Here is a 56374-nt window from a genome sequence, read left to right on the forward strand (position 1 = left end):
GAATCCGCTACCCCATCCGCCAATGCTCGAACCCCTCGATCCGCAGGTCAACGGTGGTACCGCGGAGGCTCGGCCGAAAGCCGACTGAGGGGTGACATCAACGGAACTCCCCACATTCGTGGGCGCGGCGGCGGCCGGGCCGGGAGCCCGATGCGTCCCTGTGGTTCCGGCTGGTCGAGCGGGGATCGGCGGATCCTCGCTCTGCTTCACGAGCACAAAGTCCTCACCACCAACCAGATCGCGGCGATCGAGTTCTCGTCGGTGCGGCGCGCACAGGACCGCCTACGGCAGCTGCGCGAGCTCGGCGTGGTGTTCGCGTTCCGCGACTCGTACAGCACTGGCGGCACAAGTCAGACGCGATACGCGCTCGGCTACCGCGGCGCACGACTGATCGCGGCGCAGCGGGCAGCGAAGCCGCCTTCGCCTGGTGCGTACGCGGAACGCTTGGAGCGATTGGGCTTGTGGCCGAAGCTGTCGCACCAGCTCGGCGTCAACGACTTCTTCTGTGGCCTGGCCGCACATGCACGCACGCGACCAGATGCCCGACTCACACAGTGGTGGCCGGAGAAGGTCTGCACGGAATTCTTCTGGAACAAGACCACCAAGCTCCGGCCCGATGCGTACGGCTGCTGGGAAGACCAAGGGCGGCGGGTGCGGTTCTTCCTGGAACACGACACGGGCACCGAACCGCTGTCCAAGGTCGTGGCCAAGCTCAGCGACTACACCGGGTTTCGCACCGACGCGTTCGGCGTTCTGCTGTTCTCCGTCCACTCCTCGCAACGCGAACTGAATCTCCGCTCAGCGCTGCGACAGCACCTCGGCTACGAGAACCCTCGCTTCCTCATCGCAACGTCGTCTCGTAATCACGACCATCCCGACGGTGCAGCCGGGCCGATCTGGGCTACTTGGTCATCACGTGACCAGGTGCAAGAACGGCAGCGGCTGAGTGAGCTACCGCAACGCGGCCCGAACATCGCGCTGCACATGCCACTCAACGGCATTCCGTTCAGTGAGGCGGCATGGGATCCCGAGGATCACGCCATGACTCGCCAGGCCATGGGAGATGAGTGGCGATGGGAATGAACAGCGTTCCTCCGCCTCGAAAACCACCCATTGGTGACACAGAATTCTTGCGCGACAACGGTTCCCGCCTGAACGAGCGGCAGTACAATCAGATACGAAACCGCACGAAGAACTGGGCCTTCTCCGGTCACGTGCACTACGTCAGCGGTGCCGAAGGCGATCGTCTGCGCGGCGAACTGGCCGCCGTGATCAGAGACCTCCTCGACTGGGCTGCCACACAGCGCGCCGAACAGGCCGACGATCAGGAGGCTGCCTGATGAATCAACCGCGGCTGCACGCCGTGCCGTCGGGGCCATCCGGCCTGTCGGATTACGCGGTCTCGCCGCTCGGCATGCCGGTTGCGTTGCTGCGCAACGAAGTTCGAGTGGCGTTCCTGGGGCGGACATCCACCGACGATCAGCAGGATCCACGACAATCCATGCTGCGGCAGCTGGGGAACTGCAAGGCCGCCATCCCCGAGTCGTGGGTGATCGTCGCGCACTTCTACGACGTCGAGTCTGGCCGCATGGAGCTGGACCAGCGCGGGCGCGGCGAGAACTACGAGCGCTACGACATCCCGATCGCTCGTGACGGCGGCGTCGCCGACCTGCTCGACGAGGCCACGCACAAGGGCCGCAGGTTCGATGTCGTGATCTGCGAGAGCGTCTCGCGCGTGGCTCGCCGGACGTTCGAGGGACTGTCGATCGAGCGAGAGCTGGAACGCGCCGAAGTGCCGCTGTTCGCCTCCAACGAGCCGATCACGCTGACCGGCAGCAGGGCACAGCGAATCCTGCAGCGGCGGATCAACCAGTCGGTGGCCGAGTACGAGGTCCTCAACACCTTGGAGCAGTCGTGGGGCGGGTTGTGCACCCACGTGCGCGAAGGCTGAAACATCGGCAAGCCGCCGTACGGCTACAAGGCCAAGACCTACCGCCACCCCAATCCCACCAAAGCCGCCAAGGGCCAGACCAAGACGCGACTGGAGCCTGACGGCGAGAAGGCCGAGACGGTCACCCAGATCGCAACGTGGCGCTATCACGAGGGCCTGGGCTACGGCACGATCGCCGACCGGCTCAACGCGGACCCAGCCAAGTACCCGCCGCCAGAGCCACCGAGCCCGGCGAGAGCGAGGGGTGCTTGGAGCAAGTCCAGCGTCGGCGACCTCCTGAGGAACCCGAAGTACACCGGCTTCCAGGTGTTCAACCGTCGCGCGACGCGCTCGAAGCGAGGCAAGGTCAACTCGCCCGTGCTGTGGGTGTGGTCGAACGAGCCGGTCCACGAGCCGCTGATTCCGAAGTGGATGTTCGACGAGTTGGCCGCGACGAGACAGGCCAAGCGGGGCTCGCGAGACAACGACGAGAAGAACGTCCATCCGATCGCCACACGCACGTACCTGCTCCGCGGCATGGTGTTCGACGCGTGCGGCCGGCGGATGTACGGAAGCTTCCGCCACGACCGCGTCTACTACATGTGCTCAGCGCGCAGTAACAACCGAGGACGGCCCGACAGGTACTCCGGACATGCCGAGGTGGTCTACGTCCGCGAGGATGCGCTCATGGAGGCCATATCGGCCTTCTTCGCAGATCGCGTGTTCGGTCCCGAGCGCCGTGCGCTCCTCGAAGCCGATCTTGCGACAGTTGACGACCGCGCGACTCAAGAACAACAAGCCGAATTGAAGCGCGTCCAACGCACCCTCGACGACATCGAGCGGCGCCAGGCCACGATCCTCCGCCAAGCCCAGGAGGGCGACGACCCGTTCAGCCGCGGGCTGCGGCAGACCTACAACGAACTGGAGGAGCAGAAGCGGGATCTCGTGACGAAGGCCACACCGGTCGACACGCCGGAGCCAAATAAGCCCACTGCCGAGGACGCCGCGCTCCTGGATGCGCTCCCATGCCTCGTCATGAACCTCAGCGAGGCCCCTGACCTGCTGCTACGACGCCTGTTCAAGATCACCCAGCTGAGCGTCCACCTGAACGACGGCCATGATCAACTTCTGGTTACTCTCCGGCTTCCCTCCGAAGCCCTTTCGGAGGTAGCGGGTACCGCCGAAAGGATCGTCGAAGCGATGCCTAGGTCGAGCGAAACGCCTGTTCAGGCACCAGATCCTTGTGCGGATGCAGATGGTGCCCCCGACGGGATTCGAACCCGTACTGTGATCCTTTTAAGGGACCTGCCTCTACCGATTGGGCTACGGGGGCGTGGGGAGCCTAGGCCTTGATCGTCCGCTTGTGTGAGCGGATGGTGATTTCTCGCCCGCACGGCCCATCAGGTTGGACTAGAGCGAGCATCCGGCTAAGGTTCGAACGGACCCGAACATCAGCGTGCCCTCCCCGCCCCGAGCAGCTCCTTGAACCGCAGTGCCACCCAGTCGTGCACGGCCGCGGAGACCGAGTTGTCCCCTGCCCGGTGCTCGAACCAGCGCCAGTCGCAGTTCACGTTGATCTCCAGGAACACGTGGTCACGGCCGGTCACGAGCAGGTCGAACGCCGCCACCTGCACTCGCCAGTGGCGCGCCAGGGCCAGCAGGCGGTCCGACAGGGAAGAAGGCACCGAGGTCGGCGTCACGCGCACGGCGTCGGGGTCCACCCAGAGTTGGGCCGGGTCGAGTTTGTCCACCTGGAACGCGATGCAGCGCTCCCCCACCACGAACACGCGCAGTTCCGTGTCGGACGGGACGTACTCCTGGACGATCACCGGCGCGGGTTCGGGGGCGTCGGAGGCGCGCGAGGTCTCCAGGGGCCGCGGGAAGAGGCCGTGTTGCACGCCTGGACGTGGTTCCAGCAGGTGGCGGCCAGCGGTTTTGACGATGCAATGGGCTCCGCCGGGGCGCGTACGGCCCGGACGCGTCGTCACGGCCGTGCGGGGGACACGGAGGCCGAACGCCGCTGCGTCGGAAAGCTGCGTCAGGCGGTCCAGATGCGTCGAGAAGCGCGACGGGTTCACATGAGCCCAGTCGGAGCGTGAGGACAGCCAGTTGGCCACTGAGGCCCACTGGTCGACCGCGTAGGCGCCGGCCAGGGTTCCCGGCTCCACCGGCACGGCGGAGAGTTCGAAGTGGCGGCGCCAGACGAGCAGGGGGCGCAGCAGCCAGCGGTCCAGCTCGATCAGGGGCTGGTCGGTGTAGACGGAGAGCGGCAGGTCGACGCAGCGGTCGGCGTCGATGCGGGCCATGCGGATGCCGCGTTCGGCCAGTGCGATGGAGAGCTCGTTCATCTCCATGTCGGCGGCGCGCGCCAGCACCAGCACACAGGGTTGAGGATTGCCGTCGCCCTCGTCGACCATGCCGAGGCGGTGCACCTGTTCCTGGAAGTCCAGGCACTTGGGCGGAGAGCGGAAGAGGTAGTCCTGACCCTGGAGCAGCAGAGGTCTGGCAGCCTCGGACGGGGCACCCGGCACCCGCCCGTCAGCCGACCTGCTCAATCGTCCTTCTTGCTGCGGAAACTCTGCCCCGCCTGCGCGTACTCTGCGGCGTACTGCGCCAACGCGGGGTCCTCGATCTCGCCACGACGAAGCTGTGCGGCCAGCTCCTCGAGAGACATCGGGATCACCTCTCTCCCCACACAGGCGAATCACGCATTCAGGTGATGCACCAGCCGTAGTCTCTGGTTCACGTAACGCAATGTCAAGGCAGCCCTCGAAGCTTTACTCCGATTGGGCGCTCAAGTTCGGCCTATGGACCAGCGAAATGCCCCGAACGTGATAACGCTCGGGGCATCTCGCTAAACACGGAGAGTGAGGGTCAGCTCTGGACCGCGCGGTCGAAGTCCGACTTCGGGTCGTTGATCTGGCCGAGAGCGACGATCTCACGGCCGTAGAACAGCGCCTGCGTCCAGTCCATCAGCACGCGCAGCTTGCGGTTCACGGTCGGCATGAACGCCACGTGGTAGCTGCGGTGCATGAACCACGCCGGCAGGCCCTTGAAGCGCAGGCCGAACACGTCCGCCACGCCCTTGTAGAGGCCGAGGCCCGCGACCGAGCCGAGGTACTTGTGGAAGTAGTCCTTCGGCTTCTGGCCGCGCAGCGACGCGACGATGTTCTTGGAGAGCAGCTTCGACTGACGGATGGCGTGCTGCGCGTTCGGCACGCACGTCGCCGTCGGGTCCTCCTCGATGCGCGAGAGGTCCGGCACCGCGGAGCAGTCACCGGCGGCCCACACGCCGTCGAGGCCCTGGACCTGCATGGCGGCGGTGCACCGGACGCGGCCGCGCTCGTCGAGCGGGAGGTCCGTGTTGCGCAGCACCGGGTTCGCCTTCATGCCGGCGGTCCAGATGATCGTGTCGGAGTCGAACTCGGTGCCGTCGTCGAGGATGACGTGGCCGCCCTCGAGCGACTTCACACGGGTGTCGAGGTAGATCTTGATGCCGCGCTTCTCCAGCGCCTCGACGGTCCACGCGCCGAGCTTGGCGGACACCTCGGGCATGATCCGGCCCATCGCCTCGACGAGGACCCAGTTCATCTCCTCGGGCTTGACACCCTCGTAGTACCGAAGCGCATACCGCGTCATGTCCTCGAGCTCGGCGAGCGTCTCGATGCCCGCGAAGCCGCCACCGATCACGACGAAGCTCAGGAGCTTCTTGCGCAGTTCCGCGTTGTTCGTGCTCGCGGCCTGGTCGAGGCGCGACAGCACGTGGTTGCGGACGTAGATCGCCTCGCCGATCGTCTTCATGCCGATGCCGACCTCGGCCAGGCCGGGGATCGGAAGCGTGCGGGAGATCGCACCCAGCGCGGAGACGAGCACGTCGTACTCGATCTCCTCGACGTGGCCGTCCGACAGCTCGGCGGTCACGATCTTGCGCGCGTGCTCGATCTTGGTGACGCGGCCCGTGACGACGTGGCAGCGCTTGAGCACCTTGCGCAGGGGGGCGACGACGTGGCGCGGCTCGATGGAGCCGGCCGCCGCCTCGGGCAGGAAGGGCTGGTAGGTCATGTGCGGCTGCGGGTCGATGACGGTGACCGACGCCTCACCGGAGCGCAGCTTCTTCTGCAGTCCGAGAGCCGTGTACATCCCGACGTACCCACCGCCGACAATGACGATTCGCGTGGGTTGCGACTTCACAGCAGCCATACACATATGGTCGCACCACGACCCGCTTTTTCGCGCGTCCGGAGGGGCCGTTGTGACTACCGTCGCCGGGTGATGCCGAACACCCTCACGGCTGACCTGCACCTTGAGTGAGATTGACCGGTTCTCGCTGAGAGTGTCGATTCAGATCCTCAGCGCGAAGACCATGATCACGGCCGTCAGAGCGCCCAGTCCGAGCAGCTCGACGAGACCGATATCAGGGCCTGATGGGACGAACGCCGCGAAGCCCGCGACAGCGAATGAGATCGCCTGGACAATGGCGAACCGGCGTGCCGGCGCTTTGAGTGAGGCAGCCTCGATTTTCGTTTTCACCGGAACGACCGCCGCGAGCGCGGACGTGAGGTGAACGAGGTGCAACGCCGGAATCATGATCAGCACGCCCAGCCGCAGCGGGTGCCCGTCGCCGAACGCCATCGCGAACGCCGCGTACCCGATCAGCAACGCCGGACCCGCGCTCCCCGGCATCACCGCGGTGACCGCCGTCAGCGCCGCGACGATCACGAGCGGTCCGATGGAGTCGGCCTCCCGGTGAAGGATCAGCGCCACGGGCAGCGCGGCGAGCACGATCGCCAGTCGCATCAGCACTCGGTCGTCACCGCCACCCCGTGCTCGGCCATGCGCCGCAGCCGCAGCCGGTGCTCCGCGGCGATCAGCTCCGCCGCGACCTCGCCCCACGGCGTCTCCGCGTCGGGCTCGAGCGGCAACGGCAGGGTGTTGATCGCCAGCACGACGTGACCGTGTTTGCGCGTCTGCACGGCCAGCTCCGCGATCTCGTCGTCGAGGAACGGCGACAGCAGCACGACAACGCTTCCGTGCGGGAGCTTCCGCAACGCCACGCGCGACGCCCACCCGGCGGCCTGCACACACACGACCAGCTGCGTGCGGATGCGCATCAGGTGCCGCCGCCCGACACCGGAACGAACGTTGAGCTGCGGCCTGCTCAGGTCCATCAACGCCACCCGGTCGCCCTGCCTGAGGTAGCCCGCGGCCATCGACGCCGCCCTGCGCACCGCGCGGTCCAGGCTGCCGCCCGGCCGCGTCGTGGCGCCGTGGTGGGGCGACGACCACTCCGCCACCTTCGCGCTGAGGTCCGTGCGCGTGTCGAGCGCCAGCACGATCTCCGCGTCGGCCTCGGCGTGCCGCTCGCGGACGTGGACCGTGCCGGTGCGGGTGGTGACGCGCCAGTCGATGCGCTTGAGCCGGTCCCCCGGCTGGAACGCCCGGATGTCGCGCAGCTCGGTGGAGTCGCCGGCGCGCGGCGAGCGGTGGATGCCGACCAGGCCGGCGGGCCGCGGCGGCAACGGGCCTGCCGGGTGGTGCTCGACCGGCGGCAGGATCGTGCGGACGTGCTCGGTGCCGACGATCGGGCCGTAGACGTGCATGCCGTCGGGTCCGGCGAAGAGGTGGTCGAGCCGGACGTCGACGCCCGGTCCCCACGCGTCCCGCCTGATCTCCACGGGCAGGTCGGGCGAGCGCACGGGAACCACCTTCGGGCCGCCCGGCAGCTTGACGACCGCCAGCTCCGCGTCCGCGCCGTCGACGTGCGCGACGGTGTGCACGACGCCGGCACCCTCGCCGCGCGGCACCGGGCGCACGCTGACCGTCGGCGTGCCCTTCGGTTTGTTCGTGATCAGCACGGAGAGAACCAGCGGCACGCCGAACAGCACCAGCTCGACCTGGTGCAGGAACATTCCGGCGGCGACCAGTCCGGCACCGAGCCAGACAGCGCGCGAGTACGCGTCCGTGGGGTGCCAGTGCGCGCCGTGCGACCCGGCGATGGCTTCCCTGATCTTGTCCGCTCTGCTCATGAGCTGGGCGGGCCGGGAACCCTGCCGAGCAGGTCGGTGACGACCTGCACCCCGCTGACTCCGGACGTCCACGTCTCCGGCTTCATCACGAGCCGGTGTGCCAGGACGGCCACCGCGCACTCCTTGACGTCCTCCGGCGTCACGTAACCGCGTCCGTCCAATGTGGCCAGAGCGCGGGCGACGAGCACGAGCGCCTGCGCGCCTCGCGGTGAGGCGCCGACCTCGACCGACGGGTGCCGCCGCGTCGCGACGGCCAGATCGACGCAGTACCGCAGGAGATCGTCGTCCACTGTGGTCTTCTCGAGCTCGGCCTGGAGCTCGGCGAGGCGCCCAGGGGCCAGGACCGGCGGAACCTCGGCTTCTTCCTTCTGCCGCGCGATTCGCCGGCGCAGCACCTCGACTTCCTCCTCCGCGGGCGGGTACCCGATGTCGAGCCGCACGAGGAACCTGTCGAGCTGCGCCTCCGGCAACGGGTAGGTGCCCTCGTACTCGACGGGGTTCGAGGTCGCGAGCACGTGGAACGGCTTCGGCAGCGGGAACGTGCGGCCCTCGACCGTGACCTGCCGCTCCTGCATGGCTTCCAGCAGCGCCGACTGGGTCTTGGGCGGCGTGCGGTTGATCTCGTCGGCGAGCAGCAGCCCGGTGAAGACGGGCCCGTGGTGGAACTCGAACTCGCGGCTGCCGGGGTCGTAGAGGAACGACCCGGTGACGTCCGCGGGCAGCAGGTCCGGCGTGCACTGCAGGCGGCGGAAGTCGAGGCTGAGCGCCTGCGCGAGCGACCGCGCGATCAGCGTCTTGCCGAGCCCCGGCACGTCCTCCAGCAGCACGTGCCCGCCGGCCAGCACGGCCGCGAGCGCGAGCCGCACGGTCCGCGTCCGTCCGACGACGACCTTGCCGACCTCGTCGAGGACGGCTTTGGCCTCCACGGACACGGATTCTGGACTGATGCTCACTCGACCCTCCTGAGCCGTTCTGCGAGTTCCTTCGGGTCCGGCATCTCGGACGCGTCGATCCCCAGTCGTGCGAGCCGGGCCTGGAACCGTTCCTCGTAGCGCCGCGGGTTCCCGGCCGCCTCCGCGAGCCTGCTGGCGAGAGTGCTGGCGTGCGCGGTGCTGATCGAGCCGGGCGCAGGCGGGTCCGCGCTCCACACGATGTCGGTGGCTTTGGGCAGCCTCGTGACGAGCACGCCGAACGCGGTGGGCGGCACGGCCAGCGCCGCGGCCCACGCCGGCGAGGCACCGAGCCACCAGATCGCGACGCCGAGGACCACCCCTACGACGAGCGCCAGCACGGTTCTCATGCGAGCTCCCTGACGATGCGACCCAACTCCCGTTGCGCCTCTTCCGCTTGCTCGGCCGTGACGTCCTCGTGCCCGAAGCGCGCCCGTTGGTAGAGATCTTTCAGCACGGCGGCGTCGACGCCGAGCTTCGCGGTGAACTCCGTGGGCGTCTGGTGCGGTTGACGGGGCTCAGCAGCCTCGAGCGCGAGCCAGGCGGCGATCACGGCGTCGCGCGGCGGCCGGTTCGGGTGCTCGGTGAACTCCTGCAGCGCCTTCTCGACGCGCTGGACGACGGCCACCTGCCCGACCTCGAAGCCCTCGATCTCCACGCCTCTGACACCACGACGCCGGCGCCACCGAGGCAGCTCGAGCGCGAGGAGGATCCCGACCAGTCCGAACAGGACGAGCCCGGCGAGCACCAGCAGGTACAACGTGAACGGCAACGCCACCAGGTCCGGCAGGTCCTGCGGTAGCTCCACGTCCAGCGACGGCTCGCGGTTCTCCGGCGGCGGACGGTCGTCGAGCCGGTTGACGAAGGTGACCGGCGACGTGCCGCTGGCCGCGACGACGACGATCAGCAACGCCGCCACCGCCACTCCTGCCCGCCACCACCTCATGCGGGTCAGCGTGACACGGACCGGCGCGGTTCGGATGATCCTTCGCCGAACTCGGCGCCGTCAGACGGGGAAGGGGTAGAAGCTCCAGAGCGGTCGCCGCGGTTCGACGTCGACGAGGTGAGGTGCCACCTTGCGCAGCGCCGCTGACTGTTCGGTGATGCGCTTGCGGACGACGTGTCCGCTTCCACCGCCGGTGGGCACGTCCCGTTCGGGCCCCAGCCCGAGATCGACGTAGAGGTCGGGGAGGCTGACGCTGGCACTCAGCTCGCGCACCCACACCGTGGTGCTGACGCCTCGCTCTCCTCCGTACCAGCTCCACACGCCGATCTCGACGCTCAGCTTCCCGCGCTCGTACCGCAGACCGCCGTGATCGTGGAAACCCTCGGGCTCGACGGTGTGCGGGCCGGTGAACCCGTACTTCTCGACCAGGAACGCGAACGCTGCCGGACCCTCGGTCCACAGCACGTGCGCCGGACTCCGCTTCCCCATCAGCTCACCGTTCCCCCGTCGCTGTGATGATCTTTTGGCTAACTTGCGGTGGTGGCACTGACTGCGAACCTCGAAGAGCGCGAGACCCGGCACTACACCTGCGACTGCTGCCAAGCGCCCATCGAACGCGTGTGGAACTACGTTTACCGCGATGACGTCCCTCATGCGGTGTACTTCGCCAACTCGTACCACCACCGGGACCAGCCCCACGAGACGTGGATCGACGTCATCCTGGGCACCTGGAGCGGGGGCGTGGTCGACGACCACGTGACGTTCGGCTGCCGCGTCGGGCCCGTCGTCGGCAGCCCCGCGCCCGCGGCGACGCTGGTGCAGGCGTGCCTGGACGGATCGAGTGGGCCTGTGCACGGCGCGGTGCTGTCCCGCGAGGTTGGCCTGGCCCATCCGCGGCTGCCGGAGTTCTGGGAGGTCGTCGACTTCGTGCTGGACAACGACCCAACCGTGCACCGGCACCTCTACGCGTCGTGACAGCCGACGTCATCAGCTCGTCAAGCGAACGAACTCCTGCAAGAGGTCGTCAACCACCACCATCGACAACTTGATCTCGTTGGGATCGCTGAAGCCCCGTGGCGAAGTCCGCGGCGCCTGCATGCAGGTACCCAGCCTGTGCGCCAACGAGAACGAGCGCGTCTCGGTGCGGCCCCAGTCCGTCCAGAGCGTCGAGGAGGACCGCCCGCGCCCTGACGTACTCCTAGGAGATCAACTTTCCCAACCTGACTCTCTCGATTCGAGCACTGTCATCAGCTGCTCGGCTTCCTCGGTCGACCTCCCCGGTCCGGTCAGGAGATCCGCGACGACCTGTGCCGGCGACGCGTACTCGATGCCACCGACGAGTCGGGCCTCCGCGTGGACGACATCGTCGTGCGGCCGCATGACCAGAACATTGGTTCCGCGGTCGGCAGTCTTCAGTCCGAGCTGCTTCATCAGCCCGATCGGGTCCTCGGCGTACAAGCTCAGGGAGACGAGAGCGCAACGACCTCGTTCGAAGCCATGACCTTGTAGTCCTGCACCCAGCGTCTCAGCAACAGCCGCTTGCGGACGGCGGTGACAGCTCCGTCATCGCTTCTCGTGATCGCCGCTTCCCGATCCAGCAGTTCGAGGGCCCTCGCGCTTGTCGCCACTCCGACTTGTGCGCGCTCAGCGAGCTCACGAACCCCCACCGGCAACGAGGTCTCGGCGAGTTCCAGCACGACCTTGGCGGCAGCGGAGCCGCGGAGAGACTTGAGCAGGCGGTCCGCGGGGTCCCGGAACGCGCTGCGCTCCGCACCCGTGCGATCGAGGAACACCGCGGGCTCGTCCAGCTTGAGACGCAGGTTTCCGGTCAGGTCGAACCAACCCATGCCGTGCTGTTCCAGCTGTGCACGGGTCGTCGGAGACACGAACGGAGCAACCAGCACCATGCCCCCGACAGGCGCATCACCACCTGAGATCTCGGCCGCATACGCCACGAGCTGCTGGGCAGCTCGCGCGACATCCCTCGGAACAATCACGCCTTTGCATTCGAGCAGGACGGTCGTGACCGTGCCATCCGGCGCACCGATGACGACCTGGGCATCGTGCTCGACCACCCGGTGACCGCCGGAAACGCGCGGCCGCAGGTCGAGACGAACAGACCACGTGACCGGCAGCAGAGACCTGAGCAGCTGCTCGAACGAGCCCAGCAGCTCGACCGTTCCACCTTTTCCGGCGTTCCGCGACAGGAACATGTAACTTCACGGAACAGCTCCAAGCGGACTGCCGACGTCACACAGTCGGTGGGTTCACCGCTCGCCTGAGCACGTCCTGCAGCATCTCCTGCGTCAGCCGTCCGGTGTACGTGTTGTGCGGCGACACGTGGTAGCACCCGATCACCCGCAGCCCACCCGCCTCGACCTCCACCCCGTGCCCGAACTTCGGAGGCCGCGACACCCCCAGCAACGGCAGGAACGCCTTCCACCCGAACCCGCCCAGCACCACCGCGGACCGCAGGTTCGGCATCAACGCGATCTCCTCGCGCAGGAAGTGCGAGCACCGGTCCCGCTCCTCGGTGGTCGGCTTGTTCTCCGGCGGCGCGCACCGCACGGGCGAGGCCATCCGAACGCCGTACAGCTCCATCCCGTCGTCCCGCGCCCACGCGGACGGCTGGGAGGCGAGGCCCACCTCGTACAGCGCCCGAAACAGAAAATCACCGGAAGCGTCGCCGGTGAACATCCGCCCGGTCCGGTTGCCGCCGTGCGCGGCCGGGGCGAGGCCGACGAGGAGCAGGGAGGCGTCCACGGGACCGAAGCCCGGCACGGGTTTGCCCCAGTACTCCTGGTCGCGGAACGCGGCTCGTTTCACCGCGGCGACCGACTCGCGCCACGCGACCAGGCGCGGGCACGCTCGACAGGCCGTTATTCGATCGTCGAGTTCCGTAGTGTTGCTCCCATGTCCGAGGAGAAGACCGAAGAAAAGCCCGCGTCTCCGTCCGATGATCTGGTCACCACCCAGCACAGCATCACCGTCAAGGGCCGCGAGCTGAACTACACCGCGACCGCCGGGCGTGTCGTGCTCAGGGAAGAAGTGCTCAAGGACGGCGTGTTCGAGGGCCACAAGCCCAAGGCCGAGGTGTTCCTGACCGCGTACACGCTCGACGGCGCCGACCCGCTGAAGAGGCCCGTGACGTTCGCCTTCAACGGTGGACCGGGGTCCGCGAGCGTCTGGCTGCACATGGGGCTCCTCGGGCCACGCCGGGTGCTGAGCGGTGACGTCGGCAACCTGACTGCTCCGCCGTACGGGATCGCGGACAACGAGGAGTCGTTGCTCGCCGAGAGCGACCTCGTGTTCATCGACCCGGTGTCGACCGGGTACTCACGGGCCGCGCAGGGCGAGAAGCCCGGCAGCTACCACGGCTACCAGCCGGATGTCGACTCCATCGCCGAGATCATCCGGCTCTGGACCTCGCGCAACGGCCGGTGGATGTCGCCGAAGTTCATCTGCGGCGAGTCGTACGGCACGCTGCGGGCCGCGGGCCTGGCCGAGCAGCTGCAGAAGAAGTACGGCATGTACCTCAACGGACTCATGCTGATCTCCTCGGTGCTGGACTTCGCGACGCTCGAGTTCAACGAGGGCCACGACCTCGGCTACACGCTCTTCCTCCCGACGTACGCGGCCATCGCGCACTACCACGGCCTGCACGGCGACCGGCCGCTCAAGGAGGTGCTCGCGGAGGCCGAGGAGTTCGCGAGCCGCGACTACCCGTACGCCCTCGCGCGCGGCAACCGGCTCTCCGACGTCGAACGCGCCGCGACCATCGAGAAGCTCGCCAGGCTCACGGGTCTGTCCGAGGAGTACGTGGACGCGGTCGACCTGCGCATCGAGCACATCCGGTTCTTCACCGAACTGCTGCGCCGCGACCGCAAGACCGTCGGCCGCATCGACGCCCGCTTCACCGGCTGGGACACGGACTACGGCCGTGAGGGCATCTCCGCGGACCCGTCCATCGACGCGATCGTCGGCCCCTACTCCTCGACGCTCAACCACTACCTGCACGCCGAGCTCGGCTACTCCAACGACCTGCCGTACGAGATCCTCTCGCGGGCCATCGAACAGTGGTCGTACAAGGAGTTCGAGGGCCGCCACGTCACGACGGCGGGCAAGCTCTCGGCGGCGATGCGCGCGAACCCGCACCTCAAGGTCCACGTCGCGTTCGGCTGGTACGACGGCGCCACGCCGTACTTCGCGGCCGAGCACCTCCTCGCGCACCTGCAGATCCCGAAGGAACTCACGGCGAACATCGAGTCGGCCTACTACCCGGCCGGCCACATGATGTACGTGCACGAGCCGTCGCGCGTGCAGCAGTCCGAGGACCTCGCGGCCTTCGTGCGGAACTCGTCCAACACATGATCCTGGACCTGACCGACGACACCGTCCTGCACGAGCTGTGGACGGTGCAGCGGCTGGCTTATGCCGTCGAGGCCGAGCTGATCGGCTTCGACGGCATTCCGCCGTTGCACGAGTCGCTCGAAGAACTGCGGTCGTCCGGCGAGACGTTTCTCGGGCTGTACGACGAGGAAGGTCTCGTGGGGGCGGTGTCGTACCAGCTCGACGGGTCCACTGTGGACATCTGCCGGTTGGTCGTGCACCCGCGGGCCCATCGTCGCGGCATCGCTTCCAAGCTCCTCGACTCGCTGCCGGCCGGGCCGCAGATCGTCAGCACCGGCACGAAGAACGAACCCGCGCTGCGGCTGTACCGGAAGCGCGGGTTCGTCGAGACCGGCGAGTTCGAGGTGGCGCCGGGCGTCACGATCACGAGCCTCAGCAGGCCGTAGCGCTCCGGGCCACCCGATCAGGTGAAGCTGGTCCCGATCTGCGCCTGGCAGCGTCTTGTAGATGTCCGGGAATCATGGTCATCTTCGCCCCCGCAAACAGGAAACGCGGGAAGGGGCGGCTGGGGGATCGCGGGACGGACGGTGTGGCGACTGAGAGGAGATCGGCTGGGCGGCAGGGCGACCGAAACGAGGCCGGCTGGGCGACGGAGCGAGACGAGGTTGGCTGGATGGTGCCGATGGTGGTGGACCGAGCCGCACACAGTCAGGAACACGGTTCGTCGACGACGGTCAGGAACACAGGCCTTCGACGAGTTGAGGGGCCGCACCCGCAGGCACGACCCCTCAACCCCGTAGAACCGGTCAGACGACCGCGCGCTCCTCAGCGAAGTGGCACGCGGCGGGGTGGCCGTCGTTGCGCACGACCAGCTCCGGCACCTCGGTGGCGCAGATGTCCTGCGCCTTCCAGCACCGGGTGCGGAACCGGCAGCCCGACGGCGGGTCGATCGGTGACGGCACGTCGCCGGTCAGGCGGATGACGTCGCGCTGGCCGCGCTGGGTCGGGTCCGGCACCGGCACGGCGGAGAGCAGTGCCTGGGTGTACGGGTGCATCGGGCGCTCGTAGATCTCGTCCTCGGTGCCGATCTCCACGATCTTGCCGAGGTACATCACCGCGACCCGGTTGGACAGGTGGCGCACCACCGACAGGTCGTGGGCGATGAACAGGTAGGAGAGGCCCATCTCCTTCTGCAGCTCGCCCAGCAGGTTCATCACCTGCGCCTGGATCGAGACGTCCAGAGCGGACACCGGCTCGTCGCACACGATCACCTTGGGCTTCAACGCCAACGCACGCGCGATGCCGATGCGCTGGCGCTGGCCGCCGGAGAACTGGTGCGGGTACCGGTTGATGTGCTCCGGGTTCAGGCCGACGATCTCCAGCAGTTCCTGGACCTTCTGCTGGCGCGAGCCCTTCGGCGCCACCTCGGTGTGGATCTCGTAGGGCTCGCCGACGATGTCGCCGACCGTCATGCGCGGGTTCAGCGACGTGTACGGGTCCTGCAGCACGATCTGGATGTCGCGGCGCAGCTTGCGCAGCTCCGCGCCCTTCATGGCGAAGATGTCGCGGCCCTCGAACCTGGCCACGCCCGCGGTCGGCGGTTCCAGGCGCATCAGCACCTGGGCCAGGGTGGATTTGCCGCAGCCCGACTCGCCCACGACGCCGAGGGTCTCGCCCTTGTTCAGCGAGAACGAGACGCCGTCGACGGCCTTGACGTGGCCCACGGTGCGCTTGAACAGCACGCCGACGCGGACCGGGAAGTGCTTGACGAGGTTCTCCACCTCGAGGATCGGCTCAGCCACGAGCGACGACCTCCTCCGCGATGTGGCACCGGCTGGTGCGGCCCATGCCGAGGTTGTGCACGGCGGGGACCTCGGTGACGCACCGGTCGAACGCGCGCGGGCAGCGCGGGTTGAACGGGCAGCCGGGCGGGATGTTGGTCAGCGACGGCGGCAGACCCTTGATCGTCTTGAGCTCCTGGCCCTTGAGGTCCAGGCGCGGCAACGACTCGAGCAGCGACTCCGTGTACGGGTGGCCCGGCGCGCGGAACAGCTCGTAGACGTCGGCGTGCTCGACGATGCGGCCCGCGTACATGACCGAGATCCGGTCCGCGACGTCGGCGACCACGCCGAGGTCGTGGGTGATCAGGATCATGCCCATGTCGCGTTCCTTCTGGATCTCCGCCAGCAGGTCCATGATCTGGGCCTGCACGGTGACGTCCAGCGCGGTGGTGGGCTCGTCCGCGATCAGCAGCTCCGGGTCGAGAGCCAGCGACATCGCGATCATCGCGCGCTGCCGCATGCCGCCGGAGAACTGGTGCGGGTAGTCCGAGACCCGGCCCTTGGCGTTCGGGATCTTGACCTGGTCGAGCAGCTCGACCGCGCGCCTGCGAGCGTCCGCTTTGGACATCCCGCGGCGGACGCGCAGCTGCTCCTCGATCTGGAACCCGACCGTGAACACGGGGTTCAGGGCGGACAGGGCGTCCTGAAAGATCATGGCGATGCCCTCGCCACGGACCTCGCGACGCTCGTCGGCCGACTTGGTCAGCAGGTCCTCACCGCGGAACTTGATCGTGCCGTTGGTGATGAACGCCGGCGGCATGTCCAGGATGCCCATGATCGTCTGTGCGGTCACGGACTTGCCGGAGCCGGATTCGCCCAGCACCGCAAGGGTTTCGCCCGCCGAGACGTGGTACGAAACGCCGTTGAGCACCTTCGCGACACCGTCGCGGGTGCGGAATTCCACGTGGAGATCCTCGACCTCCAGCAATGGCTGAGTCACGGGATCTTCCTATCGGGACTTGGGGTCGAGGGCGTCGCGCACGGCGTCGCCGAGCATGACGAAGGCGAGCACGGTGACCGTGACGAAGCCCGCCGGGAACAGCAGCATGTGCGGTGCCGACTGGAAGTAGTCGCGGGACTCCGAGATCATCACGCCCCACGACACGACCGGCGGACGCAGGCCGATGCCGAGGAACGCGAGCGTCGCCTCGGCGCCGATGAAGGCACCCAGGGCGATCGTCGCGTACACGAGCACGGGCGCCACGGTGTTGGGCAGCAGGTGCCGGAACACGATCCGCAGCGGCGAGGCACCGAGGCCACGTGCGGCACGCACGTAGTCCTGCTGCTTCGCCACCAGGGTCGCCGACCGCATGATGCGCATGGCCACCGGCCACGACAGCACGGCGATCGAGAGCACCACCTGCGTGATGATCCGGACGACGCCGGGGTTCTCCGTCGGCGCGTTGAGCGTCGTCAGGATGACGATCGCACCCAGCACGAACGGCACACCGGCGAAGATGTCGCTGAACCGCGAGAGCAGGCTGTCGATCCACGTCTTCGCGTAGCCCGCGACGATGCCGATGATCGAGCCGATCAGCACGGTCAGGATCGTCGAGAACAACCCGACCAGCAGCGACGCGCGAGCACCGTGCATGGCGCGGGCGTAGACGTCGTAGCCCTGCAGGTCGTAGCCGAACCACGCGTCACCCGAGGGCGGCGCGAGCGACTTGTCGAGGTTGGCGTGGCGCGGGTCGACGGAGGTGAACAGCGTCGGCCAGATCGCCATCAGCACGATGATCGCGATGATCACCAGCGAGATGATGAACGTGGGCTTGGTGCGCAGCTCGCCCCACGCGTCGCTCCACAGGGAGCGGGGCTTGCGCTGCTTCTGCGACGAGTCGTCGACGTGGCTGAGCTGGTCGACGCCGGCCGCCGCGGACGCCTCGAGTCCGGTTCCACCGGACACGGATCCTGGGTCACTCATAGCGAATCCTCGGGTCGAGAACGGCGTACAGGAGGTCGACGATCAGGCTCATCAGCAGGTACACGAGCACCAGCAGGGTCACGATGCCCGTGACCATGACGCCTTCCTTCTCCTGGATGCCGCGGAAGATCAGGCCACCGATGCCGTTGATGTTGAACACGCCCTCGGTGACGATCGCGCCACCCATGAGGCTACCCAGGTCGGTGCCGAGGAACGTGATGACCGGGATCAGCGAGTTGCGCAGCAGGTGGATGCCGACGACACGGGTGCCGGGCTGGCCCTTGGCGATCGCGGTGCGCACGTAGTCCGCGCGACGGTTCTCCACGATGCTCGTGCGGGTCAGGCGGGCGACGTAGGCCATGGAAAGGCTGCCGAGCACGAAGCCCGGGAGGATCAGCTCACCGATCGTCGGGTCCGAGCTGACCGAGGTGTCGATCCAGTCGAAGCCCTGCGGGCCGAGGTAGAGCCGCAGCACGAAACCGGTGACGAACACCGGCAGCGAGATCAGGAACAGGGTCGAGACCAGGACCAGGTTGTCCAGGAAGCCCTGCTTGCGCAGACCCGTCAGCACGCCGGCGGTGATGCCGATGAGCGCCTCGATGATCAGCGCGATGATGCCCATCTTCAGCGTGATGGGCCACGACGTGGCGATCTGCTCGCCGACGGAGACTCCGTTGAACGTGGTGCCGAAGTCGCCGACCAGCAGGTTGCCGAGGTACTTGAAGTACTGGATCAGCAGCGGGTCGTTGAGGTTGAGCTTCTCGCTCACCTCGGCCACGTAAGTCGGGTCGCACGGCCGCTGGCCGCACTTGCCGGCGAACGGGTCCTGCGGAATCGCCCAGACCAGGGCGTAGATCAGAAAAGTGGTCCCCAGGAAGACCGGTATCAGCTGCAGCAGTCGGCGCAGCACATAGCGACCCATGAGGTCGGCTCCTTGCGTGGTGGGGGGCGCCCGATCCCGAACACCGCTCCGGCCCCGCGTCCGTAACGCTTGGGTGGACGCGAGGCCGGACGGTACTGCTCAGTGATCAGACGTCGTGTGCTGTCAGACCGGTCAGCTCTTCGCCTTGACGCGGAACGCCGAGAGCTCGGCGTCACGGGTGAAGGTCAGCTTGGCGGCGAGCAGGTTCTTCGAACGCGCGCCGATGCCCTTCTCGTTCCACACCGGGATGGACGGCATGTCCTTGGCGATCAGCTTGTGGGCTTCCTGGTACTTCTTGATCGCGGCCTCGGGGTCGGCGGTGCCGTCCGCCTCCTCCAGCAGCTTGTCCACGGCCGGGTTCGAGTAACGCGAGTCGTTGGACGAACCACCCGTGCGGTACAGCGGGTTGAGGAAGTTCTCGATCGACGGGTAGTCGGCCGACCAGTCGGAACGGCTCATGCCGGTGAGCTGGCCACCGTCGACGATCTGGCGGAACGCACCGAAGTTGGTGGCGCCGACGAACTCGCACTCGACACCCAGAGCCTGCTTGATGCTGTTGCACGCGGCCTCGAGCGGCTCCTTGCGGCCACCGTCCTGGTTGGACTGGATGGTGAGCTTGCCGGTGAAGCCGGACTCCTGGAGCAGCTGCTTGGCCTTCTCCGGGTTGTACGTGCAGTACTCGCCGCAGATGCCCTTCTCGTAGCCCTTGATGCCGGGCGAGACCCAGCCGTCGGACGGCACGTACGAGCCGGCGAGCACGGTCTTGGTGATCTGCTCGCGGTTGATGGCCATCGAGATGGCCTGGCGCAGCTTGACGTTGTCCTTGTACGCCGGGATGTAGTACGGCAGGGCGATCGCGCTCTGGCTCAGCAGGTTCGCGTTCAGCACCTGGTCACCGAGGTCCGCCTTGTACTTCTCGCCGACCTTGGCCGACGGCGGCAGGGCCTCCATGAAGTCCAGCTTGCCCGCGACCAGGTCCTGGTACGCGGTCTCCTGGCTGGAGTAGATCTTGATGTCCAAGGTCTTGAAGTGGACCTTGTCCTCGCCCTTGTAGTCGTCGAAGCGCTCGAGCTTGATCAGCGCGTTCGGCGTGCGGGAGACGAACTTCAGCGGGCCGTTGCCGATCGGCTTGGCCTCGTACGCCTTCGGGTCGGCGAAGAACGCGTCGGGCAGCGGCGAGAACGGCTGGTAGCCGAGCATCGTCGTGAAGACCGAGTTCGGAGCGGCCAGCGTGACCTTGAACTCGGTGTCGGAGACGACCTCGAGACCGGACATCTTGTCCGCGGCCGGCTTCGCGCCCTCGTCCTCCGAGTGCACGTCCTTGTAGCCCTGGATGGGGGCGAAGAACGAGCCGGCCTGCTGCGCGTTGGGCGAGTAGGCGGCGTAGTTCCAGGCGTCGACGAAGTTCTTCGCCTTCACCGGGGTGCCGTCGTGGAAGGTCCAGCCCGACTTCAACTTGATGTTGTAGACCTTGGCGTCGGTCGTGGTGATCGAGTCGGCCACCAGGTTGTAGGTGGCGCCGTCCTCGGCCTTGTAGCCCACCAGCCGCGAGAACAGCGCGTCGGTGACCTTGCCACCGCCCGCCTCGGTCGTGTTGGCCGGGAAGAGCGTGCTCTTCGGCTCGGTGCCGTAGATCGACACCGTGCCTTCCGCGTCTTCCTTGCCCTCGGAGGTGGATCCGCCCCCACCGCCGCCGCATGCGCTGAGCGTCATGGCCAGCGCGGCTGGCAGAGCCACCCACGCAACCAGTGATCGCGACATCAGTCTCTCCCGCCTTTCCCCGGCGTCGGCGCAGTTATTGCGCACGCACGCCTCCCCGGGAGGTCTCGTCCACCTCCCAAAACGTGAGAGGACGTTAACCGGGGTGTCCAGGAGTACGCGCACCGAAAGCGGTCACAAACTTGTCACGATCGCCTCAAGTCGACCTTAATTCGGCTCTAGACCAGGGAAAACGCGATGCCGTCGAGGATGTCGTGCTCGCTGCACACGAGCGTGCGAATACCCGCGCGATTCTCCAGTTCGTCGGCAATCGCACGCAGTACCAGCGCTCCACCGCAGATCACGTCCACTCGACCGGGGTGCATGGGCCCGAGCGAGGCACGTTCATCATGCGTCATGGAGAGGATACGGTCCGTGATTTCACGAACATTGTCAAGTGTGATCCTGCTGAGGTGAATAACGTCGCTGTTGTACACCTCCAGCCCTTGGACCAGGGCTGACAATGTCGTGACGGTGCCGGCGACACCAATCCACGTCTTCGCCTTCTCCACAGGCACCACGGAGAACGCTTCTTTGATCGCTTCGCGCGCAAACGCTTCCGCCTCGGCGATTTCGTCCTCCTTCGGCGGATCGGAGTGGATGAACCGCTCGGTGAGCCGCACACAACCGATGTCCATCGACCTCGCGGCCTCGACCTCCGTGCCGGTGCCGAGGACGAACTCCGTCGAACCTCCACCCAGATCGGTGACGAGGAAGGGTCCCTCTTCCGGGTCAAGATCGGCCACCGCGCCGAGGTACGACAGCCCCGCCTCCTCGTCCCCGGTGATCACCTCGGCGGGCGCGCCGAGGATCTCCGCGGTCATGCCGAAGAAGTCGTCGCGGTTGCTCGCGTCCCGCGTGGCGCTCGTCGCGACCATCCGCACGCGCTCGACGCCCTTGCGCCGGCAGACCGTCGCGTACTCGGCGAGCGCCTCCCTGGTGCGCTGGATCGCCTCCGGTGCGAGCCGCCCCGTCGCGTCCACGCCCTGCCCCAGCCGGACGATCTTCATCTCCCGGTGCACGTCGCGCAGCCACGCGGTGCCGTCGTCGCGCTTGGTCACGTCCGCGACCAGCAGCCGGATCGAGTTGGTCCCGCAGTCGATGGCGGCAACACGCGCCATGTGCACTCCTACAAGTAAGGTCCTACAGCTCCGCGGCAAGCATTGCGCACGAGGACGCCGCGCCCACTCGGCCCGCCGGTCAAAGCCTGTCAGGAGTGGCGATGCCGAGCAGTCCCACACCGACCTGCAGGGTCCTGGCGGTCAACCGGCACAGCAGCAACCGGTTCGCCATCACGGCCGGCGACGGGGCCTTCAGGACCGGGCAGCGCTCGTAGAACGCGGTGAAGGCGGACGCGACCGAGAACAGGTACTGGCACAGCCTGTGCGGCCCGCCCAGTTCGGCGACCCGGGTGAGCACGTCCGAGAGGTCGTCGAGCAGCAGGCCCGTCGCCGATGATCGTCGAACGGAGGTGGCCGACGTGCCTCTCCTTCGCGATGTCCGGCTGGGAGTAGGCGACCACGGTCACGCTGCCCGGCGACACCTCCGCCAGGGGAACACCCGGACGAGGGTCTCTGACCCGTGCCTGCACCTGGCGGAGGATCGTGGAGTCGTCGACCGTCAGGTTGACGAACCCCGGACCGGACACCTCACTCGCAGCCAGCACGCCTTCACCGCGCAGTGCGGCCACGACGTCGCAGGCCAGGTCCCGAGGGTTCGAGCCGGCCTTCTTCGCGAGACCGAGCACGCCGTTCGCCTGCCAGTCGGCGCGATCGGACCGCTGCAGCTCGGGGTCGGCGTCAGCGACACCGGGAAGCGCTGTGGCGATCGCGTCGGCGACCAGCTCCTGAAGCCGGTGGCCCAGAGCAGGCACAGAGGTCATGACCGCGGAGGACCGTTCTGTTCGATGTGGACGATGCCGGTTTCGTTCGGGAGCCGCCAACGCGCACCCACGTCACTGGACCGCGACGGGTGCGACCGGTTCGGCGGGTCGCCACTGCGGGCGTCCTCCGGTACGGGACAACAGGTGCAGGCCGGCACCGGACGCCACGAACATCACGGCCAGCACGAGCCACCCCCGCGCACCGGACTCGAGCGCGGTGACGGAGATCAACAGCGGCCCCACCGTCTGGCCCGCCGCGTAGGCCATCTCGGCGACGCCCTGGTACCGGGCCTGGTTGCGCGGGTGGGCCAACTCCATCGTGAGCCCCCAGGCGCCGGCCTCGCCGAACGCCTCACCACCGGACATCAGCAACAGGGCGAGCAGGAGCAACGCCGACGCGATCAGCACCCCGACCGAGCCGGAGATCGCGAACACCAGGCACGCGGCCGCGATGAGCAGCGCCCCGCGCAACGCCGCGCGGCCGGCCGTGCGCACCTCGTGGCAGCCCTTCGAGGCGACCACCTGGGTGAGGACGATGACCGCTGTGTTCGTCGCGAGCAACACCGCGACCAGCACGTCCGGCGCGCTCGTGTGCTGAGTGACCCACAGCGGCATGCCGATCTCGAGCAGGGCGAAGTAGGTCGCGTTGACACCGACCAGGAACGAGACCGCGAGGTAGCGCAGGTCCGTGAACGGTGACTGCGGCCGTTCCCCCGGTTCGCTCGCCTTCCCGGCGACCGGGGCCTTCGCGGCCGCTTCCGCCGCACTGAAGTCGATCTCCCGTGACAGCAGCGGCAGTGCGCTCAGCGACGTCAGCACCCCCACCAGCACCACCGCGACGCCGAACGCGAGCGGTGTGCCGACGGCGAGCGAGATCCCGGCGAGCAGAGCGCCGATGCCGACCATCACGTTCGTCACGACCCTGATTCGCGCCCGCACGCGCACTCGGTCCGGTCCGGTGAAGACGGATGCGATGAGCGCTGCCCGCGCGGTGATGCCCGCGAACCGCACCGCCGAGATGGCCGACGCCAGCAGCGTGAACGTGACGACGTCGTGCGCGAGCAGGTAGCTGCAGATCAGGATGCCGAGCACCACCAGCGCGCAGACCACCGTGGTCCGCAGACCGATCCAGGCGGCGACGTAACCGCCGGCGAGCGCGCCGAGCACCCCGGCCACGCCCGCACACGCGAGCCCGATGCCGATCTGGGCGGCGGTCAGCCCGACCACGGTCGAGAAGAAGATCGCGCTCACCGCGTAGAACAGACCGGTGCCGAGGCTCGTGGTCGCGGTGGCGAGGATCAGAGCCCTGGTCGCCCGGTCGGTCGAGTGGACGGTTTCGCGGATCTCCGACCACGTCGCCGTCGCGGCAGCACGGATCGCGCCTGTCTCTTCCCCCCGGTTGGACATCACCGAAAGCTATCGGCCGTCACCGGAGCGTGCGAAACGATGTAGCGTATGACTAAATGATCGAGTACGTGCTGGACGCGGACGCCATTCCTCCGGTGCGATTCGGCATCTCGGCCCTGTCCGAGGTGGGCCAGTCGCTCAAGCTGTTGCGCGCACCCGAGCGGGCGCCGTTCCACGCCTCGTGGATCCGCGCGGGGTACGCCCGGCTGGACGACCCGGACGCCGCCGTCCTCGACGCGTTGGTGTCGCCGCAGCTGTGGACTCCGGACTTCCTGCACCCGCCCTCGACAGGCACGACCACGGGGTTCGCCGCCGAGCTCGACGCCATCCAGGCAGGCCGAGAACTGATGGCCGACTACACGTCCCTGCACGTCGGCGGCGACGTGCCGGAAGCGCTGCGCGGTGATTCCGGCGAGGTGCGGGAGCGCATCGTGCACGCCTTGCGCAGCTTCTGGACCACGTGCTTCGAACCGGCCTGGCCGGGGATCCGCCGCGTTCTCAACAGCGACCTGCTGCACCGGGGCGAGCGCATCGCCTCTCGCGGTCTGCCGGCCGCGTTGGCCGAGCTGGGCGACCAGGTGTTGCTGAAGGGCAGGAAGCTGGTCATCCGGCTGAACCGGGAGGGTGCGCTGACCTATCGCAAGTCGCTGGGTCAGGACGAGCTGGTGCTGACGCCTTCGGTGTTCACCGACCGGATCGCCGTGCCGAACACTGAGCACGCGTCGCCGCAGATCGTCTATCCGGCCCGCGGGCGCGGGAACGTGAGGGCCAGCGAGGCCAAGCAGGCGGGCACGGCGTTGCGTCGGTTGATCGGTGCGGGCAAGAGCCAGTTGTTGCTGCTGCTGTCGGAACCGCGGACCACCGCCGAGCTCAGCGACCTGTGTTCCGTGACGCCGTCCGCGATCAGCCAGCAGCTCGGTGTGCTCACCCGCGGAGGTCTGACGCAGGGCACCCGTTCCGGGAAGTACGTGCTCTACCGGCGAACCGCACTCGGGGACGCACTGGTCGCCGCCGGGGAATGAACGCCGGGTGAGGGATTCGAACCCCCAATGGACCTCGGTCCGCCCGCTCAGTACGCGGGTGCGTCTTCCACTTCCGCCACCCCGGCGCCACCGATGGTAGTGGCGATCGCGGTAACGCAGGACGCACACGGGCGGTGCGTCATCGGCGTAGCCTGGCAACAGGGGCGCTGGGGGCTCGCATTTGTGCGCGACTGATGTCGCACGTGATCACGCGCTGCCGTATTCGCCATGGGGTCGTTCTGGGTGTGTCAGCTGGGGAAATCATGAGTTCGTTCAGTTCTTTGCACGGCCGGGTCGTGTCGTTCGCCGACCTGCCTGCCGGGCCGACGGTGGCGCGGAGCTGGTGGGGCGACGAACCGTGGCGGCGTTTCACCGCCAGGGCGCACCACGACGACCTGCGGTTCCTGGTGATCGAGAGCACGAATGGCGAGTTGTGCGCGACAGCTCCGCTGATGTTGTCGACCGAGGAGACCGGCGCGTTCTACCTGAAGCCGCCGGGAATCACCGGTGACGAGCGCGCATTCGGCGACCAGAACAGGCTGACCGCGGAGGAACGCGCGGACTACGACGCACTGCGCACTCGCCTGTCCTCGCTTCGTGCCGGGCAGTACCCGTCAGTCGCGATCAGCACCCGCGGCTCGGACCACGGCGTCGCCGTGGCACCGGCCTCACCGGTCTCCCCCGCCGAGATCTTCGAGGCGCTGCCCGAGCTGCTGGCGGACGCCGCGGCCTCGCTCGACTGCCGGAGTTCCGGTGTCCTCCACGTGGGCGAGGACGACGACACCCAGGGTCTGCGAGCGGCGGCCAAGGCGGCGAACTACGGCAGGGTCGTGCTGGGCGCGGAGAGCGTCCTGGAGATTCCCGCCGTGCACACCCGTGAGGAGTACTTCGCGGCCCTCCGCAGCCGCAGGAGGGTTCGCACGCGCAAGGAGATCAGCCAGTACGAATCCCGCGGTCTGCACACGGTCGTGCGCACCGGCCCGGACGCGATCACCGACGACCTGGTCCTGTTGCAGGCGCGGCTGCGCGCCAAGCACGGCATGTCCGGCGACGTGGAGCCGGTGCGCCGCGAGTTCGAGAACATCCGTGATTCCGCAGGGGATTCGGTCGTCGTGTTCACCACCGAACGCGACGGCGAGACGCTCGGGTTCGCGCTGTGCCTCCACGACCGGGCTCGCGGCGAACTGCACACGCGCTCGACCGGGTTCGACGACGAGGCACTGCACAACTCGGGCTATTTTGTCCTGTTGTACCACGAGGTGCCGAGCTGGGGCGCGGAAAACGGTGTGCGCCGGGCGTTCTTCGGCCTGTCGACCTACGAGGCCAAGCGGGCGCGAGGGTGCCGGCTGCTGCCGCTGTACGGCTACCTCCGGTTCGACGGACCGGAAGGCGATGTCCTCCACCGCGTGGGCGAACTGCAGAGCCTCGGTGAGCAGCGGCGCCTGGCAGCGCTGGACGTGCACCTCACGAGCTGACGCCCGCGAGAAAGTCGTGGCGCGGTCTTGCGCCGAGCCCGCCGGCCCGGACGATCACTGCCCTATCGTGGCGGTCAGGCTCCCGTTCACGACGTGGAAAGGCCGCCCAGCCAGTGCGCATCGTCATGGTCGAAACCGTTGCGGAGTACGCATCTTCAGTCGCGCGAACACTCGGCTCAGCCTCGGCCGACGTGCTTCCGGTGTTGCACCCCGGCAACTCCGCGCTCCCCGCACCCGCGGGTGCCGTGCGGGAGCCGGAGCCGCCGCCACCTGTCCAGTGGTGCCCAACCGGCGCGGCGGGCGTCGAGAACTGGTGCGCTGCAAGGAGTCCGGCCCCGACGGCGGACGGACCTGTGCTCGGTTTCGGGCCAGCCGACTGGGCGTTGCCCGCGGTGCTGCACGCCCACGCGAGCGGTCGCCCGTTCGCGTGGTTCGACGACGAGGCCTCGCTCGTCGAGGCGACCCGCCACAGCACGGGACCGGTCACCGTGTGCGCCGCGCCCGGGCTGCTGAGCCGGAACGTCCAGGACGCACTCACCGCCGCGGTCTCGTTCACGGTGCCGCACGAGGCGATGGCGGCGATCGCCTTCCCCGCCCGGCCGCTGAGCTACCTCACCGCGCGAACGCTGCCGATCCTGACCAGAGTCGTCGCCGCGCACCACCGCCGGTCACCGGATCGCGACCGGTCCGCGCTGGGACTGTTCCCCGACAAGATGATCGGCGTGGCCGAGGACGACTCGCTCACCTTCATCACAGGGGACGACCTGACCGCGGCTGCGGTGCGCCAGGCACCCGAACCGGATCTGCTCATGATGTGGGGACACAGCCGGGAGGACCTGTTCAACCTCGGCCGTGACGGGGTGTGCGGGCGGTCCTTCGAGTTCCTCGACGCTCGGGCGGACGCGAGGGTGCCGACCTGCGCCAGCGCCGGGTCGTGCGTGAAGCAGGGCGAGGTCGTCCCGATCAACCGGCTTGGTGCGGGCGCGGTCGTGCTCGGTGGCTGCAACGTGCTGCGGCTGGGCGGCACGGGGTTGTTCGCGCCCGAGTTCTCGCTGGCGTTCAGCGCGTTGGAGGACAGTGCGAGCGTCGTGGTCACGGCCTCCGGGGTGGTGATCGGCTCTCCAGCGGAGTTCGTGCTGCTGCACCGGCTGCTGCGCGGCGGCAACTCCGTGGGCGAGTCCACGCGGCTGCTCAACGCGATGCTGCCGTTCCTGGGCCCGGACTCCCCGAGCTACCAGGTGCTCGGGGAGGGCGAACGGACACTGTTCACCCCTGCGCCCGAGACCGGCACCAGCAGCACGCAGGTGTTGGAGGACCACACGCGCGCCGAGTTCCGCGGGGTCTGCGCCGAGTACGTGACCGTCGAGGTGCCGCACTTCGATCCCGGCCTGCAGGTCAGGTTCACCGACGACTCGCCGCAACGGCCACAGCTGTACTTCGGTGTCGTGCCGAACGTCGACGGGTCGGCCACCGTCCACCTGATCGGGCCGAGCCGGTTGGCGGACGCGACCTTCACGGTGTCGGTCAGCACGAGCAGAGCGGGCACCGACGCCATCGCCGCGGTGCAGGCGGCAACGACCACGTTGCAGGCGTACGGCAAGTTGCTGCGCGGCTACCACCCGAAGATCAAGAGTAGGGAACCGGAGTGGCGCTCGACCCAGACCTACCTGATCCGGCAAGCGTCCCAGGCGGGCTACGACGTGTCGGCCTGCTCGGAGACCGACCGCAGGGCGGTGGCGACCGCGGCCGAGATCCACGCGGTGGACCGCGCGCTCTGTCAGCACTACGTCGAGCGCACCGCGTCGGCACGCGCGTTCACGTTCCACGAGCAGTGCCTGTTCGAGGACGGCACCTTCACCGTCACGCGGCACGCAGTCGCGGACGCGTGTCCCTACTGCGGTGACGAGGTCATGCACCGCACGGTCGAGTCGAGCGTCGTCGCCGAAGCGCGACGTGTGGTCGGGATCTGCCGGACCTGCGGCACCATCTGGGACCGGCCACAGCACCTGCCCGCCCCGCTGCTGCTGACCGATCCGGTGCTGCGTCCGGCGGTGGCTCAGGCCGTCGGCCTGGAACTGCGCAACCCGCTGGACCGCCGGATCCGCGGCTGGGCCGGTCTGACGGTGCGGCGCGCCCGGCAGTTCGGCTACGTCACCGAACCGTCGGTGGCCGAAGTCGTGCTCGCCCCCGGTGAACGCGAGGTCGTCGAGTTCTCGTTGTCCACCACCGAATCCGTCCCGACCGACGCCGAGTTCCTGCGGGCCTACTTCAGCAGTGAGCTCAGTCTGACCGTCGCCCAGCGCACGATCTGGACGGCGCCACCGCAGGGGCTGGTCGAGCGGCCGGCCAGCGACCTGTCGCACCACTGGTGAGGAGTCCCGTGGAGATCACCGCACAGCTGGCGCGGGCGGTGCGCAGCGCGGTCGGCGTCGAACTCGATCCGGACGTCGCGCTGCTCCAGTCGTCCCGCAGGCCCGGCGTCGACTTCCAGAGCGACATCGCCCTGCAGCTGGCTCAGGTGACGGGCGTCCCACCGCGCGAAGTGGCGGCCGCCATCGCGAACGCCGTGGACCGTGAGGTCGTCGAACTCCCAGAGGTGAGCGGGCCGGGATTCCTCAACGTCGTGGTGCGCAGGTCGTGGCTCTCCGCCGCGGTCGCCAGGGCGGCGGGCGACGCACGGCTCGGCGTGCCCGTCACGTCCTCCCCGCGCCGGATCGCCCTCGACTACTCCAGTCCCAACGCCGCCAAGGAAATGCACGTCGGCCACCTGCGGTCGACGATCATCGGCGACGCCCTGGTGCGCCTGCTCCGCTTCGCGGGCCACGACGTCGTGCCGCACAACCACGTCGGTGACTGGGGCACGCCGTTCGGCATGCTCGTCGAGCACCTGGTGGACGTCGGGTGGGACGGCACGGCCGGGATCGCGGACCTGAACACCTGCTACCAGGACGCCCGTCGCAAGTTCGACTCCGACCCGGCCTTCGCGGACCGGGCGCGGTCACGCGTCGTCGCACTGCAAAGAGGAGACGACCGCACTCGCGAGCTGTGGCGGCTGCTGATCGCCGAGTCGGCTCGCCATCTCGACGAGATCTACGCGCTGCTGGGCGTCTCGCTGACGTCGGCCGACACGTACGGTGAGAGCTTCTACCAGCCGATGCTCGACGAGACGCTGGAAGACTTGCGGCACAAGGGACTGACCGAGCTCAGCGACGGCGCGGTCTGCTTGTTCCCGCCCGGTTTCCGCGGCCGCGACGGTTCCCCGTTGCCGCTGATCGTGCGCAAGAGCGACGGCGCCTACGGCTACCACGCCACCGATCTGGCGACGATCCGCTACTGGACCGGCCCCCGCGGCGCCACCGACCTGCTGTTCGTGGTCGGCGCTCCGCAGAGCCTGCACTTCAGGCAGTTGTTCGCGGCCGGAAGGCAGGCCGGTTACCTCACCGGCGAAGTCCACGCCGAGCACATCGGTTTCGGCACGGTGCTCGACGAGGACGGCCGTCCCGTCCGCTCCCGGGCCGGCGAGTCGGTGAAGCTGGCCGACCTCCTGGCGGCAGCCGTCGACCGGGCGGACGAGGTGCTCGCCGCCCGATCGTCGCTCGGCACCGCCGAACGGGCAGAGGTCGCGCGGGCGGTCGGGATCGGCGCGGTGAAGTACGCGGAGCTGTCGGTCGATCGCTTGCGGGACTACGTGTTCACGTGGGACCGGATGCTGGCGCCCGGCCGCAACACGGCGATGTACGTGCAGTACGCGCACGCCCGCGCGGCCTCGATCCTGCGGGCCGCGGGTGGTTCGGTGGTCGGCCGGCCGGACCTCCGCACCCCCGCGGAACACGCTCTCGCGCTGCACCTGGTCCGTTTCCCCGACGCCGTCGACGCGACGCTGCGCACACATGCACCGCACAAGCTCTGCGCTTACCTGCACGAGACCGCCGCCGCGTTCAACGGTTTCTACGACACCTGTCCGGTACTGGCCGCCGGCGCGCCGCCGGAGGTGCGTTCGTCCCGGCTCGTGCTCACCGGGCTCGCCGCCTCGGTCCTGGCACTCGGGCTCTCGTTGCTCGGGATCGAGGCGCCGGAGCGGATGTGACCGTCAGGCGACGACGACCACCGTGTCCGTCGCCGTGGGCGCCGTTGCCAGGTTCCCGGTGCCACCGTCGGGGAGGAACCGCGCCCACACCCCGCCAGGGCGGCCACCGAACAGGAAGGGGCCGAGCACCGGCGCGACCTCGACGAACTCGGGCTCGTCCGCCGGACCCGGCAGGACCGCCAACGGCACCTTCTCCGTCGGCACGTGCTCCTGCACCACACTCGTCCCCGCGATCGCGGCGTCCTCCACCAGTGCCTGCCATGTTCTCGCGTCGATGTCCTTGCCGATGAAGACGTGCCTGCCGTTGCTGGGGATGCCCCTCTTCAGGACCATGCGCTCGCGGTGCGCGAGCACGTGCGGCACCAGGTCGACCTGCTCGCAGCGCCAGGACGTGTGCCGTTCGGTGAAGATCCGCGTCCACGGCACGTAGCGGTCCACGAGGTCGCGTTCCGCCGAGCTCATCCAGGAACGGCCCTCGGAGAGCAGCCCCAGGGTCAGCTTGTTCGAGAGCAGGCCGGACAGCTGGGTCGACAGCAGCAGGAGGCCGTGGTCCAGCGCCTTGCGGACGGGCTCGATGTCGATGCCGAGCACCTCCCAGTCAGGCACGTTGATGTGCCGCAGACCCACGTGGTACCGCAGGTGCGGCGGGCAGTTCCAGGCCTCCTCCAGCTCCTCCGGCTCGAAGTAGCGCGCGCTGAAACCCCGCCTGGTCAGGTGGTCGACGTCGAGGTCGAAGTACCGGGCCGAGTCCGGGTACTCGACGTGTTCGCGCAACGCGCCGACCCAGGCCAGACGCGGAGGCACGGCGAGCTCCTCGACGACGTCGACGAACAGGTTGGCCCGGCTGGCGATCGGGTCGTGATAGGAGAACGGCAGCTTTCCGTTCTCCTGGCGGTAGATCTTGCGCCACGCCTGGTACCGGCAGTGCGCCTCGACGGTGCCACCGAACCCGCCGCTGATGTTGAACCCCACGAACCGCGGTCCGGTGGGCCCGACGATCACGTCAGGCCGAGCCATGACGTGCGCGTAACGCTCCTCCAGAACCTGGTCCTCGATGAAGAGCGGGTAGTCGCGGGCAGTGGCGCTGAACGCCTCGACCCTCCCCTGCTGACTGGGAGCGACCTCAAGCACGGTGCGGCGCAGCAGGCCGACCAGAACATCGGTCACGCGGAAGAGCTCGGCGTAGGAGGAGTGCGGCAGCACCAGTGGTGTCGCGGCCTGCGCCACCTTGTAGGGGAATCCGAGGTCGCGCATCGACGCGCGCATCACTTCACTGATTCGTTCGGCGGGCGCGACAGCTCCCCGGGGAAGCGCGCTGTACCAGGGGTGGGTCATTCATTCCTCGAATTCAGGCGACCACACTTCGGTGAATACCGAGGTGAGTGCGCGCCAGTGCGAGCAACGGAGTGGAAAGGCCGAGTTCTCCGGCCCTGCGGACGAGATCCCCGATCACGTGTTCCCCTTCCACCGGTTTTCCGGCGCACAGGTCGCGGTAGAGCGAGGACGTCGCGGTCGAGCCCGGCTCGGTGAGGACCTCCCGCGATCGCACGAGCACCTCGGCGCGGATCGGGTGGCCGGAGGCCGCCGCGACCGCCGCGCACTCGGCGAGGGTGCTCTCGGCGAAGTGCCGGCCGCCCGGAGCGGCCACGACCTGACCGACGAGCCCGCGCATCAGGCAGGTGACCGCGCCGAGCGCCGCCACGTGCACCCACTTCTCCCACATCTCGGCGTGGATCCTGGACGACCTCCTGGACGTGAAGCCCGCGCCGGCCAGCGCCGATCCGACGTCGTCGAGCCGGGACGGAGCCGTGTCCAGGACTCCGTGCGCGATCTCGTGGCGGTCGTTGAGCTGGTGGACGGCGCCGTTCGCGTCGAGCGTCGTCGTCACCTGGCACACACCTCCCAGCACCGCGGAGCCGAACCGTTCGGTCAGCAGATCGATGTGCCGCATGCCGTTGAGCAGCGGCAGGATCACCGTCTCGGGCCCGACGGCCGGGGCGAGTTCCCTGATCGCCTGCTCCAGCCCGTACGCCTTCACCGCGAGCAGCACCAGGTCGTGGGCTCCGCGGAGCTCGGCCGCGGTGACGAGCTCCGGGAACAGCGTCACGTCATCGTCCCGGCCGTGGATGGTCAGGCCGCCCGTCCGCAGCTGCTCGGCCCTGCGCGGCCGCACGAGAAAGGTGACATCGCGCCCGGCCCCGGCGAGCCTGCCACCGAAGTAGCCGCCGGTGGCGCCCGCACCGACCACCAGAATTCTCAAGCCACGACCGCCATTCCGCGTTCGTCACGTGCCTCGACCGGCGGCCACGGTGCGCTGCGCCACCGCTGCAACGTCGCGGCAGCGTCGGCCACGATCACACCCGCCATCCGTGCGAGCTGCTCCGCGTCGCCGGTGTAGCTCGCCGCGTCCTCGATCCCGCCGATCTTCAGCAGGTCGACCGCGGATCGCAGCCGCTTGTCGAGCCACCCCAGCGGATCGCTGCTCAGCTCGTCGTCGTAGAGCCGCTTGCGGCCCTCTCCGTTCGGCATCTCCGGGTGCCAGTGGAACCGGTCCTGAGCGCTCGGCGCGGACTCCAGCAGGTCGAACCGGCACACGCCGCGCGTGATGGCGAAGCCACGCGAGGCGTAAATCGAACCGGGCAGGGTGTCCGCTTCCGCCAGTCGCAGTTCGAGCCGCACCCCGCATTCCCTGCCGTCCTGCAGCCGGTTCGGGTTGAGAAAGTCGGTGTCTTCGACCGAAACGCACAGTCTTCCAGCGAGATAGATTCGCATGACTTCAATGGAAGCAGAGCCCGAGTTGGGATGTCAACGAATCCACAAAAGCGAAAACCACCCCGGGAAAAGCCATGCGAAATCGAATGCGGTCGATGTTTCGACCGCATTCGATTTCGTGTTGACCGGGCCTCAGCGACCGGCTCGGCACCGGCTCAGGCCGGCCGAGACGGCCGCGAGCGCCCTGTCGACGTCCGCGGCGTCCACGACGCCCATGTGCCCGAACCGGAACGTCCGTTCGCCACCAGCCGTCACCAGCGTGCCCGCCTGCACGACGACGCCCTCGTCCGCCACCGCGCGCAGCAGGTCGTGTTCCTCGATCCCTTCCGGCACAACGCAGACTGTGACGCCGTTCGCCCGGTCTCGCACGTCTGCGACGAGCACCTGGACGTCGAGAGCGGCCAGCCCCGCGTGCAGTCTGTCGCGCAACCGCGCGTGCCGGTCGACCCGCGCCTGCCTTCCTTCCGCCAGCACCAGCCGCAACGACTCGGAGAGCGCGACGACGCTGTTGCTGGCGGGTGACTGGAAGTACGCGAACTCACCGCGTTCGGTCGCGGCCATCACCGGCAGCCACGGCGCCAGGTCCAGAGCGAACGTGCTGGGTATCCAGGTCCGGTCGCGCATCCGGCGCACCGCGCGCTCGCTGAGTGCGTAGATCCCCAGGCCGGGCGCGGACGCCAGCGCCTTGGAGGGGCCGCCGAGGTAGACGTCCAGTCCCCAGTCGTCGAACTCGACCTCCTCCGCGCCGATCGCCGACACACCGTCCACGAAGCACAGCGCGTCGTGCTGACGCGCTCGCTTCGCGATCTCGGCGAGGTCGGCTCGCACGCCTGTGCTGGAGTCGGCGTGCGCGACCAGCACCGCCTGGAAGCGCGTCTCGCGCAGCGCCTCGTCCACCCGGCCGAGATCAGGCGCCTGGCCGGGCGCGACCTCCAGCGCCACGGCCGGGATGTGGTTGCGCAGGCAGATGTCCCGCCACCGGTCAGCCCACATCCCGGTCGACACGACCAGCACGGGCTCTCCTGGCTGCAGGAGGCTGAGCGCGATGCTCTCCATGCCGATCGTGCCGCTGCCCGGTACCACCGCGACGGCTCCGGTGGTCGTTCCGACGACCTCGCGCAGCCTGCGCAGGCAGCGCCCGAACTCGGCGATGAACCCGGGATCGGTGAGCGGTGGCGCCGGCTCGCTCAGCTTCTCCAGCACCGACGGCGCCTGCCTGGTCGGACCGACCACCATGGCGAGCGGTGGCGTGCGGGTCTCCTGGCGCACACCGCTGTCCACGACTCCTGTCACCGGCTTGTCCCCCTCCGTGTGGCTACACCTGCGTCAGCAGGTAGCCGTTCAACAAGATGATCAATGTGGCGATCACTGCCGCCGCGACCGTCGTCGTGCGCCGGTTGACCAGCTCACCCATGACGGAACGGTCCCTGGTGACCAGCACCAGCGGTACGAGCACGAACGGGATGCCGAACGACAACACGACCTGGGACACGACGAGCGCGGAGTCCGGGCTGACGCCGAGTGCGAGGATCACGACCGCGGGTGCCATGGTGATCACGCGCCGGAGGAGCAGGGGCACGCGGAACCGCAGGAAGCCCTGCATGACCACCTGCCCGGCGTACGTCCCCACCCCGGTCGCCGCGACACCGGAACTCAACAGCGCCACCGCGAACGCGAGCGCCGCGAGACCTCCCGCGAACTGCCCCAGGCTCTGGTGGGCACCGGCGAGCGATCCGTCGAACCCGCCTTCCCGCCCGTAGAACAACGCCACCGCCGTGCCCAGCATCGCCGCGTTGACCAGTCCGGCCAGGCCCATGCCGAGCACGCAGTCGAACCGCAACGACCGCAGCAACCGCTGCTTCGATCCGCGATCGCCTCTGGCCACGACCAGCGCGCCGTGGAGGTACACCACGTGTGGCATCACCGTCGCACCGAGGATTCCCACCGCGAGCACCACCGAGTCACCGCCGTGGAACATCGGCACGAGCCCGCTCGCCACCCCGCCAGGCAACCGGTCGGCGAGCACGAACAGGTCGTACGCGAACCCGCCTGCCACCAGCCCGAGCATCGCGGTGATCACCAGCTCGAACGGCCGATGTCCCTTGCGCTGCAAGGCGAGCACGGCGAGGCTCACCACCGCGTTGATCAAGGCCGCCGGGAGCAGCGGCACCCCGAACAACAGGTTCAACGCGACCGCCGCCCCGACGAACTCGGCCAGATCTGTGGCCATCGTGACGACCTCCGCCTGCGCCCACAGGCCCCACACCACCGGCCGCGGGTACCGGTCGCGACACAGCTCGGGCAGGTCCTTTCCCGTGGCCACACCGGACTTCAGCGACAGGTACTGCACGAACATGCCGATCAGGTTGGCCGCGACGACCACCCAGAGGAGCCCGTAGCCGAACTTCGCACCCGCCTGGAAGTCGGTCGCGAAGTTGCCGGGGTCGATGTAGGCGACAGCGGCGACGAAACCGGGCCCGAACAGGATCGGCAGCCTGGCCGCCGGACGCAGCCGGGAGATGCGTTCCTTCAGCACGTGTGTGTCCTCCGCTCATCCCCTCGGCACCGGCAGCCCGGACGAAATGCGGTGTGCCCGCATGGCTTCGTGCTGATCGGCGACGAGCCGCAGCGGTGAGCAGGGCCGCCCGGTGCACACCAGTGCGAACCCAGCGCTCCGGTCCTCGTCGTAGAACCGCAGCGACGCGGACTGGTCGATCTCGCCGGAGGTCACCCGCACCGCGCACCGCGTGCACCAGCCCTGCCGGCAGAGGGCGCGCAGGCGCAGGCCCTGCCGGCTCGCCGCCTCGAGCACGAACTCGTCCGCGTGAACCTCGAAGCGGGCGGTCACGCCGTCGATCTCGATCTCGACCTCGAACCGTTGCGGCGGAACGGGATCAGGCGTGGCCGAAGGGCCGGTTCCGGCTCCACGGCGCATCTCCCACCTCGCCTCGGCTGAAGTGACCCGACGGCCGTGCGACGCCGTCCCGTTCCATGCTCAGCAGCTCGATGAACCAGGCCTCGTGCTCGACCTCCTCGTTGAGGATCCGCATGGCCAGTTCGTAGGTGCGCGGGTCCTTGCCGAAGGTCATGTCGCAGATCTCCCACCACGACCGCACCGCGCAGCGTTCGGCTTCGAGCAGCACGGTCAGGATCTCCGTGGCGTTCGCCGGGCTGGTCGACTCACCGGTGGCCGATCCCCACGTGAGCCTGCCGTTGTTCGTGTTCGGCAGGTAGGCGTCGGCGCAACCGGCGCGGTCGGCGAGGTCCCTGATGTCGAAGGGCAGGGTGCCGCCCAGCTCGTAGATCCGCGGGAAGATCAGCTCGAAGTGAGAGCGGTCCTCGAGCCGTGCGTCCTCGGTGATCGCCTTGTAGTCCTCGTTGCCGGCGAGGAAGTTCCGCAAGATCGTGTAGTAGTAGTACGTCGTGAACTCGGCCGCTGCGTTGTCGATGAGCTTCTCGCGCAACGCGACGACGTCGAGGCCGCGGGCCTCCAGCTCCTCGATGCTCGCCCGCCTGGTGAGGTCACCCGGTTCGATCGGGCCGCGATATCCGTTTCCGGACGCGGCGGAAGAGCCGTGCCCAACCGCCAGGTGCGGAGCCGGACTCGGGTTTCCCCGTGCCTTCGCCGGTGCCGGCGCGTGCGTGTGGCCGTTCGGCGACGGCGCCGGCCGGGACGCGGAGACGGTGCCGGCGGGCTTCTCCTCGTTGACGTAGTAACGCTGGAACGCCTCCGACGGGTTCATGCCCCTGGCGATCTCGGCGCGGAGCACATCCTCCTTGTCCGCCAGCTTGGTGACGGCCTCGGCGACCTGGTTCGCCACCCCGGCGGGCACGACGACGACACCGGACTCGTCGGCGGCGATGTAGTCGCCGGGTGCGATCCGGATGCCCTCGATCTGGATCGGGTCACGCCCCCAGCCGACCCAGTCGCCGCGCTGGATGAACCCCTGCGGCCGGACGAACCTCGGCACGATCGGGAAACCGATCTGCCGCAGCGAGTGGATGTCGCGAGCACCGCCGTCGATCACCGCACCGGCCGCCCCCTGCGCCTGCAGCGCGGTGACGGACAGGTCACCGAAGATCGACGCCTCGATGCCGTTCATCTGGACCGCCACGACGTGGCCGCTGGGAACCGACCCGAGCATCTCGAACAGACCGCTCGCGCTCTTGCCGTGCGACACCGCCAGCGGGTTGGGCCGGACCTCGACCGGATACGCGGGCCCGACGAACCGCATCCCCGGTGCGAGCGGCAGGAAATCCGGTGAAAGGCTCTGGTTGACGAGTCCGAGCCCGTCGAGAATGTCCGTCAGCGCGCCCGTGTAAACGCTCCCCAGCGCTGCGACGACATGATCCTGAACAGTGGCAGTCATAGCTTCAACACCCGTTCTTCACCCGCAGAAAAATAGGACGGTCCTGAGGCTTCCGCGCTCCGATCATCACCGAGTGCCGGCCAGGTCGTCAAGGCCAGGAAAAGAGTTCGCGAGTTGGTTGCGACTTCCTTGACCGCGCACTCCGGGCCGTCTCACGATGAGCCCGGAACGCCGATCAAGAAAGGATGTGCGGTGACCAACACATCTGAGCAGACTGCCTACCGTTCCGGGTTCGGCAATTGGGACGACCGGGCGAGCGTGCGAACCAAACCGCGGCGGATTCTCGACGAGCAACTCGACGGCAAGCTGTTCTTCCCACCGGAGCTCGTCGGCCTCCTCGGACACCCAGAGGTGGCACGAGTAACCGATGAAGCGCTGGTCAGACGCCTTCTTCTACACCGGCTGCACATCTACCTCGACTTCACCAGCGATCTCGAACAGCTCGTGGTCAACCCCGCCACCCAGCTGATCAGTCGTCGCCGCTGCGGTTTCGAACTACCGCGCCACATGCTCCGCGACGCGTACATGATCTGCACCGACGAATCCTGGCACGCACTGTTCTCCGACGACCTCCAAGAACAGCTCGTGGTCGCCACAGGAGAACACTCGCCAGAGCTTTTCCCCCGCTTTCTGCTCGACCTCGAACGGATCGAATCCGACGAGGACAGCGACATTCGAGGCTTGACGAGGATCTTCTTCACCGTCGTGTCCGAGACGTTGATCTCCGCGATTCTCAACGAAATTCCGCGCGACCAGCGGATCATCACCTCGGTCCGCGAAACAGTGGCGGACCACGCGGAGGACGAACGTCGCCACCACGCCTATTTCGCACAGTTCTTCCAGCACGCGTGGCACCAGCTCGGCCGACGGCAGCGGTCCGCGATCGGCCCACTGCTGCCGGAGTTCGTCACCGCGTTCCTGGGGCCCGACCAGGCCGCCGACGCGCATCTGCTCACGCTGGCCGGGCTGGACCGGGAGACGGTGCACGGCGTGCTGGAAGAGGTGAACGACCCGATCTCCGTGGGCCGGTCGATCCGTGCGGCGGGAGCCGCGACGCTGCGCCTGTTCGAACGAAACGGCGTGTTCGAGGATTCGCGGACCTACGACAGCTTCGCCCGGCTGGGCCTCGTGGACTAGGTGCCCGGCAGCGGTTCACCCGTTCTCGGCAGACCGAGGTTGACGATGCCGAACAGCGCCTCGTTGGTCCGCACCAACGGCTGCACCAGCAGTCCGACGCCGACCAGGAACACCACGGTGCCCACCCCGGCCGGCCCGCCGAGCAGGTAACCGGTTCCCAGCAGGGTGAGCTCGACGAGCAGCTTGCCGAGCCAGAACGGCCAGCGCCACATCTGCACCGTCGTGATCGCCAGCAGGTCGACGGCCCTGATGCCGAAGCCGCTCATGATGATGAACGCGGAACCGTACGCACACAGAAGGGTTCCCGCGGCGAGCACGACCACCGCCGAGACGCCGGCACCGTGCAGGACGTCCACCGCGAGCAGGAGGTCGATCATGCTGCCGCAGAAGAAGAACGTGAACAGCGGCGCCAGCAGGGGCCTGCGCCGCGTCCACAGCGCGACCGCCGCGAGGCAGATGACCGCGACACCGAGCTGCACCAACCCCACCGTGAGCGGCAGGTGTTTCAACACGCCCAGCGCGAACGTGTCCAACGGGTCCGTTCCCAGTCCGGAGTGGACGAACAGGTAGGCGCCCAGTGCGAACAGGACGCACCCGACGAGGTACTTGCCGAGCATCCGCCTCCTGATCACGCCCACTCCTCGACGGTGCGGGTGTCCAGCAGCACCTTTCCGCGCACTCGCCGTGCCTTGAGGTCCTCGAGCGCCTCCTCTGCGCGATCCAGCGGCACCACCCGGTCAACCGGGATCTTCATGTCGGCCGCGGCGAGCTGGTCCAGCGCCCGGCCGATGGCTGAACGCACCCGCTCCTCCGGCTCTGCCACGCCGCCGTACCCGCGGACGGTGATGTTCTTGCGGTACAAGGCCTGCATCGGCAATTCCGACCGCGGCCCGGCCGCCACGCCGTAACTGATCAGCCGCCCGTGCGGAGCCAGCGACTCGACCAGCACACCGGTGTAGCCGCCGCCGAGCGCGTCGAACGCCACCGTGATGCCGAGGCCGGCGACCAGCTCCCGCAGCTCGTCGGGCGTGGCCGCGACGACCGGCTCCGCCCACCCGTCGACGACGACGTCCGCCTTGGCGGGGTCACCGACCTGGCCCCACACGTCGGCGCCGCGGCTGAGCGCGACGCTGGTGACGGCGGTGCCCACACCGCCGGCCGCGCCGAGCACCAGCACCCGATCGTCCTTCGTCACGTCGGCGAGGTCGCACGTGACGCGGACGGCTGTCGCTCCGACGACACCGGCGCAGGCCGCCAGCTCCAGGTCGAGCCCGGCCGGCACCGGCACCAGCGCGTCCCGCGGCGCCACGACGTACTCCGCCCACGTGCCGTCGCGGGCAACTCCGATCCCGCCGCCGTGGACGACGTACCACTGGCCGCCGGACTCACCGACGCCCTCCACCCCGAGTGTGCGGGGCAGCAGGTTCGGGTCACCCACGGTGCCCGCGCGGACGTACGAGTCCACGGGGTTGACCCCGGCATAAGCCATGCGGACGAGGACGTCGTCGTCCGACTCGGGTCGCGCCGGCTCGAGCGGGTGCAGCTCGAGCGCTCCGCCGGGCGTGCTCAGTCGCATCGCCGGAAACCGGTCACGGGTCGTCACCACAACTCCTGTTGCGTAGCAGGGTCTTTCGGCTGCGGGAACGGCGGGCGGACCGGCACGGACCGCCCGCCGCCGACAGGAGTCAGGCCGACTCCACGTAGTCCTCGCGGTAGGGGGTGAACACGTCGAGCGCGACCGACTTCTCGATGGCCCAGACCTGGTGGTCGACACCGCCGCGCACGACGAAGCTGTCGCCTGCCCTCGCCTCGATCGGCTCGTCGTCACCGAACTGCACCCGGATGTGTCCCGAGATCAGGTAGGCGAGCTGCTCGTGCGGGTGGTTGTGGCGCGGGAAGACCGAACCCGCCTCCATCACGTGCTCGACGATCATCAACTTGTCGTTGTGGGCGAGCACCCGCCTGGTGAGGTTCGGGAATGCCTCCTGCGGGAGGACCTTCTCCCCCTCGACCACGACCACGTCGGGAAACTGCGGCTCGCTCATGCCTGCTCCTTGCCTCGAACCGGACTGACGAACAGTGGAAGTGGCGTCACGTCGGCGTTCAACGTGCCCGCGTCGGCGTCCAGCGTCGGGAAGTGAGCGCGGTCGAAGACCTGGTGCAGACTCGAGGTGCAGGTCTTCGGCACGGCCACGGCGACACCGTGTTCGTCCGTTGTGGACTTCGCCGCGATGAACCGGTAGCTCTCGCCCGGCTGCAGCTCGATGACGCCCCACTCGCCGCGCTCGTGGCCGCGGCGGTTGCGGCGGCAGTAGACCCGGTCCGGCGCGCTGGAGTCGTTGCGCACCTGGACGTGCAGCGCCTTCACGTCGCCGTACCAGTCGAACGTCGCGATGTCGAGCTGGTCCGCGTCGGGCAGCTCCGGCACCACCTTCGGAGCGGGAACACCGGCGATGCGCCGGAAGTTCGCGTCCGTCCCGCACTTGGTGCAGTGGCCGCCCGCGTCGATGCCGAACGCCTTCGCGTTGAGCCCGTACCGCGTGACGAGGAGCTCACCGCAGTTGTGGCACCACGTGTTCGTCGACTCGGTGTCGTAGACGTTGCCGAGGTAGACGTTCTGAAGGCCCATGTCGAGCGCGACTCGGCGCGCGTGTTCCAGCCTCTCGACCGGCGTGCGGATGGTGTCGGTCATCTTGTAGTCGGGGTGGAAGCGCACGAAGTGCGTCGGCACCTGCGGGCCGAGCTTGTCCAGCACGAACGACGCCATCGCGCGTGCTGTCTTCTCGTCGTCGCTGAGGTTGGTGACCATCAACGTCGACACCTCGACGTGCTTGCCCGCGCGGAACACCTGCTCGGTTCCCTCGAGCACCGGCTCGATCCAGCCCTTGGTGATCTTGCGGTAGTACTTGGGGTCCATGGACTTGATGGAGATCGAGAAGATGTCGATGACCGGGATGAGCTCCTCGATCGCCTCGCTCGAGATGAAGAACGCGGACTTGTAGAGGTTGACGATCCCCGCCTGCTGCGCCAGTCGCGCGGTCTCCACCACGAACTCGTGCCAGACCACCGGGTCGTTGTACGTCCAGGACAGCACCTTGATGCCGTGCCGCACGGCGATGTCGACCACTTCTTCGGGCGTGTAGTAGTACACGTCCTTGTCCTCGACGTACCGCGCCTGCGACGTCTTCCAGTTGTGGCAGTAGTCGCAGTTCAGCATGCAGCCGATGTTGCCCATCGAGAGGATCCGGGCGCCCGGCTCGTAGTGGAACACGGCCTCCGTCTCGATGGTCTCCTCGGTGGCGTGCACGGACCTGCCGTAGTTCAGGCTGACCAGCCGGCCGTCCCTGTTGGCCCGCACGATGCAGAACCCGTGCTGTCCTGGCCGGATCTTGCAGTTGCGGGGGCTCAGGTGACATCGGACCACGTCGTCGTCGAGCCGTTCCTCCAGCCGCGCCGGGTAGCCGACCTCCTGCCACTTCTTGGGGACCGCGCTCAGGGTCATGTGTGGACTCCTCAAACCGTCGTGGTGGGTGGCCTGCGTCGTTCAGCCGGTCAGGAGGCGTGCTCGCGGCCGAGTTGCCGGGAGATCGCGGGATGATCGGTCTCGACCGGCCCGACGATCGTGGCTCCGCCCGGTGAGCCGAGCTGCGTCACCGCCGTGAAGAAGTCCGCGTTGATCCCGGCGTACTCGGCCAGCTCGGCCGGCAGCTGGTCGTCCGGGTAGATCGCCTCGACCGGGCAGACCGGCTCGCAGGCCGAGCAGTCGACACATTCGTCGGGGTGGATGTAGAGGAACCGCTCACCCTCATAAATGCAATCGACCGGGCACACCTCAACGCATGCCCTGTCCTTTATGTCCAGACAGGGCTCAGTAATGATGTAGGCCATCCAGAATCCGATCTCCGTCGCACCGAGCAATCGCATTCGGCACGCCAGTCCTTCTGACCTTCTCATCTTGCTGGGAAAATCGAGATCAGGGCAAGGCTTTTCAAACTATGTGGCTGCTACCTTTTTTCCATGAAACCTCGTGATCTGCCTTGCCGCGGTTGTCGCAAGCAACGGGACGAGCCAGGTGAGAGCCGGCACTCGCCGCAGATTCTGGTGCTTCAGCACGCCGACTGGGAGGTCCCCGCGATCTACCGCGACCTCCTGCTGGAGGCCGGGTGGCGGGTGGTGACCTGCCGCCCGGACCTGGGACAGGAGTTCCCGGACCACCGCCCGTTCGACGGCGTTCTCGCAATGGGCGGCCCGATGAGCGTCAACGACGAGCGGGAATTCCCCTGGCTGTCCACCGAGAAACAGGTGGTGGCTGCCGCGGTGACGGCCGGAACGCCGTTCTTCGGTGTTTGCCTCGGAGCCCAGATCCTCGCCTCGGCCTTCGGCGCACAGGTGTATCCGGCTCGTCAGCGGGAATTCGGCATCCACGCCGTCCGAATGGCAGCTCCGTCATTCGACGATCCGCTCTTCGGCGGTCTGCCGCGCACATTGCAGGTGTTCCAGTGGCACGGCGAGACCTTTGACCTGCCGGTGGGTGCGGTGCTGCTGGCCGAGGGCGACGACGTGCCCCACCAGGCGATGCGGATCGGGACGAAGGCCTACGGGCTGCAGTTCCACGCGGAGGTGTCCACCGGGCTGCTCGCCGACTGGCTGGCCGTGCCGTCGTGTGCCGGGGAAGTGGCAGAGGAACTCGGGCCCGGTGCCGCTCGCGCCCTGACCGCGGACCTGCGGATCGCCGAGACGCGGATGCTCAGACTGGCCGAGCGGATCTTCACCGGCTGGATGGGCCTGGTGGAGAGCGGACCGCGCCGCGGGTGCCCGTGCGGCCGGAAGGTGCTGGCGGATCTGCCGGGTTAGTGCCTTCGCGCGGGGCGTCCGGAACGATCGGGCTGGTCCGCGAACGGATCGGCCCGATCGTCCTGCCAGCCGCACGTCACTCGGAGCGGATGCCCGCGGCCTCGTCCAGCGTCTCGACGATCCAGTGGTCGATCGAGCAGTTCATCTGCTCGGCCGCCTCGCGCCAACGCTCGTGCTGCCGGACCGAAACCTGCAGGTTGACGGCCTGGGTGAGCGGCTGCCGCTGCTCGGTGCCGCCCATCAGGCGGGCGTTGCGCGCCGCCCGCAGCCTGCGCCGCAACTCGTTGCGCGACCAGCCGAGCCGTTCCGCGCGCTCCAGCCAGACGTCCTGCTCGCTCTCGACGAGCGCCGCGACCTCCGAGTGGTGTCCGAAGCTGAGCTTGTCCCGCCGGCGGGACACCGGGAACTTCTTCGCGATCCACGCGTAGTTGCGCAGGGTCTGGTAGTCGAGCGACGTGCGCGCGATGGCTTGTTCGTACCGGTCGCCGAAAGCGTCCTGGCCGTACACGAGCAGGTCACCGATCCACCAGGTGACGGACTCGGCCGCGTTCAGCACGAACTGGCCGATGCACTCCCAGGCGCCGAACGGCATCCCCTGCGGGAGCAGAAGTCCGTTCGATCGGATCTCGACACCGTCGACCGCGGGCAAGTCGGGGAGCACCAGCTCTGCCCATGAGTTCGCGTTGGCCATCCGCGGCTTCGGGACGGACCGGCCGCTTCCGGACTCGTACAGCGGCGCGATTTGCCCGACTTTCCGCGAAACGCTTCCCGCATTCATTCGTACCCCCCAGGTACACGAACATTCAATATGATCAAGTGAGCGCGGACTGTTCTTCGGGTACACACACATGAACACAGCCGTGATCGCCGGGTGAACGTGGTCGTTCATCCGGAAACGAGAACCTGTGCCAGCAAACCCCCTGTGCCCCAACTCTCACGCTACGTCACCGACCTTACAGACCACCAGGAAGACGAACAAGCGAACGACGAGCAGGCCGAGGCGGACCGGCCCGCGAAGCGCGGTCACCACGACCGGCCCGGCCTTCAAATGGGACTTTCCGGAAAACCTGCCACCCAACGGCACGGGTGGTCGTGAATCGTTCTCCAGGGCTGACGAGGTCCGAGGTCCCGCCCACCAGATACTTCACACTGCAATTTCTTTCCCCCGAACAGCAAATGTCGCCCGGCGATCCGCAAAGCGACGGGCTGCGATCAGGGGACGTCCAGGCCACCGATGGCGGCGCGGATGTCGTCGATGCCGTCCAGGGCGGCGGTTCCGCCCTCACCGGGGTCGGCGAAGCCCGCGCTGACGAACGCTTCCCTCGCCCCCGGGACGTCGAAGACACCGCATTTGCGGAACAGCCCGACAGTGCGCCGCGCGGCGAAGCGGATGCCGCTCATCACCGAGTCCTGGTCGTAGGACTCGGCGACGATCGTGTCGACGTCCGCCGGGCTGAACCCGACTCCGGCCAGGGCGAGCCGCGCGGACCGCGTGGCCGGCTGCAGGGACCGCACGATCACCGCGGGCAGGAAGTGCGCCACCGCCCTGCGGTCGGCGGGATCGAGCTGGGTCCACAACTCCTTGAAGACCTGCGCGAAGTAGGCGTGGTGGTACACCTCGTCGGCTGCGTGGTCGCGCACGGTTTCCCGCACGACCGTGATGAGGTCGTCGTCCCGCGGCACGTCCTGCAACAGCGAGGTGATCAGGGTCTCGAACACGATGACCTGCAGCAGCTGGACGAGTTTGGCGTAGCTCGGGTTCTCCGACCCGATCCCGTCGAGGTGACGCAGGTAGGGAGCGAAGTCGAACGGCAGCGCGCGGATCCCCGACGCCTCCTCGATCTGGTCGGCCACGTCGATGCTGTACAACGCGTGGAACTGCTCGTCGACGTTGATCTTCATCGCGTACCGGCGCATCTTCTTCGACAGGTCGACACCGCTGGCCCCGTCGGCGATCCGCTGCACCGTGCGCAGCACGACCTCCACCTCGAACCGTTCGGTGAAGCGCAGCCACTGGTACAGGTGCTGGGCGGCGAGGTAACGCCGGGCGGTGTCCTCCCTGGCGACCACCAGGGGGTGGCGCAGGTGCGGAACCACGTGGTCGGGGAAGAACTTCTTGGTCGCCAGGTCCTCGTCACCCACGACGAGCCGGGCGTCCTTGCGCACACCCGCCCTGTCGTGCCACGAGTCGAAGATGGTCAGGTCCGCGGGCATTTCACACTCCCGTGTTCGGTCGAAGGGCTGACACGAGCAGAACTGGTGCCTGTGTCGAAGTCCGGTTCCATGAGAGTCGCGCTCGAGGTGGTTCCCGGTGGTGCGGCCGGACGGTCCGCACCACCGGCGCTGCACGTGGGCCGTGCCGCCAGGGGCCGCCGCAGGCCCGGCTGTCGCGGATCGGACCTGGGCAGGCCCTAGGCGTGTCACGCAACGTCGGCGAGGTGATTCACCCTCAGCAGGACGCCCGTCTGACCGCGAATTCCCCCGGCAACGTTGCGAGCCACGCCACTAGAACTGCGCGGACATCGGCGCGATGCCCATGATCACCACTCCGCGGCTGCCGGCGGCCCCTCCCGCACCGCGGACAGGGCTCACGTAGTGGCTGACGCGCGCGTCGTGCACGGCGTAACCGTCGAGCGGCGCGGTCAACCGGAACCGGGCGAGGACGTCCTCGAACGCCACGGCGTCCGGGAGCATGCCGGCACACCCCGGGGCGGCGATGACGTTCTCGCCACCATCGACGTTGTCGTTGGTCACCAGGTGGGCGAAGGTGAACATGGACCTGCCGCCGTCCTGGTGGAGACAGTCGGGCGAGGACACGGCGACCTCGTCCGGTCCGCCGACCGCCAGCTTGATCAGGTGCACACCGACGTAGACGGGCGACCTGGCCAGTTCGTCGTGCCACAGCACGTGACCGACGTTGGCCCGGATCAGCTCGCACAGCAGGCCGTTCTCCTTCAGTCCGGCGCGCAGGGCCGGAAACTTCCTGCGCAGGCCCGGAAAGTCGGGGTTGAAGGTGTCCTGCCAGTACTCGGCCACCGGACCGAGGACCGGATCGGTCGCTTCGGGAATCCAGCTGAGCGTGTCGGACCACGGCAGGTAGACGGCCTGGGAGTACCGGCGGTGGCGGTTGCTCCCCGGCGCGTGGGGGTCGCGGGGAAGATCGTCGAACGCCGCGCGGAGATCGGCGAAATCCCTTGGGGCGCAATCGATTCCGCCGTATCCGGCCCCCTGGAAGCGGGTGAACCCGTCCTCGCGCAGCCGCGAGCGGCCCAGCGGCGCCCAGGCCGCCGTCACCGAGGTGATCTCGCCGTTGGGTGCAGCCATGCGCGCTCCGTTCGGGCTGTGTGCGGGGAAGGTCGACGGGGACGGGCGGGCGCGGAATCCCTTGTCCGCCCGCCACTTCCTCCAGCGATGCTGGCACGGGCCCGCGAACGGTGTCGAGCGCGTGAAGTCATCCGGCGACGGGGATGTCGCCGCCGTGTCCCGCCGGCGGGACACGGCGTGGATCCGCCGCACCGCTTCCCCTCTCGACTTGACCGTCGACCCGGGAGTCCGAACGATGCCTTGGGCCCACAACAGTTTCTCCGTCTGAAGGACAAGCGAGGTGCGGATGGCCGCCACCGAGTACGCCCGTGACTGGTTCGGCGGGCACCTGGCTCCGCCTCCGGCATCGGCCGACGAGATCCGGACGGTCGTCCGGCACGAGATCCGCGGAATCGGTTACCCGTACCAGGAGTTCCTGCCGGCGGCACCGTTCCTGCTGCCGTCGTCGTCCTACGCCGAACTCTTCCGCGCCACCGACTTGCTGGTCGGGCTGCTGCACCGCACAGCGCTGGAGGCCGGACCCGACGCCGCGGCGCGGATGGCCGCCTACGGCGCCACGAAGCGCGATTATCCGTTGTTCATCAAGGATCACGTCCTCGAGGAGCGGTACGCCGCCTGCATGGTGCGGCCGGACGTCGTGATCGGGCCGGACGGGCCGAAGTTCCTCGAGTTCAACATCAGCGGCGGGTTCGCCGGGGTCGTCGAGGGGTGGTGCCGCTACGAGGCCTGGCGCGTGCTCTACGGCGATGGCGACGGAGGACTGCCGTTCCGCCACCACGACCCGTTCGCGGCGAGAGCCGACTTCTTCGAGGACGTCTGCCAGGACCTGGATCTGCCGCGCAAGCTCGCCTGGGTCGGCACGTTGCTGGAGAACGTCACTCCCACGACCGAGACGCGCTACTTCGACGTCGAGACCGACTACCTGCTCAGCCGCGGCTTCGACGCGCGTTACGTGGAGGTGGAGGACGCCGACGAGCTGTGGGACTGCGCGCCCGCGCGGCGGTACCCCTTGGGGCTGAGGCACTTCAACGTCGCCGACCTCGAGCGTCTCGGTGTTCGGATCGACGCCGCGCGACGGGCGTTGGACAACGGCTGTCTGCTGCTCGCCACGCAGACCTCGGGTTTCCTGGGCAACAAGAAGGCCATGGGCCTGCTCTCGGAGGGCAGGCCGTGGATGAGCGCGGCCGAGCACGCGGTGGTGGAGAAGTACCTGCCGTGGACCAGGATCCTCGGCGACCGGCGCACCACCGCGCGCGGCCGTGAGGTGGACCTGCTCGAGCACGTGCTCGCCGAGCAGGAAGACCTGGTGCTCAAGCGCGGCATCGGCAGCAACGGCAGGCAGGTGGTGATCGGCCGTGAGGTCGACGCCGCCGCCTGGCGCGCAGCGGTCGAGGCGGCCGCCGAGGCGGAAGACAGTGTCGTGCAACGGTTCGTGCCCGCCCAGACCTGCCGGCTCGCCGTCGTGAGCGACGCGATGGACGTTCCCGAGGTCGCCGAGGTGGCGCCGGTGCTCAGCCCGCTGCTGTTCGGCCGCCGTCCCGGCGGTGTGTACGCGCGGTTCTTCGCCAACGGTGCGACCGGGATCATCAGCGTCGTCGGCCACTCCGCCTCGGACACCGTCGCCGTGACCAGGTAGCAGCGCTGCTCCACCGGACCCCGGTACCCGCCGACGCGGGGCCGGGGTCTTTTCTGCCGTTCACCCCGTCCCAGGTCCGCAGAATTCGTTTCGCGATCTTTTTCAGCTCTGCGTACCAGAAATGCATAACCGGCGCAGGCGTGGCGGAAAAACTCTTCCCCGAAAATCGCCGAAACTCGCTGCATCCGTTGCGCCGCAACACCGTTGACACCTGATTGACCCACCCGCAATATTCGAGCCGAGCACCGATCATCGAGGAACGGAATCACCTGGTGAACACCGCGAACACACACCGAGGTTCCACCGCTCCGCCCACCAGGTACGAGCAGGCAGGAAATGTGACGGATGGCGAAGAACTGCCGCACGCGCTGATCACGGAAGGCCAGGTGCGGCCGTGACCACCCCGTACATCATCGGGTTCTCCGATTCGGCGCGCGATCGTGCGCTGTGCCTGTTCCACGGTGCCGAGCCCGTCGTGGCCATCGAGGAGGAGCGGTTGACGCGACTGCGGCACGGCCTGGACCTCCGGGACCCCGCCGAGTCCGACCAGCTGGACCTCGACTGCGGCTCGCCTGCCGAACACACCGCGCGGATGCGCCGCATGGCCGACTACTGCCTGTCCGCGGCGGGGGTGTCCGAGTCCGACGTGCGGCTCTGGATCGGCACCTCGCGGCACCCCGTGTCCCCGCTGCTCGACCGCGCGGTGCACGTCAACCACGACCTCGCTCACGCTGCGTCCGCGTTCTACGGCTCGCCGGCGAAGCAGGCAGCCGTGCTGGTGCTCGACGGCTCCGGCGACGAGGCCGGCTCCGGCAGCCGCGAAACGGTGTCCGTCTACCGCGGTGACGAGCGAGGACTGACGCTGCTGCAGCACGTTTCCGGACGGCGTGACGAGACGCACCTGACCAACTCTGCCGGTGTCCTGCAACGCATCGGGACCGTGCTGTCCGGCTTCGCCGCGGTCGACGAGGACAAGGCGATGACGCTGGCCGCGTGCGGAACGCCCCGGCACCTCGACCAGCTGCTCGCCAGGATGCGGTTCGGCGACACCACCGTGGACATCGACAACCACGGCATCTGGAAGACGATGCGGGAACTGCCGGCGACCACGTTCGAGGAGCGAGCGGACCTGGCCGCGAGCTTCCAGGCCGCACTGGAGCGGGCGGTGCTCTTCTACGCCCGGCGCGCGCGGCAGCTCACCGGTTGCGACGTGCTCTGCCTGGCGGGCGGGCCGGCGCTCAACGCCGCGGTCAACCAACGCGTTCTCGTCGAAGGCGGGTTCGACGACGTCTTCGTGTCCCCCGCGGCCGCCAACGGGATCTCCCTGGGCGCTGCCTACTACGGGGCGCACGTGGTCTTCGGCCTGGAGCGCACCGACGGACTCGCCACTCCGTGCCTCGGTCAGGCCTACACCCGTTCGGAGACGGCGCAGGCGCTGGCGGAAGCCGACGTCAGGCTGGAGATCAGCGATGTCGGCCCTGCCGAATGCGCGAGGCGTGCCGCCGCGCACCTGGCGGACGGCGAGCCGGTCATGTGGTTCCAGGAGGGCTCGGAGATCGGTCGGCGGGCGCTCGGCCACCGCAGCGTGTTCGGCGACCCGCGCACCGCGGACACCCTGGAGCGCATCAAGGAAGCGGTGCGGTCGGAGGAGCCGGTCGGCTCGCTGACCCCGATCGTGCTGGAGGAGGACGCGGCCGAGTGGTTCGACTGCGGTCGCTCGCCGCACATGCTCTTCGCCCCGTCCGCACGACCCCGGACGGCGGAGCTGGCGCCCGCGGTCGTCCACGTCGACGGCACGGCACGGGTGCAGACGCTCTCGGCCGCCGACAACCCGGTCGTGCACCTGATGCTGCGGGAGTTCCTGCGGCGCACCGGGGTTCCGCTCGTCACCAACACGGCGTTCAGCCTGCGCGGAGAACCGATCGTGGAGACGCCGGCGGAGGCGGTGGCCGCCTGGTGCGAGTCGCCTGTCCGAGTGCTGTGCGCGGACGGGTTCCACGCAGTCAAGCGGGACAGGTAATTCCACGCCGGTGAGCACAATGATGCACGGCGAGCGGTTCGTCAATGCACCGCGAAGGATACGTGCGAGCAATCGTTGATTCGTCCACGATCAAGCAGTTGTTCACCTGGGCGGCGACAGCTTTGCGGACCGGCCGAAGAGGCGCATTGATCAGGCGGAACACGTGTGCCGGTCACCATCGGAGTATTCCATGCGCACGGCGCGAACCGGAAAAGATCTACCGCGAACTGGACATCTCGCCTCTTGATCCTACCGCCGGCAACCATCGCTTGACGCAAGGCGACCGCGTCCATGTAGTGTGGTTGGGGATCGCTGCGGGGGCAGCGGATGGCGCTGCGGGGGCAGTGGCTAAATGGGGGAAGAGTGAAAGACTCGGTTATTGGGGTGCGCGCGCAGCGTTCCTTTCTGGAATTCGGGACAGGCCCACTCGCGGATGTCGACCTGACGCTGCCCGCGGTGCACGCCGAGCGCGACCTGAGCGAAGTGTGGAGCCTGCTCCGCGAACAGGAGCCGGTGGCCTGGCACCCGACGGCCGACGGCGGGTTCTGGGTCGTCAGCCGCTACGAGACCGCGGTGCGGGTCTACCGCGACACCGAGACGTACACGTCGAGCCGCGGCAACGTCCTCGCCACGCTTCTGAACGGCGGAGATCCAGCCGGCGGCAAGATGCTTCCGGTCTCCGACGGTCCTCGGCACATGCAGATCAGGCGTGAGCTGTTGCGGGCGCTGACTCCTCGTGCGTTGGCAGGACTGGGTGAGCGCATTCACGACGCGACCCGCCGTCTGGTGGTCGAGGCGGTGGCACGCGAGGACTGCGATCTCGGTCGCGACGTGGCGCCGTACGTCCCTCTCGCGGCGATCTGCGATCTGCTCATGGTGCCGGAAGAGGACCGCGAGCTGCTGCTCAGTCAGAGCAAGCTGGCACTCGCCTCGGAAACGCCGGACGGCACCGAGATGGAAGCGCGCCTGGCACGCAACGAGATTCTCCTCTACTTCTCCAGGCTGGCGCGTTCGCGGCAGGACGCGCCCGGCGACGACATTCTCGGTCTGTTGATCCAGATGACCCGGTCGTCCGTGGCGCTCACCGACCAGGAACTGCTGTACAACGCGTACAGCCTTCTGCTCGGCGGGGACGAGACGACCCGGCTGTCCATGATCGGAACAGTGCACGCGCTGATTCACCGGCCCGACGAGTGGGCGCGGCTCAAAACCGGTGAGGTGCCGATCGCCACCGCCGTGGAGGAATTCCTCAGGTGGACCACACCGACTTTGCACGCGGGCCGGGTAGCGACCACGGACACGACGCTCGACGGCCGTGAGATCGCGCAGGGCGACATCGTCACGATCTGGAACTCGTCGGCCAACTTCGATCCGGCACAGTTCGACGATCCCGGACGATTGCGACTTTCGCGTTCCCCGAACCGCCACCTGACGTTCGCACAAGGGCCTCATTTCTGCCTCGGTGCCCAGCTGGCCAGGATCGAGCTGACCGCGCTGGTCACCGCGCTGGTGGAAGCCGCCGACGGCATGGAGCTGATCGGCGAGCCCAAGCGTCTCTATTCCAATTTCCTGAGCGGCTTTCACAGCCTGCCCGTGCGATTCGCGGCCGCGGCCGCGAAGAAGGAGTTCTGATGAGCACGCCGAGGGGTGCCGAAACGCCGCTCAACGACGTCGAGTCCGTCATGGCCGAGATCTGGGAGTCGGTGCTGCACGTCGACAACGTCGGTCCGGACGACGACTTCTTCGCGCTCGGCGGTGACTCGCTGCTGGCCATCCAGATCATCTCGGCGGCCGAGCAGCGCGGACTGCCGCTGAAGCTGGTGGACCTGTTCAAGCGACCGGATCTCCGCGGGTCCTGCGAGACCCTGAGCGCGGCGGCCGGTGGCGGCACCGCACCCGCCGCGGATCTGCTCACGCAGGAGGACCGGGACCAGCTGCCGGCCGGTGTCGAGGCCGCCTACCCGATGACGCGGCTCCAGCTCGGCCTGCTCTTCGAGAGCGCGGCCAGCGAAGGCTCTCTCTACATCGACGTGGTGTCCCGGGAGATCCTTCTGCCGTTGGACGTCGAGGTGCTGCACCAGACGCTCGACCTCGTGGTGCGCAGGCACCCGATCCTCCGCACGCGGTTCGACCTGGGCGGCTACTCCGAGCCGCTGCAGCTCGTCGAGAAGCAGGCGACCATCGACCTGGAGCTCGACGACCTCCGCGAGCTGACCGACGAGGAGGTCGTGGCCCGCCGCAGCGCGACGATGGAGAAGCTCGACCGCCCGTTCGACACCGAGGGCGTCCCGCTGATCCGTGCCCACGCCGCACCGACCGGGCAGGACAGCTTCCGCCTCTCGTTCGCCTTCCACCACGCCATCTTCGACGGCTGGAGCGAGTCGGTCTTCACCCTGGAGCTGATCAAGACCTACCACGCCCTGCTGCGCGGCGAGCAGCCCTCGTTCGCGACGCCCGCACCGTTCGCCGAGTTCGTCCGGCTGGAGCGGGAGGCGCTCGCCGACGAGGGGCAACGACGCTTCTTCGACCGTTTCAAGGTGGAGGACACCGGCGTGAAGCCGGCCCGGCGCTCGGCAACGCCCGTCCCCCACAAGGTCTCGGTGCTGACGCCGCTGCCGACGGTCGAGTCGCTCGCCGCGCTGTCGACGGCGTGGAGCCTGCCGATCAAGAGCCTGGTGGTCGCCGCCTATTACACCGCCGTCGAGGCCGCCTTCGGTCGCGGCCAGGTCGCCGGGCTGTCGATGAGCGGCCGCCCGGAGCAACCAGGAGGCGACCTCACGCTCGGGCTGTTCCTCAACCACCTGCCGGTGCGCCTCTCGTCGAGCGGAACCACCTGGCGGGAACTGGCGAGGCAGGCGTTCGAGGCTGAGCGCGAACTGTTGCCGCAGCGCCGTTTCCCGTACTCCGAGGTCATCGAGATCCTCGGCAGGCGGCCCTTCGACGTGGCGCTGAACTTCGTGCACTTCCACAACAGGGACGAGCTCATCAGCCAGGGCCTCATCGCCGTGGACGAGGACTGGCTCGACAGCACCAGCGTGCCCATCCGCGTCGAGGGGATCTACGACCCCCAGGCCTACGGTCTCCAGCTCGACGTGACGGTCGACACCGTGCGGCATCCGGAGCAGCTGGCCGCGGAGATGGCCAACACGATGCTCGCCGTGTTCGACAAGCTGATCCACCACCCCGACGAGCGGGTGGACGCAGTACCGGCCCTAGGAGATCTCACGTCATGACCGAGCAGCACACGGCCGCGGTGGCGACTCCGTCGCTCTGGCGGCGTCGCGGCTACCTGGTGTACCTCGCCTCGCAGGCGATGGCCCAGACCGGTTTTCAGGTCAGTGTGGTGGCGATCCCGCTCACAGCGGTGCTGGTGCTCGACGCCTCGCCCGTGCAGCTCGGCCTGCTCGTCGCGGCCGAGCGGGTGCCGTTCCTGATCTTCGCTCTGATGGCGGGCGTGCTCGTCGACCGGTGGTCCCGCCGGACGCTGCTGATCGTCACCTCTCTGCTGCGGGCGCCACTCGTGCTGTCCGTTCCCCTCGCCGCGGCGCTGGGGTGGATGAGCGTGTCGCAGCTGTACCTGGTGGCGTTCCTGCTCGGCACGCTCACCGTGCTGTCGGACGTGGCCTCGCTGTCGATCATGCCTTCACTGGTTCCCCGTGAGCAGCTGACCGATGCGAACGCCAAGCTCGAGGCCGCTCGTTCCGGCAGCGAGGTGGTGGGGCCTGGCCTGGGCGGCGCCCTGGTCAAGCTCATCACGGCGCCCTACGCCCTGATCGCGGACGCGGTGCTGTTCCTCGCGTCCGGAGCCATGCTGCTGGCGCTTCCCAAGGACGACGTCCAGCAGGAGACCACCGAGACCGGCACGCGGTCCGCCTGGCAGGAGATCAAGGCCGGCATCGCGTTCGTCTGGCAGTCGGCCGTGCTGCGGTGGAACGCGGTGGTCGCCGCCATCACGAACCTGTTCGTCTACGCCTTCCTGGCGATCCAGTACCTCTACATCGTCGACGACCTCCAGCTGGGGGCGGCGTTCGTCGGCGTGATCCTGAGCCTCGGCGGCGTCGGCGGCGTGCTCGGATCGTTCGCCGCCGGGTGGATCTCGAACCGCGTCGGCATCGGTGGCGGCTTCCTCATCGGCAGTGCCGTCATGGCGGTCGGTGTCGTCCTGGTCGGGATCGCACCGGCGGGAATGGGCCCCGGCCTCGTCCTGGCCGGTGGCGGCTACCTGCTGTTCGTGTGCGGCATTCCGATCTTCAACGTCGCGGCGGTGACCATCCGGCAGGCCGTCACGCCCGCCGCACTCCTCGGTCGCACGAACGCCACGATGCGCTTCCTCATCTGGGGCACGATCCCGCTCGGATCGCTGCTCGGCGGAGTCGCCGCCGAGGCGACGGGTTCGCGGACCGTCGTGCTCCTGTCCGGCGTCGCGCTGCTGATCCCGACCGTGCTGCTCGCACTGTCCCCGATCCGCGGCCTGCGAGTAGCCGAGAACCAAACCTGAACCACATCTGCACTGCGAACTGAAAAGAAGGAGACGGACACATGGGGGCGTCTACTCCGGCACGCTCGGTGAGGGCCATCCGCCGCCGAAGCGTCGAGCCTGGAATCGACGGTTTCGCACACATCACCGAGTCGGACCGGCCGGGAGCACCAGCCGTCGTCGAGGCGCGGACAGCCGGCCTGGACCTGAGCGTCTGGCTGCGGGGGAACCAGGAGACGGTCGACCGCCACCTGTACACCGCCGGCGCGGTGGTCTTCCGGAACTTCAAGGTCGCCACGGCCGCCGACTTCGCGGCCGTGGCCGGCGACGGCGGTGACGAGAAGCTGCTCGACTACGTGTACGGGTCCACTCCGCGCACCAAGGAGTCGAAGGGCGTCTACACGTCCACCGAGTACCCGCCGGAGGAGACGATCCCGCAGCACAACGAAATGGCCTATGCACGGGACTGGCCGCTGCGGTTGTGGTTCTTCTGCCAGCTCAACGCCCAGGGCGGCGGAGAGACGCCGCTGGCGGACAGCCGGCGCGTCCTGGAGCGGATCCCCGCCGCGGTGCGCGAGCGGTTCGAACGCGACGGGATCATGTACGTGCGCAACTACGGCGGCGGTGTCGACCTGCCGTGGCAGCAGGTGTTCGAGACCGACGACCGCGAGACCGTGGAACGGTTCTGCGCGGCCAACGAGATCGAGCTGGAGTGGCTCCCGGACGGCGGTCTGCGCACGAGGCAGATCTGCCAGGCCGTCGTGGAGCACCCGCGCACCCACGAGGTGGCGTGGTTCAACCAGGCCCACCTCTTCCACACCTCCAGCCTGCCCGCCGCCGTCCGCGAGGATCTGCTGGCCACGTTCAGCCCGGAGCAGCTGCCGCGCAACGCCCTCTACGGCGACGGCACCGTGATCGAGGACGAGGCGTTCACCGAGATCCGGGCCGCGTTCGAGGCGGAGACGGTCGCGACGCCCTGGCAGACGGGTGACGTGATGCTGGTGGACAACATCCTGATGAGCCACGGGCGCAACCCCTACCAGGGCCCGCGCAAGGTGCTCGTCGCCATGTCCGGTGCGTGGAGCGCCCTCCAGGAGGCGGGCCGATGAGCAGCACCGACTCGGCCGCGGAGATGTTCCCGCTGTCGCCGCAGCAGCGGTACACCTGGATCACCGCGGAGACGGGCAGCGGGTGCTCCGCCGTCTCCGGTGAGCTGACGATCCGGGGTCCGCTCGACACCGGCCGTCTGCGCGAGGCGCTGAAC

General features: G+C 68.3%; 55 protein-coding genes, 2 tRNA genes and 2 pseudogenes (1 of these 59 cut by a window edge). 20 read left to right on the forward strand and 39 right to left on the reverse strand.

Annotation, left to right across the window (positions count from 1 at the left end; all coding sequences use genetic code 11):
* Positions 1-150 precede the first annotated feature (150 nt).
* The 4 genes and pseudogenes from ACFOWZ_RS42350 to ACFOWZ_RS42365 form a co-directional block, all read left to right on the forward strand.
* A complete protein-coding gene (locus tag ACFOWZ_RS42350; RefSeq protein ID WP_382379633.1) occupies positions 151-1083 on the forward strand; it encodes a replication-relaxation family protein in 933 nt (310 codons plus the stop codon).
* A 47-nt stretch (positions 1084-1130) separates the two neighbouring features.
* Positions 1131-1340 (forward strand): hypothetical protein, encoded by a 210-nt coding sequence (locus tag ACFOWZ_RS42355; protein WP_382379634.1) that lies wholly within the window; start codon positions 1131-1133, stop codon positions 1338-1340.
* Positions 1340-1951, forward strand: coding sequence for a recombinase family protein (locus ACFOWZ_RS42360; RefSeq protein ID WP_382379635.1), 612 nt, complete (start codon positions 1340-1342; stop codon positions 1949-1951). Before ACFOWZ_RS42355 ends, ACFOWZ_RS42360 begins: the two co-directional genes overlap by 1 nt.
* Positions 1952-2107: 156 nt before the next feature.
* A pseudogene (locus tag ACFOWZ_RS42365) lies at positions 2108-2575 on the forward strand (recombinase family protein); the annotation flags it as partial.
* Here the strand turns inward: ACFOWZ_RS42365 and ACFOWZ_RS42370 are convergent.
* The 11 genes from ACFOWZ_RS42370 to ACFOWZ_RS42420 all read right to left on the reverse strand — a co-directional run bounded on the left by ACFOWZ_RS42370 (position 2537) and on the right by ACFOWZ_RS42420 (position 10341).
* Entirely contained in the window at positions 2537-2797 is a 261-nt protein-coding gene (locus ACFOWZ_RS42370) for a hypothetical protein (protein ID WP_382379636.1), read from the reverse strand. The pseudogene ACFOWZ_RS42365 and the gene ACFOWZ_RS42370 overlap by 39 nt on opposite strands.
* A gap of 389 nt (positions 2798-3186) precedes the next feature.
* Positions 3187-3263: transfer RNA gene (locus ACFOWZ_RS42375), tRNA-Leu, on the reverse strand.
* Positions 3264-3381: 118 nt separating this feature from the next.
* Complete coding sequence (locus ACFOWZ_RS42380) at positions 3382-4485, reverse strand: ATP-grasp domain-containing protein (RefSeq protein WP_081902110.1); 1104 nt, start codon at positions 4483-4485, stop codon at positions 3382-3384.
* A complete protein-coding gene (locus tag ACFOWZ_RS42385; RefSeq protein WP_269083663.1) occupies positions 4482-4604 on the reverse strand; it encodes a hypothetical protein in 123 nt (40 codons plus the stop codon). Before ACFOWZ_RS42385 ends, ACFOWZ_RS42380 begins: the two co-directional genes overlap by 4 nt.
* A gap of 200 nt (positions 4605-4804) precedes the next feature.
* Entirely contained in the window at positions 4805-6130 is a 1326-nt protein-coding gene (locus ACFOWZ_RS42390; protein ID WP_382379637.1) for an NAD(P)/FAD-dependent oxidoreductase, read from the reverse strand.
* Positions 6131-6271: 141 nt separating this feature from the next.
* Positions 6272-6727: a hypothetical protein gene (locus ACFOWZ_RS42395; protein ID WP_382379638.1), complete on the reverse strand. Its 456-nt coding sequence runs from the start codon at positions 6725-6727 to the stop codon at positions 6272-6274.
* Positions 6727-7956, reverse strand: coding sequence for a DUF58 domain-containing protein (locus tag ACFOWZ_RS42400; RefSeq protein ID WP_382379639.1), 1230 nt, complete (start codon positions 7954-7956; stop codon positions 6727-6729). The genes ACFOWZ_RS42395 and ACFOWZ_RS42400 overlap by 1 nt, the downstream gene beginning before the upstream one ends.
* Complete coding sequence (locus tag ACFOWZ_RS42405) at positions 7953-8903, reverse strand: AAA family ATPase (RefSeq protein ID WP_449280292.1); 951 nt, start codon at positions 8901-8903, stop codon at positions 7953-7955. The genes ACFOWZ_RS42400 and ACFOWZ_RS42405 overlap by 4 nt, the downstream gene beginning before the upstream one ends.
* A 2-nt stretch (positions 8904-8905) precedes the next feature.
* Complete coding sequence (locus ACFOWZ_RS42410) at positions 8906-9256, reverse strand: hypothetical protein (protein WP_382379641.1); 351 nt, start codon at positions 9254-9256, stop codon at positions 8906-8908.
* Complete coding sequence (locus tag ACFOWZ_RS42415) at positions 9253-9852, reverse strand: DUF4129 domain-containing protein (RefSeq protein WP_382379642.1); 600 nt, start codon at positions 9850-9852, stop codon at positions 9253-9255. The genes ACFOWZ_RS42410 and ACFOWZ_RS42415 overlap by 4 nt, the downstream gene beginning before the upstream one ends.
* A gap of 60 nt (positions 9853-9912) precedes the next feature.
* On the reverse strand, positions 9913-10341 hold the full coding sequence (locus ACFOWZ_RS42420; protein ID WP_382379643.1) for a hypothetical protein: 429 nt from the start codon (positions 10339-10341) through the stop codon (positions 9913-9915).
* Positions 10342-10392: 51 nt separating this feature from the next.
* On the opposite strand from ACFOWZ_RS42420, the gene ACFOWZ_RS42425 reads away from it, so the two are divergent.
* On the forward strand, positions 10393-10827 hold the full coding sequence (locus ACFOWZ_RS42425; protein WP_382379644.1) for a hypothetical protein: 435 nt from the start codon (positions 10393-10395) through the stop codon (positions 10825-10827).
* A gap of 231 nt (positions 10828-11058) precedes the next feature.
* Here ACFOWZ_RS42425 and ACFOWZ_RS42430 read toward each other — a convergent pair whose 3' ends face one another.
* Genes ACFOWZ_RS42430 through ACFOWZ_RS42440 form a run of 3 tightly spaced genes read right to left on the reverse strand, consistent with a single transcriptional unit; the run spans position 11059 to position 12735 of the window.
* On the reverse strand, positions 11059-11283 hold the full coding sequence (locus tag ACFOWZ_RS42430) for a hypothetical protein (protein ID WP_382379645.1): 225 nt from the start codon (positions 11281-11283) through the stop codon (positions 11059-11061).
* Positions 11284-11312: 29 nt separating this feature from the next.
* On the reverse strand, positions 11313-12065 hold the full coding sequence (locus tag ACFOWZ_RS42435) for a hypothetical protein (RefSeq protein ID WP_382379646.1): 753 nt from the start codon (positions 12063-12065) through the stop codon (positions 11313-11315).
* 37 nt (positions 12066-12102) lie between these two features.
* Entirely contained in the window at positions 12103-12735 is a 633-nt protein-coding gene (locus ACFOWZ_RS42440) for a uracil-DNA glycosylase (RefSeq protein ID WP_382379771.1), read from the reverse strand.
* Positions 12736-12765: 30 nt separating this feature from the next.
* On the opposite strand from ACFOWZ_RS42440, the gene ACFOWZ_RS42445 reads away from it, so the two are divergent.
* A complete protein-coding gene (locus tag ACFOWZ_RS42445; RefSeq protein ID WP_382379647.1) occupies positions 12766-14223 on the forward strand; it encodes a S10 family peptidase in 1458 nt (485 codons plus the stop codon).
* A complete protein-coding gene (locus tag ACFOWZ_RS42450) occupies positions 14220-14648 on the forward strand; it encodes a GNAT family N-acetyltransferase (RefSeq protein WP_382379648.1) in 429 nt (142 codons plus the stop codon). Before ACFOWZ_RS42445 ends, ACFOWZ_RS42450 begins: the two co-directional genes overlap by 4 nt.
* 360 nt (positions 14649-15008) lie before the next feature.
* Here the strand turns inward: ACFOWZ_RS42450 and ACFOWZ_RS42455 are convergent, their stop codons facing one another.
* The 9 genes and pseudogenes from ACFOWZ_RS42455 to ACFOWZ_RS42495 all read right to left on the reverse strand — a co-directional run bounded on the left by ACFOWZ_RS42455 (position 15009) and on the right by ACFOWZ_RS42495 (position 23936).
* Entirely contained in the window at positions 15009-16004 is a 996-nt protein-coding gene (locus ACFOWZ_RS42455) for an ABC transporter ATP-binding protein (RefSeq protein WP_382379649.1), read from the reverse strand.
* A complete protein-coding gene (locus tag ACFOWZ_RS42460) occupies positions 15997-16983 on the reverse strand; it encodes an ABC transporter ATP-binding protein (protein ID WP_382379650.1) in 987 nt (328 codons plus the stop codon). The genes ACFOWZ_RS42455 and ACFOWZ_RS42460 overlap by 8 nt, the downstream gene beginning before the upstream one ends.
* 9 nt (positions 16984-16992) lie before the next feature.
* A complete protein-coding gene (locus ACFOWZ_RS42465) occupies positions 16993-17967 on the reverse strand; it encodes an ABC transporter permease (protein WP_382379651.1) in 975 nt (324 codons plus the stop codon).
* Entirely contained in the window at positions 17960-18889 is a 930-nt protein-coding gene (locus tag ACFOWZ_RS42470) for an ABC transporter permease (protein WP_382379652.1), read from the reverse strand. The genes ACFOWZ_RS42465 and ACFOWZ_RS42470 overlap by 8 nt, the downstream gene beginning before the upstream one ends.
* 132 nt (positions 18890-19021) lie before the next feature.
* Positions 19022-20650 (reverse strand): peptide ABC transporter substrate-binding protein, encoded by a 1629-nt coding sequence (locus tag ACFOWZ_RS42475; protein WP_382379653.1) that lies wholly within the window; start codon positions 20648-20650, stop codon positions 19022-19024.
* Between the two features lie 176 nt (positions 20651-20826).
* Entirely contained in the window at positions 20827-21768 is a 942-nt protein-coding gene (locus ACFOWZ_RS42480; RefSeq protein WP_382379654.1) for a Ppx/GppA phosphatase family protein, read from the reverse strand.
* A gap of 79 nt (positions 21769-21847) precedes the next feature.
* The gene (locus ACFOWZ_RS42485; RefSeq protein ID WP_382379772.1) at positions 21848-22090 is read right to left on the reverse strand and encodes a DALR anticodon-binding domain-containing protein; all 243 of its coding nucleotides are present in this window, start codon (positions 22088-22090) and stop codon (positions 21848-21850) included.
* Positions 22091-22106: 16 nt separating this feature from the next.
* Positions 22107-22529 (reverse strand): annotated as a pseudogene (gene argS, locus ACFOWZ_RS42490) (arginine--tRNA ligase domain-containing protein); the annotation flags it as partial.
* Between the two features lie 72 nt (positions 22530-22601).
* Complete coding sequence (locus tag ACFOWZ_RS42495; protein WP_382379655.1) at positions 22602-23936, reverse strand: MFS transporter; 1335 nt, start codon at positions 23934-23936, stop codon at positions 22602-22604.
* Positions 23937-23992: 56 nt separating this feature from the next.
* Between ACFOWZ_RS42495 and ACFOWZ_RS42500 the strand changes: the two genes are divergently transcribed.
* Positions 23993-24958, forward strand: coding sequence for an ArsR/SmtB family transcription factor (locus ACFOWZ_RS42500; RefSeq protein ID WP_382379656.1), 966 nt, complete (start codon positions 23993-23995; stop codon positions 24956-24958).
* A 1-nt stretch (position 24959) separates the two neighbouring features.
* On the opposite strand, the gene ACFOWZ_RS42505 is transcribed toward ACFOWZ_RS42500, so the two are convergent.
* Positions 24960-25044: transfer RNA gene (locus ACFOWZ_RS42505), tRNA-Ser, on the reverse strand.
* A 177-nt stretch (positions 25045-25221) separates the two neighbouring features.
* Between ACFOWZ_RS42505 and ACFOWZ_RS42510 the strand changes: the two genes are divergently transcribed.
* From ACFOWZ_RS42510 to argS (ACFOWZ_RS42520), 3 genes are all read left to right on the forward strand, one after another.
* Complete coding sequence (locus tag ACFOWZ_RS42510; protein ID WP_382379657.1) at positions 25222-26433, forward strand: GNAT family N-acetyltransferase; 1212 nt, start codon at positions 25222-25224, stop codon at positions 26431-26433.
* A gap of 191 nt (positions 26434-26624) precedes the next feature.
* A complete protein-coding gene (locus tag ACFOWZ_RS42515) occupies positions 26625-28805 on the forward strand; it encodes a hypothetical protein (protein WP_382379658.1) in 2181 nt (726 codons plus the stop codon).
* 8 nt (positions 28806-28813) lie between these two features.
* Complete coding sequence (argS, locus tag ACFOWZ_RS42520; protein ID WP_382379659.1) at positions 28814-30520, forward strand: arginine--tRNA ligase; 1707 nt, start codon at positions 28814-28816, stop codon at positions 30518-30520.
* Between the two features lie 3 nt (positions 30521-30523).
* On the opposite strand, the gene ACFOWZ_RS42525 is transcribed toward argS (ACFOWZ_RS42520), so the two are convergent.
* From ACFOWZ_RS42525 to ACFOWZ_RS42555, 7 genes are all read right to left on the reverse strand, one after another.
* Positions 30524-31774, reverse strand: coding sequence for a hypothetical protein (locus tag ACFOWZ_RS42525; protein ID WP_382379660.1), 1251 nt, complete (start codon positions 31772-31774; stop codon positions 30524-30526).
* 94 nt (positions 31775-31868) lie between these two features.
* Positions 31869-32780, reverse strand: coding sequence for a ketopantoate reductase family protein (locus ACFOWZ_RS42530; RefSeq protein WP_382379661.1), 912 nt, complete (start codon positions 32778-32780; stop codon positions 31869-31871).
* Positions 32777-33292, reverse strand: a complete 516-nt coding sequence (locus tag ACFOWZ_RS42535; protein ID WP_382379662.1) for a hypothetical protein — start codon at positions 33290-33292, stop codon at positions 32777-32779. The genes ACFOWZ_RS42530 and ACFOWZ_RS42535 overlap by 4 nt, the downstream gene beginning before the upstream one ends.
* A gap of 132 nt (positions 33293-33424) precedes the next feature.
* On the reverse strand, positions 33425-34585 hold the full coding sequence (locus tag ACFOWZ_RS42540) for a pyridoxal-phosphate-dependent aminotransferase family protein (RefSeq protein ID WP_382379663.1): 1161 nt from the start codon (positions 34583-34585) through the stop codon (positions 33425-33427).
* A 22-nt stretch (positions 34586-34607) separates the two neighbouring features.
* Entirely contained in the window at positions 34608-35828 is a 1221-nt protein-coding gene (locus ACFOWZ_RS42545; RefSeq protein WP_382379664.1) for an Nramp family divalent metal transporter, read from the reverse strand.
* Positions 35829-35843: 15 nt separating this feature from the next.
* On the reverse strand, positions 35844-36227 hold the full coding sequence (locus ACFOWZ_RS42550; protein WP_382379665.1) for a 2Fe-2S iron-sulfur cluster-binding protein: 384 nt from the start codon (positions 36225-36227) through the stop codon (positions 35844-35846).
* The gene (locus tag ACFOWZ_RS42555; RefSeq protein WP_382379666.1) at positions 36187-37662 is read right to left on the reverse strand and encodes an RraA family protein; all 1476 of its coding nucleotides are present in this window, start codon (positions 37660-37662) and stop codon (positions 36187-36189) included. Before ACFOWZ_RS42555 ends, ACFOWZ_RS42550 begins: the two co-directional genes overlap by 41 nt.
* A 192-nt stretch (positions 37663-37854) precedes the next feature.
* Here ACFOWZ_RS42555 and ACFOWZ_RS42560 point away from each other — a divergent pair, with 192 nt between their 5' ends.
* Entirely contained in the window at positions 37855-38799 is a 945-nt protein-coding gene (locus tag ACFOWZ_RS42560) for a diiron oxygenase (RefSeq protein WP_382379667.1), read from the forward strand.
* Here the strand turns inward: ACFOWZ_RS42560 and ACFOWZ_RS42565 are convergent.
* The 5 genes from ACFOWZ_RS42565 to fdxA all read right to left on the reverse strand — a co-directional run bounded on the left by ACFOWZ_RS42565 (position 38796) and on the right by fdxA (position 42687).
* Positions 38796-39431, reverse strand: coding sequence for a YczE/YyaS/YitT family protein (locus ACFOWZ_RS42565; RefSeq protein ID WP_382379668.1), 636 nt, complete (start codon positions 39429-39431; stop codon positions 38796-38798). The genes ACFOWZ_RS42560 and ACFOWZ_RS42565 overlap by 4 nt on opposite strands.
* Positions 39428-40402, reverse strand: a complete 975-nt coding sequence (locus ACFOWZ_RS42570; protein WP_382379669.1) for a quinone oxidoreductase family protein — start codon at positions 40400-40402, stop codon at positions 39428-39430. Before ACFOWZ_RS42570 ends, ACFOWZ_RS42565 begins: the two co-directional genes overlap by 4 nt.
* Before the next feature lie 82 nt (positions 40403-40484).
* On the reverse strand, positions 40485-40844 hold the full coding sequence (locus ACFOWZ_RS42575; RefSeq protein WP_382379670.1) for a cupin domain-containing protein: 360 nt from the start codon (positions 40842-40844) through the stop codon (positions 40485-40487).
* Positions 40841-42301, reverse strand: coding sequence for an AmmeMemoRadiSam system radical SAM enzyme (amrS, locus tag ACFOWZ_RS42580; protein ID WP_382379671.1), 1461 nt, complete (start codon positions 42299-42301; stop codon positions 40841-40843). The genes ACFOWZ_RS42575 and amrS overlap by 4 nt, the downstream gene beginning before the upstream one ends.
* A 50-nt stretch (positions 42302-42351) precedes the next feature.
* A complete protein-coding gene (gene fdxA / locus ACFOWZ_RS42585; protein WP_382379773.1) occupies positions 42352-42687 on the reverse strand; it encodes a ferredoxin in 336 nt (111 codons plus the stop codon).
* 129 nt (positions 42688-42816) lie between these two features.
* Here fdxA and ACFOWZ_RS42590 point away from each other — a divergent pair, with 129 nt between their 5' ends.
* Positions 42817-43653 (forward strand): type 1 glutamine amidotransferase, encoded by an 837-nt coding sequence (locus tag ACFOWZ_RS42590; protein ID WP_382379672.1) that lies wholly within the window; start codon positions 42817-42819, stop codon positions 43651-43653.
* A 76-nt stretch (positions 43654-43729) separates the two neighbouring features.
* Here ACFOWZ_RS42590 and ACFOWZ_RS42595 read toward each other — a convergent pair whose 3' ends face one another.
* The 3 genes from ACFOWZ_RS42595 to ACFOWZ_RS42605 form a co-directional block, all read right to left on the reverse strand.
* On the reverse strand, positions 43730-44314 hold the full coding sequence (locus ACFOWZ_RS42595; RefSeq protein ID WP_382379673.1) for an LmbU family transcriptional regulator: 585 nt from the start codon (positions 44312-44314) through the stop codon (positions 43730-43732).
* A 551-nt stretch (positions 44315-44865) separates the two neighbouring features.
* Positions 44866-45867 (reverse strand): diiron oxygenase, encoded by a 1002-nt coding sequence (locus ACFOWZ_RS42600; RefSeq protein WP_382379674.1) that lies wholly within the window; start codon positions 45865-45867, stop codon positions 44866-44868.
* 291 nt (positions 45868-46158) lie between these two features.
* Entirely contained in the window at positions 46159-46977 is an 819-nt protein-coding gene (locus ACFOWZ_RS42605; protein WP_382379675.1) for a 2OG-Fe dioxygenase family protein, read from the reverse strand.
* 286 nt (positions 46978-47263) lie between these two features.
* Between ACFOWZ_RS42605 and ACFOWZ_RS42610 the strand changes: the two genes are divergently transcribed.
* The 7 genes from ACFOWZ_RS42610 to ACFOWZ_RS42640 form a co-directional block, all read left to right on the forward strand.
* The gene (locus ACFOWZ_RS42610; protein ID WP_382379676.1) at positions 47264-48613 is read left to right on the forward strand and encodes a hypothetical protein; all 1350 of its coding nucleotides are present in this window, start codon (positions 47264-47266) and stop codon (positions 48611-48613) included.
* 394 nt (positions 48614-49007) lie between these two features.
* Positions 49008-50633: a carbamoyltransferase C-terminal domain-containing protein gene (locus tag ACFOWZ_RS42615; protein WP_382379677.1), complete on the forward strand. Its 1626-nt coding sequence runs from the start codon at positions 49008-49010 to the stop codon at positions 50631-50633.
* 456 nt (positions 50634-51089) lie between these two features.
* The gene (locus tag ACFOWZ_RS42620) at positions 51090-52265 is read left to right on the forward strand and encodes a cytochrome P450 (RefSeq protein WP_382379678.1); all 1176 of its coding nucleotides are present in this window, start codon (positions 51090-51092) and stop codon (positions 52263-52265) included.
* Positions 52265-53866, forward strand: coding sequence for a condensation domain-containing protein (locus ACFOWZ_RS42625; RefSeq protein WP_382379679.1), 1602 nt, complete (start codon positions 52265-52267; stop codon positions 53864-53866). Before ACFOWZ_RS42620 ends, ACFOWZ_RS42625 begins: the two co-directional genes overlap by 1 nt.
* A complete protein-coding gene (locus ACFOWZ_RS42630) occupies positions 53863-55131 on the forward strand; it encodes an MFS transporter (RefSeq protein WP_382379680.1) in 1269 nt (422 codons plus the stop codon). Before ACFOWZ_RS42625 ends, ACFOWZ_RS42630 begins: the two co-directional genes overlap by 4 nt.
* Before the next feature lie 41 nt (positions 55132-55172).
* A complete protein-coding gene (locus ACFOWZ_RS42635) occupies positions 55173-56219 on the forward strand; it encodes a TauD/TfdA family dioxygenase (RefSeq protein WP_382379681.1) in 1047 nt (348 codons plus the stop codon).
* A protein-coding gene (locus tag ACFOWZ_RS42640; RefSeq protein ID WP_382379682.1) for a non-ribosomal peptide synthetase crosses the window boundary here: on the forward strand, positions 56216-56374 show its start. The gene runs 3792 nt beyond the window's last position; the window shows 159 of its 3951 coding nt (coding positions 1-159); it begins with the start codon at positions 56216-56218; its stop codon lies beyond the right edge, outside the window. The genes ACFOWZ_RS42635 and ACFOWZ_RS42640 overlap by 4 nt, the downstream gene beginning before the upstream one ends.

Source organism: Lentzea rhizosphaerae (genome assembly GCF_042649515.1).
GTDB classification, from domain to species: domain Bacteria; phylum Actinomycetota; class Actinomycetes; order Mycobacteriales; family Pseudonocardiaceae; genus Lentzea; species Lentzea aerocolonigenes.

Coding starts and splice junctions, on each gene's coding strand:
- ACFOWZ_RS42625 (WP_382379679.1), top strand. CDS start 52,265: ATGAGCACGCCGAGGGGTGCCGAAACGCCGCTCAACGACGTCGAGTCC.
- ACFOWZ_RS42555 (WP_382379666.1), bottom strand. CDS start 37,662: ATGACTGCCACTGTTCAGGATCATGTCGTCGCAGCGCTGGGGAGCGTT.
- ACFOWZ_RS42410 (WP_382379641.1), bottom strand. CDS start 9,256: ATGAGAACCGTGCTGGCGCTCGTCGTAGGGGTGGTCCTCGGCGTCGCG.
- ACFOWZ_RS42470 (WP_382379652.1), bottom strand. CDS start 18,889: ATGGGTCGCTATGTGCTGCGCCGACTGCTGCAGCTGATACCGGTCTTC.
- ACFOWZ_RS42495 (WP_382379655.1), bottom strand. CDS start 23,936: ATGTCCAACCGGGGGGAAGAGACAGGCGCGATCCGTGCTGCCGCGACG.
- ACFOWZ_RS42535 (WP_382379662.1), bottom strand. CDS start 33,292: ATGCGAATCTATCTCGCTGGAAGACTGTGCGTTTCGGTCGAAGACACC.
- ACFOWZ_RS42575 (WP_382379670.1), bottom strand. CDS start 40,844: ATGAGCGAGCCGCAGTTTCCCGACGTGGTCGTGGTCGAGGGGGAGAAG.
- ACFOWZ_RS42630 (WP_382379680.1), top strand. CDS start 53,863: ATGACCGAGCAGCACACGGCCGCGGTGGCGACTCCGTCGCTCTGGCGG.
- amrS (WP_382379671.1), bottom strand. CDS start 42,301: ATGACCCTGAGCGCGGTCCCCAAGAAGTGGCAGGAGGTCGGCTACCCG.
- ACFOWZ_RS42435 (WP_382379646.1), bottom strand. CDS start 12,065: ATGTTCCTGTCGCGGAACGCCGGAAAAGGTGGAACGGTCGAGCTGCTG.
- ACFOWZ_RS42480 (WP_382379654.1), bottom strand. CDS start 21,768: ATGGCGCGTGTTGCCGCCATCGACTGCGGGACCAACTCGATCCGGCTG.
- ACFOWZ_RS42395 (WP_382379638.1), bottom strand. CDS start 6,727: ATGCGACTGGCGATCGTGCTCGCCGCGCTGCCCGTGGCGCTGATCCTT.
- ACFOWZ_RS42465 (WP_382379651.1), bottom strand. CDS start 17,967: ATGAGTGACCCAGGATCCGTGTCCGGTGGAACCGGACTCGAGGCGTCC.
- ACFOWZ_RS42450 (WP_382379648.1), top strand. CDS start 14,220: ATGATCCTGGACCTGACCGACGACACCGTCCTGCACGAGCTGTGGACG.
- ACFOWZ_RS42635 (WP_382379681.1), top strand. CDS start 55,173: ATGGGGGCGTCTACTCCGGCACGCTCGGTGAGGGCCATCCGCCGCCGA.
- ACFOWZ_RS42415 (WP_382379642.1), bottom strand. CDS start 9,852: ATGAGGTGGTGGCGGGCAGGAGTGGCGGTGGCGGCGTTGCTGATCGTC.
- ACFOWZ_RS42610 (WP_382379676.1), top strand. CDS start 47,264: ATGGCCGCCACCGAGTACGCCCGTGACTGGTTCGGCGGGCACCTGGCT.
- ACFOWZ_RS42360 (WP_382379635.1), top strand. CDS start 1,340: ATGAATCAACCGCGGCTGCACGCCGTGCCGTCGGGGCCATCCGGCCTG.
- ACFOWZ_RS42510 (WP_382379657.1), top strand. CDS start 25,222: ATGAGTTCGTTCAGTTCTTTGCACGGCCGGGTCGTGTCGTTCGCCGAC.
- ACFOWZ_RS42400 (WP_382379639.1), bottom strand. CDS start 7,956: ATGAGCAGAGCGGACAAGATCAGGGAAGCCATCGCCGGGTCGCACGGC.
- ACFOWZ_RS42500 (WP_382379656.1), top strand. CDS start 23,993: ATGATCGAGTACGTGCTGGACGCGGACGCCATTCCTCCGGTGCGATTC.
- ACFOWZ_RS42420 (WP_382379643.1), bottom strand. CDS start 10,341: ATGGGGAAGCGGAGTCCGGCGCACGTGCTGTGGACCGAGGGTCCGGCA.
- ACFOWZ_RS42525 (WP_382379660.1), bottom strand. CDS start 31,774: ATGCGCGACCTCGGATTCCCCTACAAGGTGGCGCAGGCCGCGACACCA.
- ACFOWZ_RS42390 (WP_382379637.1), bottom strand. CDS start 6,130: ATGGCTGCTGTGAAGTCGCAACCCACGCGAATCGTCATTGTCGGCGGT.
- ACFOWZ_RS42605 (WP_382379675.1), bottom strand. CDS start 46,977: ATGGCTGCACCCAACGGCGAGATCACCTCGGTGACGGCGGCCTGGGCG.
- ACFOWZ_RS42475 (WP_382379653.1), bottom strand. CDS start 20,650: ATGTCGCGATCACTGGTTGCGTGGGTGGCTCTGCCAGCCGCGCTGGCC.
- ACFOWZ_RS42445 (WP_382379647.1), top strand. CDS start 12,766: ATGTCCGAGGAGAAGACCGAAGAAAAGCCCGCGTCTCCGTCCGATGAT.
- ACFOWZ_RS42600 (WP_382379674.1), bottom strand. CDS start 45,867: ATGCCCGCGGACCTGACCATCTTCGACTCGTGGCACGACAGGGCGGGT.
- ACFOWZ_RS42590 (WP_382379672.1), top strand. CDS start 42,817: ATGAAACCTCGTGATCTGCCTTGCCGCGGTTGTCGCAAGCAACGGGAC.
- ACFOWZ_RS42550 (WP_382379665.1), bottom strand. CDS start 36,227: ATGCGCCGTGGAGCCGGAACCGGCCCTTCGGCCACGCCTGATCCCGTT.
- ACFOWZ_RS42385 (WP_269083663.1), bottom strand. CDS start 4,604: ATGTCTCTCGAGGAGCTGGCCGCACAGCTTCGTCGTGGCGAGATCGAG.
- ACFOWZ_RS42350 (WP_382379633.1), top strand. CDS start 151: ATGCGTCCCTGTGGTTCCGGCTGGTCGAGCGGGGATCGGCGGATCCTC.
- fdxA (WP_382379773.1), bottom strand. CDS start 42,687: ATGGCCTACATCATTACTGAGCCCTGTCTGGACATAAAGGACAGGGCA.
- ACFOWZ_RS42430 (WP_382379645.1), bottom strand. CDS start 11,283: ATGAAGCAGCTCGGACTGAAGACTGCCGACCGCGGAACCAATGTTCTG.